Below are 57671 nucleotides of genomic sequence, written 5' to 3' on the forward strand. Positions count from 1 at the left end.
TCCGGAATTCCTTGAAGATTATCTTCCTTGGAGTCTGGAGGTTCAGGAAGCCTGCAAATAGGGCAAAAACTCAGTTTACACTGGTTTTTGCTTTTTTTCTATACACTTTGTTATTTGGCGCTTACGGTTGTTGACACATTCCTTGACTCACGGAATGTGTCAACAACCCCGTCCCCTTGACACATGGTAACATGTGACGATAAAAAGTAACAAGAAAAAACAAGTAACAGAAAGGAAGCAGGAGAACCGTCCCCATGGTTCTTAATATCTTCGTGTCATAAGGTAACCTAATAGAGCTGTTATAACTATCAATATCCCTGAGGCTAAAAACCAGTTCGCTATACCAACATTTTCAGCAATCGGACCTGCAAAAAACAAACCCACAGGCATGGCGAGAGTCATCATGCTTGATAGAATGGACAGTACACGCCCAAGAGACGCGGGCGGTACAGTTGATTGTACATAGGCGGTATATGGTACATTTAAAAAGCTGCCGGTCATTCCCATAATCGCGGAGAGCGGCACAAAGGCTATAAATGCAGAGGGGGGGAGCGCGCCGGCCCCGGCAAGAGCGGCGCCGAGAGAGCAAAGAGCCAGGTTGATCATCAAAAACTTGTTTTCTAGGCCGCCCCACACACCCAGGATCAGAGACGATACCAGTAAGCCTCCCGCAAATACAAATTCAATTATACTGGCGTGCCACGCGGTCCCTCCGAAATGAACATTCACCATAAGCGGGAAAAACGAGCCTACCGGAATATAGATGAGCATTGCCAGCATCATGGGGACGGTAATAGCCTTAAGCGGTTTATTTTCATTAATTAATTTTAATCCATCCAACATTTCTGATAATATATTCGTTGTTCTGTTCCGGTCTGGTTCGGGATCCGGGATTTTGACCATGGCTACTGTTACAGCTGCTATTACCGCGCCTGCTATATCCACCAGCATAACAAACGGCAGCGATATGACCGTCATAATGAAAGTGCCGAGAACAGGCCCGAGCATAAGTGAACCCGACTGAAGGAACTGGCTCCACCCGCCGGTTTTGGTTAATTCACTTGTGGGAACCAACATCGGCATGGCGGCCTGAATGGCCAGGTAGTGAAATACCGAACCGACTGACCGCAGGAATAGAATAATATAAATAAGCCACGTGTGAGGAACCCCGGCATAAAAGGCAACCATTAGAACAGCGCCTCCCGCCGCTACAAAGAGGTCCGCGACGATCATAACAGTTTTGCGGCTCAGGCGGTCGACCCACACCCCTGCGAAAGGTCCAATGATAGCATGCGGTAAAAGCCCGGCCATACCAGCGAAAGCCAGGACCGCAGGTGAGCCGGTCTGCAACGTCAGCCACCAGATTATGGCAAATTGAGCCGCGGAACTTCCCAGCAGGGAGAATGCTTGTCCGGACCATATTATAAGAAAAGTTTTTTTCCATTTTGCAGATTGATCTTTCATTTAATTGCTCCAGTCATTATTGTATTTATAAAAAGGGCATAAAAAAAGCACGAGAAAACATCTGTTCCAACCAGTCTGTCTTATCGTGTCAAACTACCATAATAGCTGGTATAAATATCGATTAAAATTAAACGATACACCACCATGGCCAACTATAAAATGACACGACAAAATAAACTGCCTGTTAAGCAGCAATAATTTCCTCGTACCAGATTAGCGCAACCGCATGGATGATGTAAGCATAGTGTTTAAGGATTCTCCTTTGTTACAGCTTTTAATATTATAGCAAACACGTATATATCATTCAATTAGAAAAAATCTACCCCTTCCACGCATGGAAGGGGTAGATAGCATTTTCTTACGAACCTGCCGCCCGGCGGACCATCGCCTGGTGGTCCCCGTCGACTCTGTCTGTGCCGTGGGTGCGGCTGTTCAGGAAATGCAGGTCAAACATACCGTCAAAGTCATTACCGTAGATATCCTGGCTCGTACCGTGCGGCATACCGGCCATGGAGCAGGCCACAGGCTGCCCGTCAAGCCAGATTATGGCGGCCCTCCGCTCCCAGTTCCACTCACCGCCGAAAACATCCTTCATGATAGCTGCATCATCGGCTGTAAGGGGCTCGCAGTCGGCATGGTTTGTGCCGAACAGGTGATGAATCCGGAACTTGCGTCCGGTTTCAAAATCCTGCAGCGTGGCGTTGCTGCCTATAGGAAACATGTCATTAATATACGACCAGTCAATCAGTTCACCATATGTGCCGTCCGAGTCCCCATAGTCCCGGGAAACGGAACCCCTGCTTGTCTCCTGATATGACGAAGCACTGCCGGGTATGGTGAGTTCCTGTCCCGCCTGCAGGGAATCTGAAGTCAGGCCGCTGGCTGATTTAATAGATTCAATGCTGGTTCCGAATCTGTCAGCTATCGACCACAGGCTGTCACCGTACGCTACCGTGTAGGTGAAACTTTCACCCGCGGGCGGCGGGACAATGTATTCTATGTCATAAGACGGCTCACTGCCGGGTATAGTGAGCACCTGTCCTACCTGCAGGGAATCTGATGTGAGGCCGCTGGCAGATTTAATTGAGTCGACATCAGTTCCAAAACTGTCTGCAATCGACCACAGGCTGTCTCCGGACGCCACCGTGTAGCTGAATGTTTCACCGGAATAAGCATTACCATAGTATGTGTCACCCGAGTCTGTGCCTGGTATTACAATCTCCTCACCGATTTGCAGGGCTTCAAAATTAACGCCGGGGTTGGCTGCCTGGAGTGCGTCCACGTCGACCCCCAGCTTATCGGCGATATCCCAGAAGCAGTCACCTTCAACGACCGTATAGTATGAACCTAACGCGGTGCCGGGCAGGGACAGCCCGGTTAATGTAAATGCTAACAGCAGGGCCATAATAAACAAGCAATTTAATTTTTTTACCCCTCTCATATTCGCCTCCTTAAAAAAATGTTGTAATAATTACCTGTAAGGGAAATATCAAGATTGAATCACCCGGCAGCACGGCGATCATGGCAAAATGTGCTGTGAAATATGCCATTATACTTTGCTTTAGACCCGTTGCTTTGCGTCTCCCACTTTCGTATGGAGTTGCCCTTTTCAGGTAACAGTAATTTAATATCTTCTACGCAATATTGCATATTCCTCCTTTGGTTGCCAGGAAAGCCATAAAATACAGCAGTTTTTGAAATGGACGATCATAACTGATAATATTATCGGTTGAAATAAGAACTTCCTTAATTGCGGTAAAAGTAATTATATGATAAGATAATTGGTAAGTTTGTGGGGACATTACCGTGATTCTTTAGCGCTTTGCGCTTTTTTATTATGTTACATTCACTTCCGGAAGGAGGATCACAATGTCCGGTCATTCAAAGTGGGCGACCATCAAACGTAAAAAAGCGAAGGTTGACGCGCAGCGAGGTAAAGTATTTACCCGCCTGGCAAAAGAAATTATCGTCGCGGCACGCCAGGGAGGCTCCGACCCTGAGGGCAACGCCCGCCTGAAGGCGGCCGTCATGAGGGCGAAGGAAGCCAATATTCCGAATGACAACATTATGCGCGCCATTCAAAAGGGGGCCGGCGAGACCGGCGGCGCGAACTACGAGGAATTAATTTATGAAGGCTACGGCCCCGGCGGTGTCGCTGTCATGCTTGAAATCATGACCGATAACAGGAACCGCACCGCGGGAGAAATAAGGTTTATATTCTCAAAAAACGGGGGGAACCTCGGGGAAACAGGCTGTGTAGCGTGGATGTTCAATGAAAAAGGCATAATTGTTGTGGAGAAAGCCGACAACAATATTGATGAGGACGAAATAATGCTCGGGGCCATAGACGCGGGGGCGCAGGATTTTAATGTTGAGGATGACTTATACGAAATAGTCTGTGACCCGGCCGACCTCCAGTCCGTCAGGGAGAGCATGGAAACGGCGGGCGTAAAAATTGCGTCGGCTGAGGTGACCCTGGCGCCGCAAACGACTGTTAACCTCGCGGGGGATAAAGCAGATCAGATGATGCGGCTGATGGAGACGCTGGAGGACCACGACGACGTGCAGAACGTTTACGCAAATTTTGATATAGAAGACTAAAAGTACGGCCACCCCCAAAAAGGGTGGCCGTTTTAGTCGTGGGTCGTGGGACGTGAGTCGTGTGATTACCGGTATTCCTTTCAGGTCTTTTAGACCTTTAAGCTATCCCTTTAGATCTCCGTCTCACGTCACACCTCTGCCCACCCACGAAGCAAACGGGTGGTTTTTTTATGGGGATAGGGAATCCTCTAAATGGAAATAATATGGATATATATATTTTTTTGCCGGGGGATCTGTAATGACGTTTTACAAAAACAGTTTACTCACAGGTGCTTTAGTGCTGGTTCTCTTTCTCTCGATAGGGGCGGGCTTTCTTTGGGGCAGTTATATGAATCAACCCGATAGCAGGCCGGTCCAGCTTATACTGCCCGAATGGAGCTTGTTTAAGTCAAGGGTTACCCTGGCAACAACGGTGTGCAAGGAAAAAGAGTACCTGTGCGGTGATTTGGAGAAAATTTCAGAGGAATACGCGTCGGGGGAACTATTGAACCTGGACAAAAAAGCCCTTACAGACAAGTTCCCTGCTTCGGAAGGGTGGACTGTCGGTTTCACCAGCCCGGATTTGCTGTCCCTTACCCTGAAAGCTGATGAATTCTGCCCGCTCCACCGGGAATACAGGCATATCGGGCTTTATCACGGGCTGGTGGCTGTTTACGAGGGGCCCCTGGGCTGCAATGAAAAGGTCATAAGGGTGGAAAACATCCTGGCCGAATCTCTGGACCCCGAATTCAGGATTAAACTTGAGCAGTCGATGGACCTCGCCAACCAGTCGCATTTTGCCGCGGAAAATTTGCGTGAGGAACTGGAATTCATTTCTGAAGATACTCTCAACGCAGCTCTGGAAAACATGGACGAGCATATTTGATATTTGGGAGCACTTTTTATTGCCTTCTTTTTTTAAACCTGACATAGAAGGCAGTGCCCGCGGGCCCGGTCTGACGCCGATAACGGCGTTATGCCGGGCCGCTTTTGCTGAAAATATAAAAAATAAAGGATTGCCTCCTTTTCCGTAGAACTTAATCTTCAGGTGGAGGGGGTGGGAACATTTGTTTATAATGGGTGTGGACCCCGGTACCGCCATTACCGGTTACGGTTTGGTCAGGTACAACGGCAGCCGGTTTTCCCTGGTTGAATGCGGCTGTATCAGGACCAGCCCCGATTCGCCTATGTGCGACAGGCTGCAGACCCTTTACCGGGAACTGACTGATATTATAAGGACCTACCAGCCGGAGCAGTTCGCCGTGGAAGAGCTGTTTTTTAATAAAAACGCGCGGACAGCCCTGGCTGTGGGACATGCCAGGGGTGTCGCCATGCTGGCGGCTTCAGTCTCCGGCATGCCTGTATTTGAATACACTCCCCTCCAGGTAAAACAGGCTGTGACAGGGTTCGGCCGGGCGGCGAAAACACAGGTGCAGTACATGGTTAAGACAATCCTGGCCCTGCCGGAGGCGCCGTCCCCCGATGACGTGGCAGACGCGCTCGCGGTGGCAATTTGCCACGGGCAATTATATTCGTGGGTGAGGAAGTTGAAATGATAGCTTTTATCAAGGGTAAGCTGGCGGATATCCAGGCCGGGTCAGTTATAATCGAAGTCGGCGGTATAGGGTACAAGGTCCAGGTGCCTTTATCGCTCCAGTACCGGCTGCCGGCCATGGGCAGTGAAATAATGCTTCATACAAACCTGGTAGTCAGGGAGGACGGGTTTTACCTTTATGGGTTCCAGGGCGAAAATGAGCTGGCTTTCTTTTTAAAGTTGCTGAACGTATCAGGGGTCGGGCCCAGGGGAGCGCTCGCCGTCCTGTCCATATATACACCCGGCGAACTGGGAAGGGCGATCGCCGGTGAAGACATCGCCTCGCTGACCAGGGTGCCCGGTATCGGCAAGAAGACGGCGGCCAGGATCGTACTGGAATTAAAAGACAAGGTTTCTGATTTATTCGATAGTAACGATCCCCGCGATCTTGCTATCGGGCGGGAGAACGATGCTCTAGAGGCCCTGGAAGCGCTGGGTTATTCCGCTGTGGAAGCCCGCCGGGCAGTTAAAGAGGCACAGGCCGGGCTGGAGGAACCCCAGACGGAGGAACTGGTCAGGCGCGCGCTGCGCCTGCTGGTAAAAAACTAAAAGACGTGAGACGTGAGAAATGAGACGTGAGACTTTAGGGTCACCTTCTCTAAGGGAAGAAAGCGTCATGGAGCGTGTCTTGGGAACGGTTTTGTTGACACGATTACTATTATTAAGCCTTGAGACAAAAGCGTGTCAACAGAACTGTCCTCATGACACGGTCAAATGAGACATGAGGCGTGAGACACGACCCACTACTCAGATGAGGTGCATAATATGGAGGAAAGGCTGATATCAGCTTCCGCGCGTCCGGAGGACTTTGAGTCCGACTTGAATCTCCGCCCCCGCAGGCTGGAGGAATACATCGGGCAGGTTAAAGTCAAGGAAATGATCTCTGTCTTTATCCAGGCCGCCCGTGAAAGGAGCGAGGTCCTGGACCATGTACTCCTGTTCGGGCCGCCGGGATTGGGGAAAACAACCCTGGCCAACATCATCGCTTTTGAAATGGGCGTAAACATCAGGACCACATCCGGTCCGGCCATAGAGCGCCCCGGCGACCTGGCGGCCATACTGACCAACCTGGCCCCCGGTGATATTTTGTTTATAGACGAAGTCCACCGTTTAAGCAGGACTGTTGAAGAAGTGTTATACCCGGCCATGGAGGACTATGCCCTGGACATTGTCATCGGCAAGGGGCCAGGCGCCAGATCGTTAAGGCTGGAACTGCCGCGCTTTACCCTGGTGGGGGCCACCACCCGCGCCGGCCTGCTGACATCCCCCCTGCGGGACCGCTTTGGCGTTATCAGCAGGCTGGATTACTATGAGCCGGATGAACTGGTGCTTATTGTGACCAGGACAGCGGGCATACTGGGGGTTGAAATAACCAGGGAAGGCGCCCTGGAAATAGCCGGCCGTTCCAGGGGAACGCCCAGAGTGGCCAACCGCCTGCTGAAACGGGTGAGAGATTATGCCCAGGTTAAAGCGGACGGTATTATAACGCGCGAAGTGGCGGACGACGCGCTTAAATTTTTGGAAGTCGACGCTTTGGGCCTGGACCAGGCCGACAGGAGGCTGCTGCAAGCCATTATCCAAAAATTCGAGGGCGGGCCGGTAGGGCTGGATACTTTGGCGGCGGCCACCAGCGAAGAGTCGGAAACGCTGGAGGACGTCTACGAACCTTACCTGATCCAGCTCGGCATGCTGGCCAGGACCCCCCGCGGCCGTGTGGCCACGGCTATGGCCTACCAGCACCTCGGCCTGCAGCGCGGTGAAAAAAATTTAAAACAAGAGACTTTGTGGTAATAATATAGCAAGACAACAAATTGACAGATTTAAAGAACTATATCACAGGATTAACAGGATTAATAAGATTTACAAGATTTTAATTAGATAATTCAAATTAAAAACTTTAAAATTAAATTACAATTTCTTTTAAATTAATTATTATTTAATCTTGTTAATCATCTTTTAATCTGTTAATCATGTGAAATTGTTTAATTATTTTAAGTTTAATCTCAGCGTGAGGAGTACGCATATTGAAGATATTGCTGCACACCTGTTGCGCCCCCTGCTCGATCTACCCGGTAGGTCTGTTAAGAAGCGAGGGCATGAATGTCACAGGTTATTTTTTTAACCCCAACATACATCCATATACCGAATTTACAAAGCGTAAAGAGGCGCTGGAAAAGTACGCCGCGGAAATCGGCATGGACATGGTTTTTGAGCCGGGCTATGACCTGGAGGGATTTTTGCGCGGCGCCGCTTACAATGAAGCAGACCGCTGCCGGGTATGCTACTCGATGCGGCTCGACCAGGCGGCACGGGAAGCAAAAGCCGGCGGCTATGAGTGCTTCAGTACCACTCTCCTGGTCAGCCCTTACCAGAAACACGAGCTAATCAGGGAGATTGGCCAGGCGGCCGGAGATAAACACGGGGTCAAGTTTTATTATGCGGATTTCCGGCCTGGATACAGGGAGGCCACGGCACAGTCCAGGAAAATGGGCATGTACCGCCAGCAGTACTGCGGCTGTATCTACAGCGAAAAAGAACGTTATTATAAACCGGAGAATAAGGGGAAGTGAAAGGTCAATGTGGGAGTCATACGGCAAAATGTTCCTGTTTATCGGCGTGATTATGCTGGTGTTGGGGGGCATTATGCTGGCCGGCGGCCGGCTGTTCGGCCTGGGCCGCCTGCCCGGTGATATTTTTATACAAAGGGGAAACTTCAGTTTTTATTTCCCGGTAATGACCGGTATTATACTGAGCATACTGCTTACAATAATACTAAACATTATCCGCCGGTAGCCGATAAAGGCTCCGGTTTTTTTTGGTTTCAGAAGGAAATTACGCTAATATGCCGAATTTTTGTCGGGGTGAGGACCTTAATGCCATTGGAGGTTAAGTTATGAAATTAAATATTATCTTAAGAACTGTCATATCGTCTGCAATAGTAATGTTGAGCGTTCTTATATGTGCCGGCGGCGCAGGCGCCGAGCCTGCCGGCACGATCCGGGTAGCCCTGGCCAGGGGTTGTGAAGACTTTTCCCTTAAAGTCAGCGGCGGCTATGAAATTGTAGACCAGGATACAGGCAAGGTCCTGGCCGAGTCGAAACAGGGTGAAAAATTGCAGGTGGAACTAAAGGGAAAACGCATTTCGGTTTCCGGTTCACGGGTCAGCTACGGCTCTTTTAAAGGCCCGGTGATTGTGCGCGGGGCGAGCTCCAGCGCCGCTGTTATCAACGCCGGCGGCAAGGTGGCGGAACTGAGTTTTGAAAAATTGATGGCTGTAACTGGAGACGGCAGGACAGTTTCATTAAAATCCTCAGGTAATCCAACTGTCAGGTCATCCAGCGGGACAGTGACGCTAACGGGCGGCGGCGATGGTTTAAACCTTGTATCCCTGACCAGCGCTTCCGGTAGTAAAAGGTACCGCGGCGACATGGAGTTCCGCCTGGAGGACGGCAAGCTTACCGCGGTAAATGTGCTTAACATTGAAGACTACCTGCGTGGTGTAGTGCCAGCCGAAATGCCGGCCTACTGGCCTGAAGAAGCTCTGAAGGCCCAGGCGGTGGCTGCGCGCAACTATGCCCTGCAGCGTGTCGAAACTTCCCGCGGCTCTTCTTTTAATGTTTACTGCGACATATCGAGCCAGGTTTACGGGGGTTATGACGCTGAATCTTCTTCAACCAGTAAGGCCATCGAGGAGACCAAGGGGGTAGTAATGCTGTCAGGCGGTGAAACAGCGGCGGCCTTTTTCCACTCCAGCAGCGGCGGCTATACGGAAAACAGCGAAGACGTCTGGAGCGGCAAGGTCCCTTACATAAAGTCAAAACCGGATCCCTACGATAAAAATGATAATTACTATAACTGGAAAGTCAGTTACACAACTAAGCAGTTAAAAGACAACCTGGCGGCCGCCGGGTATAAATTCAATAAAATAACGGCCATTAATGAGCTGGCCCGCACCTCATCCGGCGCGAGAGTAAAAGAACTGGAAGTTAAAGGCGAGGGGGCGGCGGGCAAGCCCTTGACGGTAGAAATAAGCAACGCCGATAACGTCAGGATAGCGCTTGATCTGAAGAGTTCATTGTTCAAGCTCACCAGAAAATATGACAGTAAAAAGAACCTGGCCGGGGTGGAAATCACCGGGAGCGGCTGGGGCCACGGGCTGGGGATGTCGCAGTACGGCGCGCGCGGCATGGCTCAAAAAGGTTATAATTATCAGGAAATCCTGAAATACTATTATTCCGGAGTTGTCCTTGCCGAGGACTACGGCCGCTAAGAAAACATTTTCACGGGATTTACAGATTGCTGAAGATAATAAAAAGAAAAATAAATCACACAGGATTTACAAGATTATCAAGATTTACAAGATTTAAAATAATATAATTTAAATTTTTTGCCTGCAATTCAAGCAAAAATAAGGATAAAGTCAATTTTTAATCCTGTTAATCCATTTAATCTTGTTAATCATGTGATAGTGTTTAGGAGCTAACTGATACAGGTGAATATATCTGAATTCGATTATTATTTGCCCCAGGAACTAATCGCCCAGGACCCGGCCGCGGACAGGGACTCGTCCCGGTTAATGGTTGTCCGGCAGGACAGGGAAGAATTCGAACACCGCAGGTTTACCGACTTGTGTGAGTACCTGAGGCCCGGGGACGCTCTCGTCATAAACGACACAAAAGTAATACCAGCCCGGCTGATGGGTTATAAAGAAGCGTCAGGCGCCCGGGTGGAAGTGCTCTTGTTAAAACAACTGGACGCCAGGCGCTGGGAGGCCCTTGTGCGGCCCGGCAAAAAGGCCAGGGTGGGCTCCCGGCTGGTTTTCAAAAAAGGTCTGCTTGCATGCAGGGTCCTTGATGACACTGATTATGGCGGCAGGGTGGTAGAAATGGATTTCGAGGGGCCTTTTGAAGAGATCCTGGACGAGGTGGGGATTATGCCTCTTCCGCCGTATATCAAAAAGCCTTTATTGGACAAAGATCGTTACCAGACTGTCTACGCCCGGCTGGCGGGTTCGGCTGCGGCCCCCACTGCCGGGCTTCATTTTACCAGCGGGCTGCTGGACAGGATCAGGGAAATGGGCGTGGCTGTGGTCCCGGTGCTGCTGCACGTAGGGCTGGGCACTTTCCGGCCGGTTAAAACGGAGGACATCACCCGGCACCTCATGCATGAGGAATACTATGAGGTGCCGCAAGAAACCGCTTCGGTCATAGCAGGGGTCAGAGACCATGGCGGCAGAGTGATCGCTGTCGGCACCACCGCCACCCGCTGCCTGGAAAGCGCCGCCGACGAGGACGGCAGGCTGGGTCCCGGTTCCGGCTGGACCGGCATATTCATCTACCCGGGCTACAGGTTTAAGGTGATCGACGGGATGGTTACCAACTTTCACCTGCCAAAATCCACCCTGCTGATGATGATCTCCGCCCTGGCCGGCAGGGAGAAAATAATGGCGGCGTATCAAGAAGCCGTCGAGAGGCGGTACAGGTTCTTCAGTTTCGGTGACGCCATGCTGATTATTTGAATGCCTGTAACCGGCAGACCGGTTGTATTAAATATAATAAAGAATAAAAAATATGGGTATAGCTGTAACTGGATACGGAGGATTAAATGGCAGTTAGATTTAAAGTTGTGCAACAAGAAAAAACGTGCCGCGCCCGCCTGGGTGTCCTGCACACCGGCCACGGCATGGTCGAGACCCCTGTCTTCATGCCTGTCGGCACCCAGGCCACGGTCAAGACCATGACCCCGGAAGAAGTAAAAGAACTGGGCGGCAGGATAATTTTAAGCAATACCTATCATCTATACCTGCGGCCGGGACATGAACTGATCCGCGAGGCGGGCGGGCTGCACCGCTTTATGAACTGGAGCGGCCCGATATTGACGGACAGCGGCGGTTTCCAGGTATTCAGCCTGGGGCCGCTGCGGAAGATTACGGAAGAAGGAGTTGTTTTCAGGTCCCATATTGACGGTTCGGAACATTTCTTCAGCCCGGAAAAAGCTATGGAAGTACAGGCTGATCTCGGGTCGGACATTGCCATGGCCTTTGACGAGTGCGCCCCCTACCCCAGCAGCCGCGAGTACACACTGGCAGCACTGGACCGGACCACCAGGTGGGCCGTGAGGTGCCTGGCGGTCCACCGCAGAGAGGGACAGGGAGTATTTGGCATTGTCCAGGGCGGTATGTTCCCCGACCTGCGTGAAAAGAGCGCCCGTGAACTGGTGGACCTTGATTTCCCCGGCTATGCCATCGGCGGCCTTAGTGTGGGGGAACCAAAAGAATTGATGTACGAAATGCTCGACCATACCGTGGCATTCCTGCCTCAGGAGAAGCCCCGCTACCTGATGGGCGTCGGTTCACCCGACTGCCTGGTGGAGGGGGTGGTGAGAGGCGTAGACATGTTTGACTGCGTGCTGCCCACCCGGATCGCCCGCAACGGTTCCGTATTTACCAAGCGGGGTAAACTGGTGGTGCGAAACGCCGAATATGCCCGTGACTTTTCACCCCTGGACCCTGACTGCGACTGCTACACCTGCCGCAATTATACACGCGCTTATGTCAGGCATTTAATAAAAGCCGGGGAGGTGCTCGGCATCCGCCTGACCACAATCCATAACATCCGCTTTGTATTAAACCTGATGGAGGAGATCAAAGAGGCCATACGGAGGGGGGTTTTATTGGAATTTCGAAATAATTTTCTAAAAACATACCAGGATGTCTAATATCATATAAAATTCCCTGGAAAAAAAGGAGTTTTTAAAGCACAGGAAGAAATAAAAGAAAGAAAGGAGGTCTGATAGTGGGTAATAACTCCCAGGTAATATCTCTGCTGTATATAGTCGGGCTGTTTGCCATTCTATATTTCCTGATGATCCGGCCCCAGCAGCAGCGCCAGAAAAAACACCAGGAAATGATCAGCAATATCAAACAGAACGAAAAGGTCATTACCATCGGAGGGATTTACGGCACCATAGTCAGGATCAAAGATAAATCAGTAATACTTGAGGTAGCCGATAATGTCCGGATGGAGTTCCTGAAAACTGCAATCTCCCAGGTTACACACGAAGAAGGAGATAAAGGTCAGCAATAAAGAGGAGTAGACCGGCAGTCTACTCTACTCTTTTTCCTGAATAAAAAACATTGGTTCAACTGGAATATTTTTATGATGTATATGAATTCAAAAGTGCATGCCCGGGGATGTTCTCATTTCCCTGGTAGGGGGTTATAACAGTATGATAACCCTGGAGGATATAAAAAAAGACCCTGTGGTCGACGCTTTTATTCGCAAGGGGAATAAATATCTGGGTGTAATGGGGTTTACAGAGCACAGCTACCGTCATGTAAGCCTTGTTTCCAGTATTGCCAGGAATATTTTAGAACGCCTGGGGTACTCGGAAAGGCAGGCCGAACTGGCCGCTATTGCCGGATACATCCACGACATCGGGAACGTGGTCAGCCGCAATGACCACGGTATTTCCGGGGCGGTTATGGCTTACCCGATCCTGATGCAGATGGGAATGCACCCTGACGAAATTGCCACTGTCATTTCCGCTATAGCCAACCATGAGGAGCAGTACGGCCATGCTGTAAACAGTGTGGCGGCGGCCTTGATTATGGCCGACAAGTCCGACGTGCACCGGTCCAGGGTCCGCAACCCTGATTTTGCGACTTTTGACATCCACGACCGGGTGAACTATGCTGTTGAGCACTCTTTCCTCTGGGTCGCCGACGACAAGCGCACGATTACAATGGAACTGACTATCGACATCGATATCTGCCCCGTAATGGAATACTTTGAAATATTTTTGAGCCGCATGATCATGTGCCGGAGGGCGTCCACCTTTTTGAAATGCAAATTCGAACTGGTTATAAACGGCGCCAAGTTATTATAATTTAAGTTTTTGATTTGGAGGTTGTAACTGAGATGAAGTGGGACAAGATCCTGAAGCTGGCTGGCATCATACTCGCTGTGGCGATTGTGACTGTCCTGGCCATCCGGCCTTTATTCCCGGGAGTCAGCTGGATTCCTTTTACAAATTTAATCAAGCAGGGGCTCGATTTGAAAGGCGGCGTCTACGTGGTGCTTGAGGCTGTAGATACGCCGGAAGCGCCCGTAACGGAAGACAGGGTAAAGCAGGCGATGGCCGTTATCGAAAACAGAGTCAACGCATTCGGTGTCGCAGAGCCGATTATCCAGCTGCAGGGTTCGCGGAGAATTATTGTTGAGCTGGCGGGGGTAAGCGACCCGGATGAGGCGGTCCGTAATTTAATCAAGACTGCCTACCTTGAATTTAAAACATCAGACGGCAAAACGGTACTGACAGGACGGCAGCTCAAAGACGCCAAGGAAGGCACAAACCCCCAGAACGGACAGCCGGAGGTCAACCTGGAGTTTGAGCCCGACGGCGCGCAGATATTTGCCCAAGTTACCGCGGCTAACATCGGCAAACCAATACACATCCTTTTGGACGGTGTACAGGTGCAGTCTCCCACTGTACGGGAAGCTATCCCTAACGGCAAAGCACAGATTTCACCTTACGAATCCCTTGAGGAAGCCCACAACGTGGCCATTTTGCTGCGTTCCGGCGCCCTGCCGGTAAAAGTTGACGTAATGGAGAAAAGGACGGTAGGTCCTACTCTTGGCGCTGATTCCCTTAACAAATCGATTAATGGCGGCCTGATAGGTTTAATTGCTATAGCATTGTTTATGATCGGTTATTACCGGGTTCCCGGCCTGGTGGCCAACCTGGCCCTGATCATTTATACCCTGGTGGTGCTGCTGATATTTGCCGGCTTGCACGTGACCATGACCTTGCCCGGTGTGGCGGGCTTCCTCCTGTCGATGGGCATGGCTGTCGATACAAACATTATTATTTTTGAGAGGCTGAAGGAGGAGCTGTGGGCAGGCAAGACGCTGAGGTCGGCCATTGACGCCGGCTTCAAGAGGGCCTTCGTGGCTGTCCTGGACTCGCACATAACCACGCTGATTACAGGTATAATACTGTACTATTTCGGCACCGGAGCGATTAAGGGCTTCGGCATCACACTGTCCATCGGTGTTATCGCCAGCCTCTTCACGGCTGTTGCCATGACGCGGTGGATCCTACAGCTTGTCGCGGGCAGCAACCTGGCCCGGGACCTCAGGCTTTACGGGAAATAGGGGGTAGAAAAACATGAACTTTAGAGAAAGCATGCCGTTTCACTTTATCAAGCTGCGCAAAATCTGGTATACCATATCTATACTGATCCTGGTCCCGGGCATCATATCTCTATTCTTGCAGGGCTTGAACCTGGGCATTGATTTTACCGGCGGCAGCCTGCTGGACCTTAAATTCAGCAATCCAACCGCAATAGAGCAGGTGAGAGGGGTACTCGACGAATCAGGCCTTGAAGTGGCCACCATCCAGCAGAGTGAAGAAAATACTTTTCTGATCAGGACCAAAGAACTGACTGAAGACGAGAGCGCGAGCTTGGTCAGTGCGTTCGATACCAAGCTCGGAGAAGTCACCGTGCAGCGCGACGAGAGGGTCGGCCCGGTTATGGGCAGAGAATTGATAATGAAGGCTTTTCAGGCCCTGGCCCTGGCTTCCGTGCTGATCGTCATTTACGTGGCCTGGCGCTTTGAATTCAAACAGGGCATTGCGGCTATTATTGCGGTGCTGCACGACGTCGTGATAGTGCTGGGGGTGTTCTCCATCTTTCAGCTCGAGGTGGAAAGCGATATCATCGCCGCTGTCCTGACCATCGTCGGTTTCTCCCTGATGGACACCATCATTATCTTTGACCGGATCCGCGAAAACAGCCACTTGAAGAAAAAGGGCGAGGTCATAGAGGACGTTATCAACAGGAGCCTGTGGCAGACCATGGCCCGCTCCATCAATACTACTATGATGATATTGTTCGTCCTTATCGCGCTCCTGGTGTTTGGCGGGGCTACCATGCGCGAAATGCTCATCGCCCTGCTGGTCGGGATTTTCAGCGGAGCGTATTCCTCCATCTTCAACGCCGCCCCGCTGTGGTATGATTTCAAGCGGCTGGAGAAAAGAAACAAGCTGAAGGTTGCCAAAGCCAAAGCATGATATGTCTCCATTCATTTTAAGGGCAGTGGTCATCGACCACCGCCTTTTTTTGTTCAATAACTTAATATCTTAGGTACCGGGTACCGCTGTTTTTGTTTGTTTTTGTCGCTTTGGGGGAAAATAAAATCAAAATGCGGCATCTGCAGGTAAAGGGGTAAATATGGATACTGCAAATCAAAACCAGCTCATAAAAACACTACAGGAAAAGATTACTGACCTGGCGGTAAAAATGGAAAAAATGAAACTGGCTGAGTATGTCCAGCTCCTTGACCAGCCGTGGAGGCTGCTGTATATCAATTTTCTCGCGGGTTTGGGCAGGGGCGTGGGCATTGCGGTGGGATTTACAATCCTGGGCGCATTTGTCCTGTATATTCTCAAGTACCTGGTTATGCTGAACCTTCCCTGGATTGGCGGCTTTATAGCCGAGATCGTCAGGATGGTGCAGCTGAAGGTAGGCACTTAATACTAAGGAGGAGCTTATTATGGATAAGGAGATGCAGTTAAAATTTAGACAGCGTCTTTTGCAGGAAAGGGAGAAACTTACCGGCCAGATTGATTTTCTGGATGAGCAGGGCCAGAGCGGCCTGGGGGTCTCAATGAAGGATTCGGTCAGTGAACTGTCAACTTATGATAATCACCCGGCTGACCTTGGAACGGAGGTTTTTGAGCGCAGCAAGGACTTTGCGCTCAGGGATAACGCCATGATCACAGTGTCGGCAATTGATAACGCCCTTGAGAGGATAGACAGCGGGACCTACGGCGCCTGTGAGGTTTGCGGCAGGGACATCGCTATTGAAAGGCTGGAAGCCGTCCCTTCTGCGGCAAAATGCAGGGACTGCAAAGAAGCGGAAGAAAAGATCCCGCACCAGAACGACCGGCCTGTTGAGGAAGAAGCACTGGGGGTGCCCTTTGCCAGGACCTTTAACGAAGACACTGACTCGGTTGGCTATGACGGGGAAGACGCGTGGCAGGAGGTGGCAAATTACAGCGAGAGCACCGATGAGTGGTCCAGGGGCGGCTCATACTATGGATATTCGAATTTTGATATTGAAAGGAAGGGCGAGGTGGAGGACGTGGACAATATCCCCTACGAGGTAGGGGACGACGGTATGTTTTATAAAAATTTCCGCGGGGTGGACGACGAAAAAGCAACACCTGAGGCGTGAGAAATGAGATGTAAAAGATGTGAAGGTCCGGCTATATCCCTTAGCGGAAACATTCAGGGCGGAATAAATCCCGCCCTGCAAGTATCTAATGGATATCATTTCCTCATTTTTAGTTGACAGGTTATTGTTAATATTAGATAATCTTTTAAATAAACCTTACTTAACAGGAGGTTTTTGTTATGGAATATAAACTCCTTTTGGCATCTGACGGTTCAGATAACGCAGTGAGGGCTGCCGAGTTCACCGTAGAACTCCTTGCTGCCGCCCCCGACATCAAGGTAACTGTTTTGGCAGTGAACGATATAATAGAGAAAATGAAATACTATTCACCCCTGCGTTCACCGGTTGTGCTTGAGGAAGTGGAAATATTTTTTAGGGAAAAAACTGATGAAGCCCTGGAAACAACCATGGAGGTCTTTAAAAAGCACGGTGTTAAAGTCAACGGGGTGGCCAAGTTGGGAAACCCTGCCCGGGTAATTGTAGATTACGCCCGTGACGAGGGCGTTAACCATATCGTGATAGGCAGCAGGGGGTTGGGCAGCCTCAAGGGTATCGTCCTGGGCAGCGTGAGTTCCAAGGTTATACAGCTGGCAAGCTGCCCGGTCACGGTAGTGAAATAAATCGTGTCAAGAGAACCGTCCCCTTGACACGTTCGTGTCAAGGGGACGGTTCTCTTGACACGATTTTGCGAAACAATTATCAGTGAAGAGATTTCTTGGTATCATTGGGGCGGCTGTTTTCCAGGAGTTCCTTTAACTCCTGGTGCTGTTCTTCATTAATCAGGTCTTTAATGTCCAGTGACCCCTCGGCAACTTTATCACTGAGGTAGATCGGGGTCTGCGTGCGAAGCGCCAGCGCAATGGCGTCACTGGGCCGGGAATCGACGACCAGTTCCTTGTCCTGGTGCCACATGTGCAGCTCTGCAAAATAAGTCCCTTCTATGACATCGTTGATCACAACCATGCTCAACCGGGCTTCCAGCAGGCCGCAGACATTTTTGAACAGGTCATGGGTGAGGGGCCGCTCAAGGATAACCCCCTGCAGGGCAACCCCAATGGCATGGGCTTCAAAGGGGCCAACCCAGATCGGCAGAGCCTTCAGTTCATCCTCGTCTATCAACAATATAACAGGGTTCATCATGATATCGTATGCGATCTCTTTTACTTTAACGGGAATCATTATGTTCTCACCTTCTATACATATTTAGGCGCAAGATTTATCAAGAGGTGTAAAATTTGGACTTAACCTGGCTTTTTCTTTTGTTGTGCCCTTATATGCTTTTATATTTTTATTTATTTGACATTACCAACTGGTCTGACCGGAAGATAAACTATTTGTGGCTTTTGGGACTAGCTATTATCCTTACCGGTTGGTTAGTTGTTAATTATTATATCCCCGACCCTTCGCCTTTCCCCGCGCTGTTTAAAGTCGCCACAGGATAAAATTGAGTCCGGGAACTTGTTAGAATCATTTTACCACAAGAAGAACAGGGCTGGAAAGGTAATAAAAAGTTGGCTTCAAGCTTCCAATAGCAGGAAAAGATAGTGGGGGGAACGAAAAGTCCACCCAAAATGAGCAGATCACCAGCCGGAAAAAATTTCCGGCACTTTTTTTAAAAAATACTTATTAATAACTAAATAAATGACCATACTATCAGTAAAGCTTGCAATGAGGAGGTAGTATAGATGACTGCTACACTGGTTGAATATTTCGCAGGGGTGCAGCACCGCCTTCCCGATGAAGCGGAAAGGGTGCTCAGAGCTCTGGAAGATTACGGCCCTATGAACAAGGAGGAGCTGTCCCTGACCGCCAAGGTTAAAAGAGCAGTTCTTGATCATGTTGTCATGCAGCTTTATGCCCTCGGCCTGGTTGACGTAGCCACAGAGGGAAAAAGCAAGATGTGCAGCCTGACAAGCCTGGGCTGGGATTTCCTGGGGATCAGTAAAGCCGGTTAATCATAACCGGCTTTATTATCTTTATATATCATATTGAACGATTGGGTAATTAATGCTAAAATTTGAGCATATATGAATTTTAAGGAGGAATGGATCACGAAAAAGTGGATAGCTTTATCAGTTTTGCTGGCGGTTATTTTGTCCGGCGCGATCCTGGCCGGCTGCGGCGGCGACAAGAGTACCGGCGGCCAGCAAGCCAACCAGTCGCAGCAAACTGCCAAAACGGAATCAATTACAGACATCTTTGCCAAAGGTGAAAAAATTGACGGCATGTCTTATGATTATTCCGTAACTGCAAGTGACATGTCGATGAACGGCAAGGTCTGGATGCAGGGCAAAAAGATGAAGACCGAGAGCACTATGGGCGGAGAAAATGTTGTTTCGTTTTTCGATGGTGACACCAACACTGTGATCATCTACAACCCGGCTGAAAAAACTGCTATGAAGATGTCTGCCGGCCAGGCTGAAGAACAAAACGCAATATCCGATACTCCGGTAGACTACACCAGCGGTATAGATAAAACCAGCATCAAGGAACTGGAAACCGTAGTCTATGAAGGGGTAAAGTGCAGGGTTGTCGAAGTCACTGAAAAGGACAGCAAGACAGTGACGAAAATGTGGCTCCGTGAAGACTACGGCATTCCAATGCGCATAGAGTCAACCGATCCGACCGGCGGAAAATTCGTGATGGAGTATAAGAATATGAAAATCGGTTCGATAGCGGCCGATGTATTCCAGCTCCCGGCCGGGGTCCAGGTAACAGACATGAGCGAAATGATGAAGCAGATGCAGCAGTTACCCGGCATGCCGGGCGGCCAGCAGTAGCTCAGGAGAAAAAACCGGTGCGACAGCGCCGGTTTTTTTACGTGGTATGCCAGGATTCGCACCTGTCCCAAAACGTGTCGGGGGGAGGGTTCTCCCCCGTACGTCCCCTGTTTCTATTTATTTGTACCAAGTTGCCAAACATTATGACCTCGATTATAATTTTATTATCTATGAAAAGTTTTCCGGAATTAACTCAAAAAATGTGGAAAGTAAAGCCGCCCGCTCCCGCCCTCAGCCGTATTTTCGCCCGCAAACTGGGCGTTTCGCCTATTATCGCCCAAATACTGATTAACAGGGGTATCCATACCATCGAACAGGGACGCGGCTTCCTGGGCGGCGAACTGGACCAAATGCATAAGCCGCTGCTCTTTAAAGACATGGGCAAAGCGGTGGCGAGGATTTTAAAGGCAGTCCGGACTGGAGAAAGAATCCTGGTTTACGGGGATTACGACGCGGACGGCGTGACCGCCGCGGCCCTGCTGTCTAAAGTATTACAACGCCTGGGCGCGGACGCCGCCAGCTATGTCCCCAACCGTTTGGTTGAAGGATACGGGCTGGACCTTGCTGTCCTGCAAAAAGAACTGGACAAAGGGACCAGCCTGGTCATTACAGTGGACTGCGGCATCAGCGACCTGGCGGAAATTCGCTGGGCGCAGGAAAACAGCATTGACCTGATCGTAACGGACCACCATGAGCCGCCGGAAGAAATACCCCCGGCTTTTGCCGTGATCAACCCTAAATGCGTTGATAGCGGGTATCCTTTTAAAGAGCTGGCCGGAGCAGGCGTCGCCCTGAAACTGGGGCAGGCGCTGCTGGAGGCCGCCGGCCAGGGCAGCGAGGCGTGGCGGGATTACCTTGACCTGGCCTGTTTGGGGACCATTGCGGACATCGTCCCTATCCAGGGGGAAAACAGGATATTGGTCAAACACGGGCTGCCCGCGCTGGCAGGAGCCGGCTGTCCGGGCATTCAGGCTTTAATTGAGACAAGCGGTATAAAGGACAAAGACATCGGCACGCGGGAGGTGGCCTTCGGCCTTGCTCCGAGGTTGAACGCGGCAGGCAGGACCGGCGCCCCGGAACTTGCCCTGCAGCTCCTGCTTACAGATAATTACGGCGAAGCAGTGGAGTTGGCCGGCCGGTTAAACAGGGCCAACCAGGAGAGGCAGAGGATTGAGTCCGCCGTCCTGGAAGAAGCCCTGGGCATGCTGGACAGAGACGAGGGAAAGAAGGAATCCTCCGTACTTGCACTGGCTTCGGAAAACTGGCACCCCGGTGTAATCGGCATCGTCGCCTCGCGCTTGACGGACCGCTTCTACAAGCCGGCCCTTTTAATTTCTATCGAGGGCGATGAGGGGCGGGGATCAGCCAGGAGCATACCGGGATTCAATATCCACAAGGCGCTGGCCCACTGCCAGGACCTTCTGCTGGATTACGGCGGGCATGCCCTGGCGGCGGGGTTTACCATTAAAAAAACCAATATAGAAATATTTTTCAGGAAATTAGAGGCATATGCCCGGGAAGCAACGAGCGGGGAAAAGCTGTTGCCGCTGCTGGAGATCGACGGGCTTGTAGATATTGAGCAGGTATCTGAGACTTTGATCAATGAGATCAACCTGCTCCGGCCTTTCGGGCACGCCAACCCTGACCCGCTGTTAGGCTGCCGGGGGGCCCGGCTTATAGAGAGCCGCGGTGTGGGAAAAGGTTCTGCCCACCTTAAAATGCGCCTGGGCGGCAGCAATAAGATCCTTGACGGCATCGGGTTTAACCTGGGTGCTTACGCGGAAGTCCTCGCCACGGGAGAGGCGGTTGACCTGGCCTTTGTCCCTGACATCAATGAATACAACGGCAGGCGCTCCGTACAGCTTGCTGTGAAGGACCTGGGCGCCCCGGCTGTTTTTGCCCCCGCGGAGGGGCGGGAAGATGACGGGGACTGCCTGGCGGGATACTGTTATTCACCAGCCGGGGAGACGGATGACGAAAGAGACGACCTCTTTGTGCCGGAGTTTGTCTATAAAACCCTGCAAAAATTAGACAGCGGAGAGCACCAGGGGCTGGTGAAATGTCAAAGGCCTGCACATGACGTCCAGCTTATCGACTGCCGCGATGCAGGTGACCGCCCGCTCCGGCTGGCCGGGCTGGCCGCCGCGGGTGAACCGGCGCTGGTAATCACATCATGCGGTTACCAGAACGTCGAGCTGGCCCACCATATCGTGCTTTCCAACCCGTCCCTGCGGGGAAAAGTCGCGTTTTGCCATTACCACACCCCCGGGGAGATAAAAAATAAATTAGCATCGCTGTTTCAAGCCGGTGAGATCGATATACTGCTGACAACACCGGCCGCGGCCGTAACTGCCGGGCTGTGCGCCGAAAAAGTGCTGCTTTACCACCTGCCGTATTGTTTGGAATCTGTTCATCATACATATAACTGCGTCAGCCCGGGAGGAAGGCTGTACCTTTTGTACGGGGCCGGCGATCTTCAGGATAACCTTGACGGGCTCGAGTCCCTGGCGCCTGGCAGGGAATACATGGCATACCTGTACCGGATGCTCCGCCGGGAGGGAAAACAGGGCGCCGTGTTTAATATAGATATATTGGCGAAAGCGATGTCAGACGCCGGTTTTTACCATGCCGGCGCATGTACGCTTCAAATGGCCCTGAAAATATTTGTGGAATTAGAGCTGCTTACATGTCATAATGAAGGAAAGATTTTGAATATTCATTTTATGCCTCCGCCGGCACAAAAGAAAGACCTGTTTCAGGCTCAAACATATAAGGTGCTGACCCAGATAAAAAAGGATTCAATTCAGTTGATGAGGGATTTTTTAAGTGCACCCGTATATAACCTGTTCAGCCAGGGTGTTTCATTTTAAAGGGGGTTATAAAATTTGGACCTGAAGAGCATAATCAGAGAGATCCCGGATTTCCCAAGGGAGGGCATAAATTATAAAGATGTATCCACCCTGCTGCTTGACGGGAACGCATACCGGAAAGCGGTCCAGGAACTGGCGGCCCAGTGCATGCACAAGCAGGCCGAACTTATCGTGTGCCCAAAAGCGCGGGGCTTGATGATCGGCGCGCCCCTGGCTTACATCCTGGGCACCGGCCTGTTAACTCTCAGTCTGCCCAGCCAGCCGGAAGACATTTTTACCTGGCACTATGACCTGGAATTCGGCGACAGGCCTGTTGAACTGGATCGCGGGATGATCAAGCCGGGGATGAAAGTACTGGTTGTGGATGAACTGATCGCCACCGGGGGGACAGCCGCCAAGACAGTAAAGCTGATCGAGGACCTTGGCGCCGAAGTGGTGGGCACGGTATTCCTGGTGGAGTTGACCGGGCTTGGCGGACGGGTAAAAATACAGGACTATGATACAATATCGCTTGTTCAATATAATTATTAGGGAAATGATTACATGGAAAACTCAGTCCAGGTTTCCGCTTTAGAAACGTCCCCAGAGTTTGAACCGGTTAATCCCGCAGTCCGGGATCAACTGCCGGAACTAAACCTGGAAGCATCTCTGGAGGAACTGTTTCAGCTGATAAAAAGCTACAGCCCCAAAGCGGACTTTGCTGTAATTAAAGACGCGTATGACAATGCCGCAAGCGCCCACCGGGAACAAAAGCGTTTTTCCGGAGAGCCTTTTATTGTCCATCCCCTGGAAACGGCAAAGATACTGGCCGAGCTGGAGCTGGACCAGGAAACTATAGTTGCCGGCCTGCTGCACGATGTGGTCGAAGACACGGGAATATCGCTGGAAGATATCAAAGAGCGGTTTGGCGGCGAAGTCGCCCTCCTTGTTGATGGAGTCACCAAGCTGAGCAGGATTGAGTTTAAGACAAAAGAAGAACAACAGGTGGAAAACCTGCGTAAAATGTTTCTGGCCATGGCCAAAGACATCCGGGTAATCCTGATCAAACTGGCCGACCGCCTCCATAACCTCAGGACACTCAAGTACCACCATGCCCCCAAGCAGGTGGAAATTGCGAACGAAACACTAGAGGTATTCGCCCCTCTCGCGCACCGCCTTGGGATTTATCGTATAAAATGGGAACTGGAAGACCTCGCTTTCCGTTTCATAAATCCGGAAAAATATTTTGAACTGGTGGATAAGATCGCCAAGACGCGCGGCAAGCGGGAGGAATATATTTGTTCGGTAATTTCAATTCTTACTGAAAAGCTCGAGGCCATGGGCATTGAGGCCGACATCCAGGGCCGCCCGAAACACCTCTACAGCATATTGGCAAAAATGCAGGAACAGCAGAAGGATATCAACGAAATCTACGACGTTACCGCCGTACGCTGCCTGGTGAACACGGTGCGTGACTGCTATGCCGCCCTGGGTATCGTGCACACCCTGTGGACCCCCATCCCGGGGCGGTTCAAGGATTTCGTGGCCATGCCCAAGTCCAACATGTACCAGTCCATCCACACCTCCGTGATCGGCCCCCAGGGCGAGCCTTTTGAGATCCAGATCAGGACCAGGGAAATGCACCGCACCGCCGAGTACGGGATCGCCGCCCACTGGCGTTATAAAGAAGGCGGCAAGGGTGACCGCGAGTTTGACAAGAAACTGGCCTGGCTGCGCCAGCTGCTGGAGTGGCAGCACGATCTCCGGGATGCGCGGGAGTTTATGGAGAGCCTGAAAATAGATCTCTTTGCCGATTCCGTTTTTGTCTTTTCGCCCAAGGGCGACGTGGTGGAGCTGCCGGCCGGCTCGGTGCCGCTGGACTTTGCCTACCGCATCCATACCGACGTCGGCCACCGCTGTACCGGGGCCAAGGTCAACGGCAGGATTGTGCCGCTGGAATACAAGCTGAAAAACGGCGACATCCTGGTTATCATGACCTCCAAAACCAGCGGGCCGAAGCGGGATTGGCTGAATATAGTTAAAACATCCCATGCCAAAACAAAGATCAGGCAGTGGTTCAAGAAAGAACAAAGGGACGAAAATATCCTCAAGGGAAAAGAAAGCCTCGAGCGCGAGATTAAAAAACAGGGGCTTGAAACAGACCTTATAAAAAGCGATAAGTTACTTGAGATTAGTAAAAAACTAAACATATTAAGCCTTGACGACCTGTACGCGATGATAGGCGACGGCCAGATAACAGCCGGCAACATCCTGGGCAAGATTAAAATGGAAGAAGCTAAAACAGAGAAGAAGGGCACGCTGGCCGAGGAAGTCCAGGCCCTGAAAACCGAGGTCAGGCCGTCCGCCGGGTGGGGTAAACCTACCCAGGGTATACGGGTCAAGGGGATTGACAACCTCCTGATCAGGCTTTCACACTGCTGCAACCCGGTGCCCGGAGATCCAATCGCCGGCTACATTACCCGCGGCAGGGGGGTGTCGATCCACCGGGCTGACTGCAGGAATATTGTTTCCTATCAGAATTTTGAAAGGGAGCGCATGGTTGAGGTGGCCTGGGACAAGGAATTTACAGAGCCGTTTCAGGTTAAGCTGGAGGCAAACGGCCTGGACCGGGCCGGTTTTTTAAGCGACGTGATGGCTGTCCTGGTGGAAATGAAAATCAGCGCCAACTGGGTTACCGCCAGGGGCAAGAAAGACGGGGGCGCGGTAATCGAAATGGTGCTGGAAATGAAAGGGTTGGAGCAGTTAGAACATATTATGAATAAAATAAGGCGGGTCAAGGACGTCTATGACGTCAGGCGGGTCAGCTTCGGCGGCCAGCCTGCTAGCCCGCTCAACTGACCGGAGGTGAGCGGTATTTGCGGTCAGTGGTGCAGAGGGTTGTCCGCGGTTCGGTCAAGGTGGAAGGCAAACTAATAAGTGAAATAGGGCCCGGGCTGGTAGTACTGCTGGGAGTGGGCCGTGGCGACACCGGGCGCGACGCTGTTTATCTGGCCGATAAAATAGCGCACCTGCGCCTGTTTGAAGATAATGAAGGGAAGATGAACCTCTCCGTTAAAGACACCGGCGGCTGTATTCTGGCAGTGTCGCAATTCACCCTTTACGGCGACTGCCGCAAGGGCAGGAGGCCGGGGTTTTCTGACGCCTCACCGCCTGACGAGGCGCGTAATTTATATAATATTTTTGTGGATGAGCTGGGAAAGCTGGGTTTAGAGGTAGCCACCGGCTGTTTTCGCGAGCATATGACTGTTGAAATTATCAACGACGGACCGGTTACCCTGCTGCTTGACAGCAAAAAAAATATTTAGTAAACGGAGGTATCTGTTGACCTGTGATTTTTCGAGGACTATCAGTAGGCATGATGGATTCAAACTGTTATATTATCGGCTGTGAGGACACCAAGGAAGGTGTTGTCGTAGATCCCGGCGCGGATGGAAAAAAAATACTGAAAAAGGTGGATGACCTGGGTTTGAAGATCACTGCCATCGTCCTTACCCACGGTCATGTTGACCATATCGGGGCCCTGGCGGAGGTCCGTGACGCAACCGGCGCGAAAGTAATGATCCATGCCGAAGATGCTGACCAGCTCACCGACGCCGGCAAAAACCTGTCGGCTTACGTTGGAGCCAGACTTTCCACAAAGGCGGCCGACTGCCTGCTGCAGGACAAAGACGAAATAGAAGTCGGTAAAATAACGCTTGAAGTCATCCATACACCGGGCCATACCAGGGGCGGCATCAGTATAAAATGCGCGCCGGACACCCTTATTACTGGAGACACCTTATTCGCCGGCTCTGTCGGGCGTTCTGACTTCCCCGGCGGCAGCCACACCCAGCTCATATCGTCAATTAAAAACAAACTGCTTAAATTCCCGGACGAGACCAGGGTCTACCCCGGCCACGGCCCCAGTTCAACCATAGGCGAGGAGAAAAAATTCAACCCGTTTCTCAGGTAGAAACAAAGCACCCGTAACAAGCGGGTGCTTTTGCGACAGTGGGGACGGTTCTCACTGTCGCATTCCACTATCATAATTTAAGGTGAAGCCTGGATGTGGTCCGGGATAAAAAATTTTGACCGGGAATATTTTTAATGATAAGAAACATTAAGCAAACGGAGGTATCACCAATCCAGTGATTTTTCAAACATTATTAGTAGGCATGACGAATTGTTATATCATCGGGGATAAGGAAACGAAGGATGGGATTATAGTAGATCCCGGCGCGTACGGGAAGGAAATACTAAAAAAGGTTGAAGAACTGGGCTTAAAAATCACTGCTATCGTCCTTACCCATGGCCATATTGACCATATTGGGGCTTTGCCGGAGGTCCGGGAAGCGACCGGAGCGAAAGTGATGATCCACGCCGATGATGCCGAGGAGTTTGCTAAAGCCGGACATTACCTGTCGAATTACCTTGGGACAGTAATTTCCACAAAAGCGGCCGACCGCCTGCTGCAGGACAATGACAAAATAGAAGTCGGCAAATTAACACTGGAAGTCATCCATACGCCGGGCCATACCAGGGGCGGTATCTGCTTAAAGATAGCGCCGGATAAAGTCCTTACGGGGGACACCCTTTTCGCCGGCTCTATTGGGCGCTATGATTTTCCCGGCGGGAGCTACGCCCAGATTATAGATTCCATTAAGACCAGGCTGCTTGTATTTCCGCCCGAAACACGCGCCTACCCCGGCCACGGCCCCAGTACAACCATAGGTGAGGAAAAACTCAATAACCCATACCTCATAGATTAAACAAAACACCCGCCGGAGCGGGTGCTTTAGTATGCAGACAAAGTTTCCATGCTGTTGAATCCACTTGGCTCCGTGCTTCGCGTCGAGTAAACTTAGCGCTTGCTTCGGGCTCAATTGGACCGGCCTCCAACTCGCCGTCCAGGCGATGAAGGCCTTTCGCAGAATACGTTGGGGACATTTCTCGGTTACAGAGACAGTCCCCAAATAGAGATGTGTCCCCTGACCGCTGACCTGCTCATCCAATTTCGCATCCTCAGCTTCGCTTAGTTTACTTACGACGCTGTCGCAATGGAGCAGCTGGATTCAACACCATGGACTTTGCAGGATAAATTTGTAAATTTTCAAGGCAAGCCGGCAGTTCTGCCAGCTTCCCTCTGAAATCAGGCTTCCAGGGGGAATTTCCCCTGTCGACCAGGTTGTCTGTTGCCAGGTAGGTTTTAATGCCCAGGCTGGAAGCAATAAGATCCGCTTCAGTGTCGTTGCCCACCATCAGGGCCTGTTCCCCGCTGAGCCTCATTTTAGAAAGGATCTCATCAAAATAGAGGGGGTTCGGTTTGCAGAAGTGGCATTCTTCATAGGATGTTATAAGCTCCCAGGGGGCGCTTTCCACACCTGCCCACCTCATGCGTTCAAGAATAGCTTCCTTTGGGAATATCGGGTTTGTGGCCAGCACCAGGCGATACCCGCACCCGGCCAGTTTATCCACTACTTCTTTGGCCGTGGGATTTGGCCGGGCGTATGCTTTTAAGTCTTTGTATTCATGGCCGTAAAAATAGTTGAAAACAGGCAGCAAATCCTGAGAAGTACTTCTAACCTTCGGCAAAAAGTGCTCCATGAAGACTTCCTGGTTGGTCTGAGCGGGGTTTTTGTCCCTGATCATGGCCGAAGTCGCGTGCAGGATAGATTCCTTCATCAGACCGGGTGGCACTATTTTGCTGAATTTATATGTTAACGCCCTGAAATATTGGCCTAAGAACTCGTCCATATCCATTGGGAGCAGGGTCCCGTCGAGGTCAAAGAAAACAGCTTCAATAACTATCTGGTAACACCTACCTGACTTGGAGCAGATGTAAAAAACATATATCTCCGGGTATTTCTATGGGCAAAAACAAAGGTGGATTTTTTCAAAATGATTAAATAAAAAAGAAACATCCTCTTGTCTCCCCTAAATAAAAATGCGACAGCGAGAACCGTCCCCCTTGTCGCACTTTGCTGCAAAACTAGTGCTCGGCGCCGCAGTTCGGGCAGCCGCAGGAACTGCCGTGCTTCGCTTTCTGTTTGCAGCCTGATGCCTCCAGCGCGTTAACGACCTGGGAGCGGATATCCGCCAGGTAAATTTTACGCAGCCGGCATTGTTCTTCTGTTTCCTCTTCCGTCAGCCCTGCTTCTCTTTTCTTGCGGGCCAGTTCGTTGATCCGGTCGAGCAGCTCTTTTGTAATAATGTCAAATCACCTCTCAGGCAATATTATAACATCCGGGCACGGTTGAATCCAGAGCCCTGCAAACAGGTAACAGGGCGGTTCAGAGAGCAGTCCCCAGTCACCCTTGTTACATGGAACACAATTTGTATACCTTATGAATTGACAAAAAAGCAAATATTTCATAAAATGATGGTCAGAGTTCTTCTATCTTTAAAAAGCGATGACCGGGAAGAGTACACGCACTGGTAACGGCAGGGAGGGAAGGCCTTTAGACTGGAAGCCTTCCTCGTAAAAAGGCGTTGAAAAACACCCGGGAGCGGCCCCCGAAAGCGACAGCGCGAGTAGGCCGGCCCGGCAGCCTCCGTTACAGGCATAAAGGGAAAAAACGTTTTTCCGAAAAAGGGTGGCACCGCGGGTAGCAATATCCGTCCCTGGCTGTGCTGATGCATGGCCCGGGTTTTTGTTTTTATAAAGGAGGATTTTAATGCTTACAACACGCCCTCGGGGCACTAACGACATTATTCCGGGAGAAGTGGAAAAATGGCGCTGGGTAGAAGATCAGTTTTACCGGGTTTGCGCACTCTACGGCTATAACGAGATCAGGACGCCGGTCTTTGAACATACCGAGCTGTTCCAGCGCGGTGTCGGCGATACAACCGATATAGTAGAGAAGGAAATGTACACCTTTACGGACAGGGGAGACCGGAGCATCACTCTCAGGCCTGAAAACACGGCTCCCGCAGTGAGAGCCTACCTGGAAAACAAGCTGTACGCGGGCCCGCAGCCGGTCAAGCTTTTTTACAGCGGGCCGATGTTCCGCTACGACAGGCCGCAGGCCGGGCGCTTCCGGCAGTTTCACCAGGTGGGGGCGGAGGTTTTCGGCTCTAACGACCCGGCAGTTGATTCCGAAGTAATAGCTATGGCGATGGATTTTTACGGCAGGCTGGGCCTTAAGAACCTGGAGCTTCATATCAACAGCGTCGGCTGCCCCGAATGCAGGCCGCGGCAGCGCCGGGAGCTGAAAAAATATTTTCAGCCTCACCTGGACGTCCTTTGCCGGAACTGCCGGGACAGGTTTGAAAAAAACCCCCTGCGCATACTGGACTGCAAAGAGCAGCGCTGCGCGGAAGCCGGCGCGGGCGCCCCGTCGACACTCGACTGCCTGTGCGGTGACTGCGCGGACCATTTCGCGCAGGTTAAAAAAGGCCTTGACCTTTTAAACATTCCCTATGTCATAAACAGGCGCCTGGTCAGGGGACTGGATTACTACACCCATACCGCGTTTGAGATAATGGCGAAGGACATCGGCGCCCAGAGCTCAATCGGCGGCGGCGGCCGCTATAACGGGCTGATTGAGACCTGCGGCGGGCCTCCCACTCCAGGCGTTGGGTACGCCCTTGGCATGGAGCGGATCATCCTGACCATGGAGCGGCAGGGGGTCACTGTAAATACCGCGTTTAAGCCAGCCGTATTTGTGGTCACAGCCGGGACGGAGGCCGCTGACACCGCGTACAAACTGCTGTTCAGCCTTCGCTCGGCCGGTATCCCGGCTGACAAGGACTACCTGGGGCGCAGCTTGAAAGCGCAGATGAAATATGCCGGAAAAACCGGAGCCCGTTTTGTGGTGATAATAGGCGCGGAGGAGCTGGAGCGGGGTTCCGCCCTGGTGCGGGACATGAGCTCGGGCAACCAGGAAACGGTGGTATTTGAAGATACCGTGGGATACCTGGTACTAAAAAACCAAGCTTAATAACCGCATATTGGGACAGGATGAATTACACTGGCAGCTAATGAAATTTTAAAAATAAATTCAGGCATTATTTTCGAAGGGGGACAAATTCATGATCGAGTTTTTAGACGGCAGAAAACGGACCCATTACTGCGGTGATTTGAGAATCGGGGATGCCGGCGCGCGGGTGGTGCTGATGGGATGGGTGCAGACACGGCGCGACCACGGCGGCCTGATCTTTGTAGACCTGCGGGACAGGACCGGCCTGGTACAGGTGGTATTCAGCCCGGATTTTCAACAAGAAGCTTTTGAGAAGGCCGAAGGCGTGCGCAGCGAATACGTCATCTGCGTGCAGGGGACCGTAAGAGAACGGCCGGAGGGGACGGCTAACCCCAACCTGGCTACCGGCCAGGTAGACGTGACGGCCGATGAACTGCGTGTGCTGAACCGGGCCAAGACGCCCCCGTTTTACATAGAAGACGGCATCGACGTGGATGAAAACCTCAGGCTGCGCTACCGCTACCTCGACCTGCGCCGGCCGGAGATGCAGGAAGCGATCATGCTCAGGCACAGGGCAGCCAAGTCAGCCCGCGATTACCTGGACGAGAACGGCTTTTTGGAAATCGAAACGCCGGTGCTGACCAAGAGCACACCGGAGGGGGCCAGGGACTACCTGGTGCCCAGCAGGCTCAACCCAAGCAAATTTTACGCCCTGCCCCAGTCACCGCAGTTGTTCAAGCAGATCCTGATGGTAGCCGGCTATGACAAATATTTTCAGATCGTGCGCTGCTTCCGGGACGAGGACCTGAGGGCCGACCGTCAGCCGGAGTTTACACAGATCGACATTGAAATGTCCTTCACTGACGTGGACCATGTGCTGGGCCTTACAGAAGGCCTGGTCAAAAGACTGTGCCGGGAGACAACCGGCCTGGAAGTCGCCGGCAATTTCCCCCGCATCACGTACAGCGAAGCGATGGACCGCTACGGCTCTGACAAGCCCGATACCCGCTTCGGCCTGGAGCTGAAAGATATTACCGACATAGCCTCGGGCTGCGGTTTTAAAGTTTTCGCCTCTGTCGCCGCCGCCGGCGGGCAGGTGAAGGGCATCAACGCCAAGGGCTGCGCTTCTTTCAGCCGCAAGGAGATCGACGACCTGACCGCTTTCGCGGCCATCTATAAAGCCAAGGGCCTGGCCTATTTCATTGTCACTGAAGAAGGTATCAAGTCGGTCATCGCCAAGTTCTTCACCGAGCAGGAGCTGGCGCAGATCATGGCCAGGCTGGAGGCACAGCCGGGCGACCTGCTGCTCTTCGTGGCCGACAAGCCGAACGTGGTGGCCGCGTCTCTCGGGGCGCTGCGCCAGCACCTGGGCGAGCGGCTCAATTTAATCCCCGACGGGCTCTACCACTTCCTCTGGGTGGTGGATTTCCCCCTGCTGGAGTATGACCAGGAGGAAGGGCGCTACGAGGCCATGCACCACCCGTTCACCTCGCCGCGGGAGGAAGACCTGCCGCTGCTGGAAAGCGAGCCGGGGAAGGTGCGGGCCAGGGCCTATGACCTGGTGCTCAACGGGGTGGAGGTCGGCGGCGGCAGCATCAGGATCCACCGCCGGGATATCCAGGAGCAGATGTTTACCGTCATCGGCATCAGCAGTGAGGAAATCACGGAAAAGTTCGGGTTCATGCTGGAAGCATTCGAATACGGCACACCGCCCCACGGGGGCATAGCCATCGGCTTCGACCGCCTGATCATGCTGCTGGCGGGCAAGAAAACAATAAGGGACGTCATTGCCTTCCCCAAGACCCAGAGCGCCACCTGCCTGTTGACCCAGGCTCCTGGCCCGGTTGCGGCCAAACAGCTGAAAGAACTGCATATTAAAACAGATTTAAAGAAGATTTAGCCTGATTATGACCGTTGTCCACTGTTCAGCGAGGCGCACTTGTAAATTACCTCGTATTGTGGTAACATAAATATAGTCAGATACGCCCTGCTGTGTTCGTGGTCTGCCTTGAAGTTTTGTTCCAACACTTTAGAAAAGGGAGCCCGGACTCTGGATGTGGCTTGCACGCCTCCTTGGTTGAGGACACATAAATCATTCAGGAGGGCACCCACCTGTGAGAGCAGGTTCAAACTTTTGGTGGTCACGGCATTTGTGGGGTTTTTATAGGGTTTAATTTGCAGAGGTTTTCAGTTGGCGTTTAAATCTTAGCCAATGTGAAAACCTTTTAATTTTTTGATTTTGTTAAATTATAATAAAATACCTGCCGTATAAACTTATAAATAAAGTTTAGCATAAAGGAAAAGATAATTTCGTGTCATTGACAAAGGGTTTTAAAGAAGATTATAATTTGTTTGTACTTAGGTTATTTTTCATGGAATTAAAAATATTTCTTATTAATATAAGAAATCTTGAATTTAGCAAATCTTGGTTAGCTCAGATATATAATTTTAGAAAGGGGAGGGTTTTTTGGCCAGCAAAAAAGTTTTTGAAATTAACGATGCTGATTTCCAAAAGGTATTGAGCGAATCAAAAGTACCGATTCTAATTGATTTTTGGGCGGATTGGTGTGGGCCCTGTAAAATGATCGCCCCCGTTGTGGAAGAAATAGCCGCTCAATTTGAAGGTAAAATTCTGGTAGGCAAGCTGAATGTTGATGCCAACCAAAGCGTGCCGTCCAGTTTAAAAGTTATAAGCATTCCCACCTTAATACTTTTTAAGGACGGCGCGGAGATCGAACGCTTAATCGGTTATAAAACAAAAGATGAGCTGAGCAGCTTCATAAGCAATAATTTATAGCATCGCTGCAAAAAAGCACGTTTTTAAGCGTGCTTTTTTTTATGGCGCGGCAAGAAGGCCTGGCTAAGGTATTTTAATTGCAAAGAACAAGCGTTCGTTATAAAATACAGGTGTGGCGGTTTCATTGTCTTTGACGCAAGAGCAGGCCAAAGGGCCGGTTATTTTAACGGTTTTTTAATATTGGAGGTGCTGCGGTGAATCTGTTTGAACAGGCTATGGAAAAGAAAATGTTTAAGACCGCGCCGCTGGCTTTGAGGATGAGGCCTAAAACCCTGGATGAATTTGAAGAACAGGCCGGGATAGTAGGCAGGGGAACGCTTCTGAGAAAGTCGATTGAAGCGGACAACTTGATGTCCGCTATATTTTTCGGGCCGCCCGGAACCGGTAAAACCACTCTGGCCAAAATAATTGCCGGCATGACCAAATCCCGTTTTGAAACGATAAACGCCGTTATGGCCGGCGTGGCTGATATCAGGAGGGTAGTGGAGGAAGCCAGGGGAAGCCGTTCACTTTACGAAGAAAAAACTATCCTTTTTATTGATGAGATCCACCGCTTTAACAAGGCCCAGCAGGACGCCCTGCTGCCTTACGTGGAAAACGGCCTGATTACCCTGATCGGCTCAACCACCGAAAACCCCATGTTTACCGTAAACCGCCCGCTGCTCTCCCGCTCGCAGATTTACCGTTTCGAGCTGCTTTCACCCCAGGCTTTGATCAAGATACTTTTAAAAGCGCTCAAAGACGAGGAAAGGGGTTTAGGCGCCTATCACACCGATGTTTCCCCGGAGGCGCTGGAACACCTGGCCGGGGTGGCCAACGGGGATGCCAGGTCCGCCCTGAACGCCCTTGAGCTGGCTGTCCTTACCACCCCGCCGGATGCCGAAGGGATAAGGCGTGTGTCGCTGGATGTGGCGGAAGAAGCTGTCCAGAAGCGGGTCCTCAAGTATGACCGGGCGGAGGAGCACTATGACGTTATATCCGCGTTTATCAAGAGCATGCGGGGTTCCGATCCCCATGCCACGCTGTACTGGCTGGCCAGGATGTTGTATGCCGGGGAAGACCCCGCCTTTATCAGCCGGCGGATCATGATCCACGCGGCTGAAGACGTCGGCCTGGCGGACCCGCAGGCGCTTGTTGTCGCTGCCGCCGCCGCCCAGGCAGTGGAAAGGATCGGCATGCCCGAGGCCAGGATTATCCTTGCCGAAGCCGCTCTTTATATCGCCGCCGCGCCAAAAAGCAACGCGGTGATCAGGGGCATCGGCGCGGCCATGTCGGCTGTGGAAAAAGATATTGCGGAACCTGTCCCGCCTCATTTAAGGGGAACCGGCTACAAAGGGGCGGCAGCCCTGGGGTCCGGCCGGGGGTACAAATACCCGCACGATTACCCGGACAATTATGTCAGACAGGACTACCTGCCCGGCAACATGGCCGGTAAAACATTTTATGAGCCTTCCTCAAACGGGTTCGAAGCGGAAATAAAGAAAAATTTAGACAGAAAAAAATAAAAATGGTAATGAGCGTTTAAAAAATCAAATACTTTTTTAAATTTTATTGAATTAAATTTTCTCTTATGGGCACAATACAATCACAAGGGTTCGTAATGGCCGAGCCCAGACTGTTACAGGGTCAAAAGGCTCTGTAATAGTCGGCCAAAGATTAATATCAGGTCAAACGGCTTGATATTAGTCGGCGGGCAGACTGGTGGGTGTTCCGGCAGGCTCTGCAGCAGTCCGAACGATTGTTGCAGGGTCGTAAGGGATATCCATTGGTCGAGCTAAGATTATCATGGGTGTCGGATGCTAATTTCTTGAGCCTGAGGTCTATAGCAGTCGAAAGATTGCTACAGGCTTCCTAGATATCCATGATAGTCGAGCAAAGGTCATTACGGGTTCCGTAATGGTCTATGGCAGTCGAAAGATTGTCGTGGGCTATGCAGGGATGCGTAGTGGCTGTAGCGTAGGTCATTACGGGCTCTTAACATAGAAACCTTCCTCTTTTGAGGAAGGTTTCTTGTTGTAAACTAGCCTTGGAAATCAAATTGACAACTCCGGGGGCTTATGCTAATATGTCCCCAATATATCCGACGAGATTACTAGGATTAAGTCGCGGGAGGAAATAAAACAGTGCGTAAAATTTATTTTGATCACAGCGCCACCACCCCGGTCCACCCTGACGCAGCCGAGGAAATGTGCCGCTGTTTAAACAGCATTTACGGCAACCCTTCCAGCATCCATTCTTTCGGCCGGGAGGCCAAAAAAGCGCTGGAGGAGGCCCGTGAAAAGGTAGCCAGGGGGATAGGGGCAAACCCTGCCGAAATAGTATTTACGAGCGGCGGCACGGAGTCCGACAGGCTGGCCATCAGAGGCGCGGTAAACAGCAATCATGCAAGGGGCAATCACATAATAACGTCGGCGGTGGAGCACCATGCAGTTTTGGATACCTGCAGGTCACTTGAGAGTGAAGGTTTTGAACTGACAGTTTTGCCCGTGGACGAATACGGCATGGTTGATCCCGGACACCTGGCCCGCGCTATAAAAGACAATACTATCTTGATTACGATCATGCATACCAACAACGAAGTGGGGACAATACAGCCGATCGCGGAAATGGCACGTATCGCCAGGGAAAAAGGAGTTGTTTTTCATACTGACGCAGTCCAGAGCATGGGGAAAATTCCGGTCGACGTGAACGACCTGCAGGTGGACCTGCTCTCTCTGTCCGGCCATAAAATTTACGCCCCGAAAGGAACAGGCGCTTTATATATCCGGCGCGGCACACGCTGGAAGCCCGTCGACTTCGGCGGCGGGCAGGAGAGGAAGCGCCGGCCGGGGACTGAAAACCTGCCCGGCATTGTGGCCCTGGGCAAAGCGGTGGAAATTGCCGCCGCTGAAATGGAAAAGGAGGCGGCCCGTTTAATCCTGCTGCGGGACAAAATTATCAGCAGAATATTGGAAAGGGTACCTCACGCCAGGTTGATCGGCCACCCGGACATGCGCCTGCCAAACCATGCCAGCTTCATTTTTGATTATATTGAAGGGGAGTCGCTGCTTTTCAGCCTGGACATGAAGGGAGTGGCCGCCTCCAGCGGCTCCGCCTGCACCTCGGGGTCACTGGAACCGTCACACGTGCTACTGGCCATGGGTATCCCACTGGAAAAAGCCCACGGTTCCCTGCGGATAACAATGGGCAGGGTTAATACCGAGGAAGACGTGGGTCATTTCATTGAAATTTTGCCTCCGTTAGTAGAGCGGTTAAGGGAGATGTCACCTCTTGGCTTTACACAGGGATCTCAGAAAAATGAAGCTGATAATATATATCCATGCTGACCTTTTTGCCTTCCGGCGGGTCAGTTTTTTGAAATTGACAATATCCGAGTGCCGTGCTATGATATCCCTTGAGCATAATGTGAAGTGTTAAAGGGAGTGATTACTTGAGGCTTTCCACCAGGGGACATTACGGCCTGAAAGCAATGTTCGACCTGGCGCAAAATTACGGCTCAGGCCCTATATCTCTGAAGACTGTGGCGGAACGCCAGAACCTTTCGGATCACTACCTTGAACAGCTTATCGCCATGCTTAAAAAAGCAGGTTTGGTAAAAAGCATGCGCGGGGCCCAGGGAGGTTATGTCCTCGCCAGGGAGCCATCAGAAATTAATGTGGGGGATATTATTCGTGCCCTGGAGGGCCCCATTGCGCCGGTATACTGTGTCAGTGAAGAAAATCCCGGGGTTTGTGATGAAGCTGACTACTGCATAACACGCACGGTCTGGGAGAGGGTGCGGGACGGCCTTGCTGAGCTGCTCGACTCCATCAGCCTGGCCGATATGTGCCGTGAGGCCGCAGAGTCTCAAAAGAGGTAAGGCAGTTAACTTGTTATTAATTTAGGTTGAAAGACCTGAAGTGAAAATAGGAGGTATAATAATGTACACGGAAAAAGTAATGGACCATTTTGAAAACCCCAGGAATGTTGGGGAACTGCCTGACGCGAACGGCATCGGAGAAGTCGGCAACCCGACCTGCGGTGACATCACCAAGATATACCTGAAGATAGAAGATAATATAATAAAAGATATAAAATTTAAAACTTTTGGCTGCGCCGCCGCTGTTGCTTCAAGCAGCATGCTTACAGAGATGGCTAAAGGCAAAACCATAGAGGAAGCGTTAAGAATTACCGACATGATGGTAGCAGACGAGCTGGACGGGCTGCCGCCGCAAAAATTGCACTGTTCCAACATGGCGGCTGAAGCTATGCACGTCGCGGTTGAGGATTACAGAAAAAGACAAGGTGCGTGATCCTTTGACAGACAAAAAAAAGGTTATTGTTGCAATGAGCGGCGGGGTAGACAGTTCTGTCACCGCCGCCCTGTTGTTAGAGCAGGGTTACGATGTGACCGGTGTCACCATGCAGATCTGGGATGCCGACCGTTCCGAGACCGGGGATGAGCACGTCGGCTGCTGTTCCCTGACTGCTGTTGAGGACGCCAGGAGCGTCGCCAATAAGCTCGGCATACCTTTTTACGTAATGAACTTTCGCCGTATCTTTGAAGAAAAAGTAATCGACTATTTTACGTGCGAATACCTGCGGGGGCGCACGCCCAATCCCTGCATCGCGTGCAACAGGCATGTCAAATTTGAGGCGCTGCTGGACAAGGCGCTGAGCCTGGGAGCCCGTTACATAGCCACCGGACACTACGCCAGGCTGGGTTTCAGCAAAGAATACGGGCGCTACACGGTGCGCCGCCCGGCAGACCGGAAAAAAGACCAGACTTATGTGCTGTACGGTCTGACCCAGCGCCAGATCGCCCATACTCTAATGCCCCTGGGGGATTACACCAAGGAGCAGGTGAGGAAGATGGCCGCGGACTACGGGCTGCGGGTGGCGGACAAGGCAGAAAGCCAGGAGATCTGCTTTGTCCTGGACGATAATTACCGTAACTTTTTAAGTGAGAAAACGAAGGACATCAAACCAGGCCCTTTCCTAAACATGCAGGGGGAGATTATCGGTGCGCACAAAGGCATCCCCTTTTATACCATCGGCCAGCGCAGGGGGCTCGGCATTGCCGCGGGAGAACGTATCTACGTAGTAAAAATCGACCCGGAGAAAAACGCCATTACCCTGGGCCCGGAAGAAGCGATCCTTGGCTATGGCTTAACCGCCGAAGATATCAACCTGGTCCTTTACGAGAAATTGGAAGGCCCCATGGAAGTGGAAGCTCAGATCCGCTACAACGGCCGGCCCGCCCCGGCCACGGTCGAGCCGCTGCCCGGCGGCCGCCTGGCTGTGCGCTTTCACCAGCCGCTGCGTTCGATTACGCCGGGGCAGGCGGTAGTTTTTTACCGGGGCGACTGCCTGGTCGGCGGCGCCACCATTACCACAGCCAATTAATAATGCGACAGCGAGAACCGTCCCCCTTGTCGCAAATGCGACAGGGGGGACGGTTCTCGCTGTCGCATTTATTTCGCATTATTTATAAATGATATGGACATAATAGCAAATAAAGTTTGTGAAAGCGATTTATTTAAAATTTGGGAGGGCGACTCATTTTGAAATGCCCGGTTTGCGGCGGAAAAGCCAATGGAAAAGTCGGTGTCGACCAGTATTACTGTTGGGATTGCTGTGTGGAATACCGTATTAACAAAGAAGGTGTTCAGATTTTTGAACTGGCCGAGGACGGAAGTTTGGTCGCACTGGACCCGCAAAACGAATTTTTATTATAAATTTTAATGGGGGTGGAAATATCGTGCGGACTAGTTTCTGGAGGGGCGTTCTAACCGGAAGCATCATCGGTGCGGCGATCAGCATGATGGCGTCAGGGCGCCGCGGCTATATCAGCAAGGACGCGGTGAGCAGCGGCGCCAGGGAGGCCAAAAGCCGGGCGCACAGGGTGCTCCGGGGTGTTTCAAAATCGGTTAATGACCTTATGAAATGATTAAAGTAAAAGTGGGGAGAAAAAAATCTCCTCACTTTTTCCTTGGTGGTGAGATTGCTGGCCTGGTGGAAAGACAGAAAAATACTGCGCTTTTTTATACTTACAGCCCTTGCCGTCGCTGTTGTCTATTTTTTATACCTTTTGCGGGGGTTGTTTTTTTCATTTGCGCTGGCGGTGCTGCTGTCTTACCTGATTAATCCGCTGGCAGGCGCTATCAGCAAAAAGGGCGCGCCGAGGGTGGCTGCCATCCTCTGGGCTTACCTGGCCCTGTTTCTGGTCATGGCTGGTTTTCTCATGTACGGCTTTCCCCTGATTATTAAACAGCTGAACATGCTGGTGGAGGCGATCCCGCAGTACACCATACAGGCCCATGAGATCACCCAGTCCATCCAGGACCGGTACTCCGACCTGGGTATGCCCGACGGCATGAAGCAGGTGTTTGATGAAAGGATCCGCTGGCTGGAGGAAATCATGCTGGAGCGGGTGAGAAATATCCTGGCCTCCATTGTGGGGCTGTTCGGCAGCATATTTAAAATAATTTTGGCCCCTGTCTTGTCCTTTTACATCCTAAAAGACCTGGAATTAATCAAGTTAAAAGCGCTTTCCGTGCTGCCGGCTGCATGGAGGGACGAGGCCGTGGACCTTTTCAAACAGATCGACAGAGTGCTGGGAAGCTTTATTAAAGGTTATTTACTGGTGGCCGCCATAGTGGGGGGAATGACCGCGGTCGTGATGGCGCTGCTGGGTGTCGATTTTGCCCTGATGCTTGGCCTGTTTGCCGGGCTGACCGAGCTGATACCATATTTCGGCCCTATTATCGGGGCTGTCCCCGCTGTCTGCCTGGCCCTATTAGAATCAAAATGGCTGGCTGTGAAAGTCGTTGCCGCCTTTTTCATCATCCACCAGCTGGAAGGCAATATCATCTCGCCCAAGATCCTGGGAGACAAGGTGGGGCTGCACCCGCTGGTGGTGATCTTCAGCCTGCTGGCGGGCGGGGAGCTGTACGGGCTCACCGGCATGCTTTTAGCGGTCCCGGCGGCGGCGGTGCTCCGGGTGATCTTCAATTTTATATTCCTGAAAACAGCTGCGTGGCTATAGCGGAACGGGGACACACCTCCTCTGCGAGTATTCCTTTAGGGTCGAGGAATGTCCTCGATTGGAATGGCGGGTTAAAACCCGCCCTACAGCGGAACGGTCACACCACCTGCAGGTGCGGCTTTAGTCGCACACGGGATAATTTGGTTTGACACTTTACAGGAACATTTTGTATAATTATAGCGCAAAAATATAGATAAAAGGCTGGGTTTAAAATTGATGACCGGTAATGAAATCAGAGAGAGTTACCTCAGGTTTTTTGAAAGCAAGGGGCATAAAATTTTGCCCAGCGCTTCCCTGATACCTGTAAATGATCCAAGCATTTTATGGACGGCTGCAGGGATGGTCCCTTTCAAGCCGTTTTTTACAGGCGCGGCCAAACCGGACTATACCAGGGTGACCACCTGCCAGAAATGCATCCGTACGCCGGATATCGAGTCAGTAGGCAGGACCGCGCGGCACCATACTTTTTTTGAGATGCTCGGAAATTTTTCCTTTGGCGATTATTTTAAAGAGTCTGCCATCCCCTGGGCCTGGGAGTACGTGACCGAGCACCTGCGGCTTCCGCCGGACAAGCTGTGGGTCACCATCTACCTTGACGACGACGAGGCGTTCGACATCTGGCACAAGGTCGTGGGCGTCCCGGCCGAGCGGATTGTCAGGCTGGGCAAGGACACCAACTTCTGGGAAATTGGCGTGGGGCCCTGTGGCCCGTGCTCGGAGATTTATGTGGACCTGGGCGCGGAAAGAGGATGCGGCTCGCCCGACTGCGAAGTCGGCTGCGACTGTGACCGCTACCTGGAAATATGGAACCTGGTGTTCATACAGTTTTTCAGGGACGAAGAAGGTAATTACACACCCCTGGCCAGCAAGGGCATTGATACGGGGTTTGGCCTGGAGCGGGTGGCTTCGGTGCTCCAGGGCGTGCCCTCGAACTTCGACACCGACCTGCTCAGGGAAATTATGGACTATACAGCCGGATTGTTCGGATTGGAGTACGGCAGGGAAAACAAGGTCGACGTAGCTTTAAAAGTAATCGCCGACCACTGCCGGGCGATAACCTTCGCCATCACCGACGGGGCGCTGCCTTCCAACGAAGGCAGGGGATACGTGATCAGGCGACTGCTGAGGCGGGCGGCGCGTTTTGGCCGGCTGCTCGGCATCCAGGAACTCTTTCTCTACAAGGTGGGCGGGGCGGTCGTCCGCCAGATGGGCAGAGCCTACCCGGAGCTGGCCGAACGGCAAGACCACGTACTGAGCGTCATCCACAACGAGGAGAAGCGTTTTTCGGAAACACTGGCCCAGGGTACCGAAATGCTGAACCGGCTGATGGAAGAGGCGAAAAAGCAGGGCAGCTCCGTTATACCCGGCGCGGACGCTTTCAAGCTTTATGACACGTACGGCTTTCCCCTGGAACTGACGCAGGAAATGGCGGAAGAACAGGGATTTACAGTGGACACGGACGGTTTCGGCCGGGCCATGGAGGACCAGCGGCAGCGGGCCCGCAGCGCCAGGCAGGAAACCGAATATATATCGGAACGGGGCGCCCTCTTCAAGAAAATGCGTGAGGAGATGGGCGAGACTAACTTCGTCGGCTACGACGCCCTGGAGGCCAGGGCCAGCGTGCAGGGGATCCTGAGAGACGGGGAAAGGGTAAAATCAGCCCAGGCCGGGGAAGAAGTGGAATTCATCCTGGACGTCACACCCTGCTATGCCGAGTCCGGCGGGCAGGTGGGCGACCACGGGCGCCTGGCCGCCCCTGAGCTTAAGGTGGAAATTTACGAGGTGACCAAGCCGGTGGAAAACCTTATCGTGCACCGCGGCAAGGTGATCAACGGCATTTTGAAGGAGCATGACCAGGTGTCGGTTGAGGTGGACGTTGCCAGGCGGTTGGCTACCTGCCGCAACCACTCGGCCACCCACCTGCTGCACAAGGCCCTGAAAATGGTGCTGGGCGACCATGTCAACCAGGCCGGCTCGCTGGTGGAACCGGACCGGCTGCGCTTTGATTTTACCCATTACGCGGCGATAGACGCCGGCGAAATAAAAAAAGTCGAGGATATAGTAAACGACTCGGTCTTAAATGACTTTACCATAGAAGTTTTTGAGTCCTCTGTTGACGAGGCCAGGGCCATGGGCGCGGCGGCCCTCTTCGGAGAAAAATACGGGGAGAGGGTCAGGGTGGTCAAGATGGGTGATTTCAGCCTGGAGCTCTGCGGCGGCACTCACCTTAAGAATACGGCCGAGGTCGGCCTGTTCAAACTGGTGGGAGAAAGCAGCGTCGGCGCCGGCCTGCGCCGGGTGGAGGCGGTAACGGGCCAGGGCGCCCTGCGCTATGTGAACGCCAGGGAGGAACAGCTGGCCGAGATAGCCAGGCTGGTGAAAGCGGCGCCCCACGAGGTGGTCCGCCGGGTGGAAGGCCTGCTGGAAAACAACAGGGAGCTGGAGGCGGAGAACGAGGCGCTCCAGGCCAGGCTGGCCAGGTACCAGGTGCATGACCTGATCAACAGCGTGAAGACGGTTAAAGGGATCAAGGTGCTGGCCGGGGAGGCCGCGGCGCCGGATATGGACAGCCTGCGGGGCATGGTGGACCTCCTGCGGGATAAGATCGAATCGGGGGTAATCATACTGGGCAGCACCGCCGGCGACAAGGTGAATTTAGTGGCGGCGGTAACTAAAGACCTGCTGCCCGGCGGGCTGCACGCCGGGAAACTGGTAAAAGAAGTCGCCGCGGTGGTCGGCGGCGGAGGCGGCGGCCGTCCCGAGATGGCCCAGGCCGGCGGCAAAGACCCTTCCCGCCTGCGTGAGGCCCTGGAAAAAGCCAGCCAGGTGGTAGAAAAACAGCTCAAACTGTAATAAATAACCCGGCAGGCGTCTGCCATGCCGGGTTTTTAGCATTTTACATATTTTAGCGGCGGCGGAGGTCCCTGCAACTTATTTTTCAGCAGGTATCTGCACATCGATAATCATGGCGATTTCATCGCAATTGGGGAATTTCGGGCAGTTAACACATTCCTTCCACACTTTTTGGAGAAGGGAATCCTTTTCTACTATTCGAAAACCGCATTTGGCAAAGAAGCCGTCCTGGTAGGTAAGGGCGAAGACCCGCGGTATAGCCAGGTCGCGCGCTTCATTTAGAAAATTTCGCACCAGGCCGCGGCCGATCCCTTTTTTAGCATAATCCGGCGCAACAGCAAGGGCCCTGATCTCGGCCAGGTCTTCCCATATAATGTGCAGCGAGCCGGCCCCGACGACCCTGTCCCGGTCCACGGCGACGGTAAACTCGCGCAGGCTCTCGTACAGCAGAGTGCGCGGCCTGGCAAGCATCAAGCCTTTTTCGGCATAGTCTGTAATTAAAGCGTGAATAGGTTCAACATCAGTGATTTTTGCTTTGCGAAATTTCATATAGTCTTGCTCGTCACCCTTCTTAATAGAATTACTATGTATTATATATTAGTTAGACAGGTGTCTCAATCATTTTTTGGGGATAGACTATTGTCGGCAGGTATTATATAGCAGTGAAGGAAAAATATTAAAGGCAGCGAATAGATTTAAAAAAGGAGGTTTGCCGTAGATGCCTTCGGATTTTTCAGACAAGACTATGATGTTTAAAGTTCAGGCCGATGATGTGAACCGGGCCCGGGACATTCTACACCAGGTCTACAACTCTCTAATTGAAAAAGGATACAACCCGATCAACCAGCTGGTAGGGTACCTGCTGTCCGGGGATCCGGCTTATATAACCAGCCACGGTAACGCCCGCAGCCTGATCCGCCGGCTTGAGCGGGATGAGATACTTGAGGAACTGGTAAAAAGCTATCTCAAGCAGGAATAATTATTAAGCGGGAGTTGGAGAGCAGTTGCAGTACAGGCCTCTCGGGAAGACCGGTATTTTGGTGTCCCGACTTTGTTTTGGCGCTCTGACCATCGGCCCCCTCCAGGCCGGCCTGTCTTTGCTGGAAGGCTCTGCTGTCATCCGCAGGGCTCTTGAGAACGGTGTAAATTTTATAGACACGGCAGAGCTTTACCGGACCTATCCATATATTCGCGAGGCTGTCCGCGGGTTTGCTCGCGATGTCGTTATTTGTTCGAAGTGTTACGCTTACACCCGTAAGGATATGGTAAGGAGCGTTGAAAAAGCGCTAAAAGAGCTGGACAGGGACTACATTGATATTTTCATGCTCCATGAACAGGAGTCGCACCTGACTATCAAAGGCCACTGGGAAGCCTTTGAATTTCTTTTGGAGGCTAAAGAAAAAGGGACCATCAGGGCTGCCGGCATTTCTACCCACCATGTCGCGGGTGTGCTGGCTGCGGCCCAAATTCCGGAGCTTGATGTGATCCACCCCCTGGTCAATTGCGCGGGGATAGGGATAGTTGACGGGACCAGGGAAGACATGCTGGCGGCCATCAGGGCCGCCTCCGGCGCGGGCAAGGGCCTTTATGCGATGAAAGCCCTGGGCGGCGGCAACTTGCTTGACAGGCCGGAAGAAGCATTAAATTTCGTATTGTCGCTGCCTGAATTGTCCTCAGTGGCGGTTGGGATGAGCACAGTTCAAGAAGTGGATTACAATACCCTTTTATTCAGCGGTAAAGGGGTACCGGAAACTTTAAAATCTGCTGTCAGGCGCCAGGCAAGGCGCCTTCATATTGAGTCATGGTGCCGCGGTTGCGGGCATTGCATAAAGAAATGCCGGGCTGGGGCGCTGAAAATTACAGAAGGAAGGGCCATGGTGGACAAAGATCTGTGCGTCCTTTGCGGTTACTGCGGCGCGGCCTGCCCTGATTTCTGCATCAAGGTGATCTGATATGCGCGTGCTGGGACTTGACCTGGGGGATAAAAGAATAGGCGTGGCGCTGAGCGACCCGATGGGCTGGACAGCGCAGGGGCTGGACGTTATTACGGGCGGCGGCGGCTCGAAAGGTGATATCAGGAGGATCAGGGAGATCGCCTTAAAGCATGAAGTTGAGAAGGTTGTGGTGGGGCTGCCGCTGAATATGGACGGAAGCACGGGGCCCCGCGCGGAAAAGGCCCGTGACTTCGCAGGGCGCCTGGCCAGGGCCCTTGACCTGCCCGTGGAACTGTGGGACGAAAGATTAACGACGGTCGAGGCAGAAAGGCTGCTGATCGAAGCGGATATGAAAAGAAACAAACGGCGGCAGGTTATTGATAAAATGGCGGCTGTTTTGATCCTGCAGAACTACCTTGACGCGGCAGGCAGGGGTTCCACAAAAAAGGCGGATTAACAAATGTAAAACAGAACTGGCATATAGAGTCAAACTACTTTGCTTGACAGGATTACTTTTTTTAGATAGAATTTTTTCAGTAAACATTGGAAGAGGTGAATATATTGACTGAAGCTGATGAAGTTGTAACTTTGGTAGACGAAGAAGGTACAGAGCACGACTTTACCGTGATTGATATCATAGAGGTGGACGGCTCTGAGTATGCCATACTGCTGCCGGTCGACGAGGAGAATAACGAAGCTATAATCCTGAAATTCGCCAAGGACGAAGAAGGCAACGAGCTGCTGGTAGATATCGAAGACGACGAGGAATGGGAAAAGGTTTCAGATGCCTGGGAGGAAATGATAGCCGAGGAAGAAATCGAGTAAAGCTAACAGAATTAAGCTGGTTGTAGTTTCCTGCAATCCGGCTTTTTTTACGGTTAAAGGGAGTAAAAAATGCCTGCCAAAACGCCTGCCAAAACATCAAACATTATAAAAATAATTATTGTATCAGTTATTATCGTCCTGCCGCTGGTCATATTCAGCTCGGGATTTTTTGCTTCGTCTTCAGAAAAGATTTATTCCGGGGTTGAGTTCATGGGGACTGACCTCGGCGGATTAAACAAAGAAGAAGGCATGGCAAAGCTGGCGGAAACAGAAAAGAGTTTTCGCGCGAAAAGGGTGGCCCTTCGCTATCACGGCTGGAGCAGCACACTTCTGTTAAACGAAGTGGGGTTTGAAATTAATAAGGAAGCTGTTATAACTGAAGCGCTCAATGCCGGAAAACAGGGTTCGATAATCAAACGCTGGCAGGATAGAAAGCAGATTGAGAAAAACGGCCTCTCATTGCAGACAGCTTTTACATATGATGAGGAAAAACTGTCTCAGCGTTTAAAAGACCTGACCGGGGAAATAACCACAGATCCCGTGGAAGCGACTTTTAGGGTCGGCGCCGGTGACAGGGTTACAGTTGTTCCCAGCCAGGACGGTATGGGACTGGACCTGGAAAAGCTGAAGAAAGACATTGTCGATGTGTTGAACAACAGGGACCAGGAAGTGGACCTGTCCCTGGTTCCCGTTTCACCGTCCCGCACCACCGCGGCGCTTGAGAGCATGAACATCAACGGCCTGCTTGGCGGTTATACAACACATTTTGACGCCGGGAAGGTCAGCCGTACTTATAATATCAGCGTGGCGGCCCGGGCCTTCGACGAACTGCTGGTTATGCCCGGGCAGGTTGTTTCATTTAACGAGGTCGTGGGCCCCCGCAGCTCCGAGGCCGGCTACAAGACCGCCCCGGTTATTGTTAACGACGAACTGGTGGACGGGCTTGGCGGAGGCGTGTGCCAGGTTTCAACGACTCTTTACAACAGTGTCCTGATGGCCAACCTTGAAATCGAAGAGCGGTACAACCACTCCATTCCCGTCAGCTACGTCCCCATAGGGCGCGACGCCACAGTTGTTTATGACGCTCTGGACTTTAAATTCGGCAATAACACAGGGGACTATTTGTATATCAAGTCATATTTAAGCGGCGGGCAGATCACCATTAACATCTACGGCAACACCGCGTATAAGAGGGACGTGCGCATAGATTCCGTTGTAACCGATGAAATAAATTTCAACGTGGTATATGAAACCGACCCGAACCTGCCCAAGGGCACGGAGGTCGTTAAAAAAGAAGGCTCAAACGGGTTCCTGGCTTATACAGAGCGGGTAGTTTTCCTGAATGGCAAAGTAGAAAAAAGGGACGCGCAGTCCTACAGCGATTATAACCCGATTAACAAGGTGATCGCTGTGGGGACTTCGGAAACATTACCACAGGTAGCGCCGTCCAAACCGGGGACGCCGGGAGGTCAGGTCATACCGCCCGGCGGCCAGGACCAGCCCACGGGCGGAGCCACTACCGGCGGCGGCTCCACGACCATACCGGCTATACCGGGAGCCAATCCCCCGGCCGGCGGCAGGACGCCATAATCGCAGCTCAACAAAGGGGCAGTTCACGCGAACTGCCCCTTACTTTTCGGTACCGGGTACCTAAGTTATTAAGTTTTTGAATTTTCAATTTTCGGTTACCGGTACCTAATTATTAAGTTATTTACAGGGGTTTCCTTGTGCCCGTGTGACAAATAATGTTATAATATGAAATCATCTATGGTGGGGTGTTTATGCGTTATCTTGCGGAGAGCAAATTAGAAAAGCATAAGAAAAATAAATTTATCAGAAGATACCGCTACCATTTAATGTTATCACTCGGCGCCATCTGCCTGGTATTTATCTATATACTAATGTCACTGTCCCCGGTTTCAGCAAAAAGCAGGGGCAGGGAAGTGGTGGTGGCCATACCCGTAAGCGCCACCGCGAACCAGGTGGGCGATATTTTAGAGCAAAACGAGCTGGTGCGAAACGGTTTGGTCTTCAGCCTTTATGCCAGGTATACCGGCTTGGACAGCAGGATTAAGGCGGGGGAATACAGGCTTAACGACAGCTACTCAACGCCCGAGCTGCTCAGGGAGTTGGTCCAAGGGCGCCTGGCGGAAATGTCATTTACTGTTCCCGAGGGGTATACGACGGCGCAGATAGCCGATTTGCTCGCCGCCAAGGGACTGGTGGACAGGCAAAAGTTCATGCTGGCGGTCTCCGAAGAAGAATTCCCTTATTCATTTGTCCAGGGCCTGCCCAAAGGGGAAAAGCGCCTGGAAGGATACCTCTTTCCGGATACCTACCAGGTGGACCGGGGAAGTACTGAAGTGTCGATTATCGACATGATGCTGAAGCGTTTTGCCAGTGTTATAGAAGAACTTGACTACCAGGCACAGGCAGAAAGTAAAGGCGTTACGCTGCACAAGGCGCTGACCGTCGCTTCCATGGTGGAGCGCGAAGCAATGGTCGATGAAGAAAGGCCTTTAATAGCGGGTGTTATCTACAACCGCCTGAACATCGACATGCCCCTGCAGGTGGACGCCACCGTGCAGTACGCCCTGGGCACGACCAAGCCCACCCTTTTCTACGAGGACCTGGAAATAGACTCGCCCTATAACACTTACAAGATCTACGGGCTGCCGCCCGGCCCCATCGCCATGCCCGGCCGTACGTCACTTCTGGCAGCGATCCAGCCAGACCGCACGGAATATCTCTATTACGTGGCGAAGCCCGACGGCTCGCACGCGTTTGCCACAACCCTGGCGGAGCACAATGCCAACAGAGAGAGGTACGAGGAATGAAAACTGAGCTGCTGGCCCCCGCCGGCGATCTGGAAAAGTTAAAAATCGCCGTGCTCTACGGCGCTGATGCCGTCTACCTCGGTGGGCGGCATTTTGGCCTGCGGGCGGGAGCGGGTAATTTTGATGAAAGCGACCTGGCAGAAGGCGTAAGGTTTGCCCATGGCCATGGCGTGCGGGTATACGTGACTGTAAATATATTTGCTCACAACAGGGACCTGGAAGGCCTTCCCGCTTACCTGGACATGGTCTGTAAAGCGGGAGCGGATGCGGTGATCGTATCCGATCCCGGCGTGGTCGATCTCGTCAGGAGGCTTTACCCGGCCCTGCCGGTCCACCTGAGTACCCAGGCCAACACGACCAACTGGGCTGCCGCGCGCTTCTGGGAAGAATTCGGAGTCCGCCGCATCGTCCTGGCCCGGGAGCTTTCGCTGGCCGAGATCAGGGAGATCCGGGAGCAGGTCGCCCTGGAACTGGAAATGTTTATCCACGGCGCGATGTGCATTTCATATTCAGGCCGCTGCCTGCTGAGCAATTACCTCACGGGGCGCGACGCCAACCGCGGAGACTGCGCCCAGTCATGCCGCTGGAAATACGCCTTGGTGGAGGAAAAAAGGCCCGGAGAATATTTCGCGATAGAAGAGGACGGGCGGGGCAGCTACATTATCGGTTCCAGAGACCTCTGCCTGATCGAGCATATTCCCGAGCTGGTCAGCGCCGGCATCACCAGCTTTAAAATCGAGGGCCGCATGAAAAGCGTCAATTACGTGGCGGGTGTGGTAAAGGCCTACCGCGAGGCCATTGACGCTTACGCCAGCGATCCCGAAAATTACAGGTTTAACCCGGCCTGGCTGGAGGAGATTGAAAAGGTAAGCCACCGGGATTACACCACCGGGTTTTTATTTGGCAGTCCAGGTCCCTCAGGACAGCACTACGAAGGGGAGATTTACAGGAGAAGCCATGTCTTTGCAGGGCTGGTGAGAGGATATGACGCTGATGCCGGGATGGCGGTAGTTGAACAGCGAAACCGTTTCGCCGTCGGGGATGATGTGGAGATAATGATCCCCAGGGGGGAGACTTTAAGACAAAAGATAACCAGGATTATTGATGAGGAAGGCAACAGCGTGGAAGCCGCGCCGCACCCCCAGCAGGTTGTTCTGGTGCCAATTGACCGGCCGGTGCCGGATTACGCTATATTAAGAATTATTTAAAAGGTGGTCTTAAATTGCAAAGCAAGGGAAGTCTTCCAACCCGAAAAGAAATTCCCGAACAATACAAGTGGCGGCTTGAAGATATCTATGCCAGCGACGATTTATGGGAACAGGATTTTCAGCTGGTAAAAAAGTTGAGCGATAAAGCCGCCGCCTACAGGGGCAAAATGGGGCAGTCAGCACGTTCTCTGTTGGAAATCCTGCAGTTGGAGTACAGGCTGCAGGAACTTATCGAGAAAGTTTATACCTACGCCCGCATGCGCCGGGACGAGGATAACGCCAATCCTGTCTACCAGGCACTGACTGACCGGGCGGAAAGCCTGCATACCCAGGTGCAGACGGCACTATCATTCATTGAACCCGAAATTCTGGAGCTCCCCGCGGAAACCCTGGAAGGCTGCCGGCTGGAAGAGCCGGGCCTGAAGCTCTACAATTTCGCTCTGGACGAATTGCTGCGGAAAAAAGACCACATCCTTTCCGCCGCCGAGGAGCGGCTTATCGCTGGAGCAGGTGAGGTGGCCCAGGCCCCGGCTAACATTTTCAAAATGATCAACAATGCCGATATGACCTTCCTTTCGATCAAGGATGAAGAGGGAAAAGAGGCGGAGGTTACCCACGGCCGGTACATTCAGTTCATGGAAAGCCCAGACCGCCGGGTGCGCCGGGACGCTTTCACCTCTCTCTACAGTTCCTACAGGAAACTGCAGAACACGTTGGCCGCCACTCTTTCTTCCAGCGTAAAAAAGGACGTGTTTTATGCCAGGGCGCGTAAATTTCCTTCAGCTTTGCAGTCTTCACTTTTTGCAGACAACATTCCACCGGAGGTCTATGATAACCTGATCCAAACGGTGCGCCGCAACCTGGGCGCCATGCACCGTTATGCAGCCCTGCGCAAGAAATTGCTGGGGCTGGACGAACTGCACATGTATGATCTGTATGCTCCCATGGTAAAGGACATCAAATGGGAGATCCCCTTCCCCGAAGCGGTTGAGATGGTGAAAGAGGGGCTTGCGCCTCTGGGTGCTGCTTATGGCGAAATTATGTCCCAGGGGTTTAATGAGGGATGGACGGATGTTTTTGAAAACAGGGGTAAAACCAGCGGCGCTTATTCCTGGGGACCTTACGGGGTGCACCCATATATTTTGCTGAATTATCAGGGTAATTTAAGCAATGTCTTTACTATTGCCCACGAAATGGGACACGCCATGCATTCTTATTTTGCCGGCGGTGAGCAGCCCTACCTCTACGCCCATTACACTATCTTTACTGCCGAGGTGGCTTCCACAGTTAACGAGTCCCTGCTCATGGAGCATCTGCTCAAGAAAGTGAGCGAGCGGAGCAAAAAGCTCTACCTGCTTAACCACTACCTGGAACAATTTCGCGGCACTGTTTTCCGTCAGACTATGTTCGCCGAGTTTGAAAAAATTATTCATGAAAGAACTGAACAGGGTCAGGCTCTGACCCTTGAATTTCTGCGTCAGGTTTATCATCAACTGAATGTGGATTACTACGGTCCGGAGATGATTGTGGATGAGAATGTGGAATTCGAATGGGCGCGCATTCCCCATTTTTATTCCGCCTTTTATGTTTACAAATATGCCACCGGGTTTTCCGCGGCGGCGGCCATTACCAGCCGGATCCTGGAGGAAGGCGCGGCGGCGGTTGACCGTTACCTGGGCTTTCTGAAAAAGGGAGGCAGTGACTATCCTCTTAACCTGTTAAAGTCCGCCGGGGTTGATATGGCATCTCCAGAGCCGGTGCAGGAAGGGCTGGACCTGTTTGCCCGGCTGCTGGACCAGATCGAAGAATTAACATAAAATCAAGTATCCAGGCCCCGCTTTCGTGTATGGCGTCGTTGATGCGACAAGGGGACGGTTCTCTTGTCGCATTATTGTATACAAAAGCGCGACAGAAGAACCGTCCCCTTGTCGCACTTTGTATAAATTATTATACTTTGGGCCAAGCTTAAAGCAAATACCTTTTAATGGAAGGTTTTTTTTATGGACATTTTGAGGCAAAAGAGGCTGGTCCTAATTTTTTCTGTTCTATTTATATGTTTTCTGGGGCTGGCCGTCCAGCTGTGGCGGATTCAGATAAAAAACGGGGAACGGTACGCTTGTCTCGCGTTGGAACAGGGCAGCATCTGGGTCTCACTGGAGGATGCTCCCAGGGGTAAAATCCTTGACCGTAATTTAGTCCCGCTTACCGGGGGGAAGACCGAAAACAGGGTAGTGGTTTTCCCGCAGGTGGTAAAAGATAAAGATGCGGCTTCTAAAGGCCTGGCGGAGATCCTCGCTGTTGATGAAGCAGGCATAAAACGATGTTTGGATGGAGGAGCATGCTGCCTGCCTTACGACTTAACCGCTAAGCAGACAGAACTCATCCGGCAAAAGGACTGGACAGGCGTAATGGCGCTGCCGGTGCAGTTCAGGTACGGCGATAATTCACTGGCGTCTCAAACTTTAGGCCACCTGGGCAAAGTATCGTCTTACGCCGAGTACTTCAACCTTGTCTCCCATTCCGAAAAAATTTACCGCTACGACGACCTGGTGGGTAAGACAGGCCTGGAAATGGCGTACGAGGAGGATTTGAAAGGAAACAGGCCGGAGCAAGCGGTAAGAGTTTTTAAAGACGCCCAGGGAAAGCTGCTTGGCGGTCCCGGCTTTGAGCTGGAGGAGCAGGCGGAGGACAGGGCCCGGCGGGATGTGGTGCTGACCCTGGACTCCCGTGTCCAGCAGGTTGTTGAAGATACTATGGACCGGAAGATAAGCATTGGCGCGGTGGTAGTGATGGAAGCAGGGACAGGAGATATCCTCGCCATGGCCAGCCGCCCGGGTTTTGACCCGGCACACCCGGAAAAAAACCTTGGCGGCGCGGCTGAGGGGAGTTCTTTTGACCACTGCACCGCGCTCTACCAACCGGGCTCTGTTTTTAAAATAGTGCTGGCCGCGGCAGCTCTGGAGGAAGACCCGGCCAGCCTGAAAAACCGTTTTAACTGCCTCGGTGAAAAAGATAACATAATTCACTGCTGGAAAGAAGGGGGGCATGGCGATATTAATTTTGCGCGCGCCTTTGCCGAGTCATGCAACCCCACATTCGCCAGGGTCGGGCTGGACCTGGGCGCTCCGAAACTGATAGAATACGCCGGCCGGCTTGGCCTGGAGAACCAAAACGTTATAGGTTACCCGGTAGTTTGCGACACGCGCCAGGACCTGGATTTAATCGGGGAGCCGTACAACCTGGTCAACTGCAGCATAGGCCAGGGGCCGGTACTGGTTACGCCGCTGCAGGTGGCGGCCATGACGAACGCGATCGTCTCCGGCGGGATATACAGGGAGCCGCGCCTGGTTAAGGAAGTCCGCAGCAGCAGGGGCAGTGTCGTTAAAGAGTTTTATATAGGCGCCGGCAGTCAGGCTGTTTCACCAGACACCGCTGGAATACTGCGCGGCCTGATGGAGTCAGTTGTTGACAGTGGCACCGGCACGGGAGCCGCGGTGCCGGTATTCGGCAGTGCCGGCAAGACAGGCTCGGCGCAGGTAGGCAGCAGCGGGGAGAAAACAGACGCCTGGTTTACCGGGTACGCCCCCCGGAAGAACCCCCGCTATGTGGTGACAGTACTGGTGGAAGGCGGCGACAGCGGCAGCGAATCTGCCGCCCCGGTTTTCCGCGAGATAGCGGAAATTTTACTCAAGCTGGAATAGCGGGACCGTGTCAAGGGGACGGTTCTCTTGACACGCTTTCAGAATATTATTAAAACGTGTCAGAAGAACCGTCCCCTTGACACGCTAAAAGGCCCACTTTAATGGTGGGCCTTTTAGCTATATTAACTTTTCCAGCTCGCTTTTGTTGAAACCTACTACCACCTGTTCCCCAACCATAATTGTAGGCACGGCCATCCGCCCGGTTTTTCTGAGCATTTCTTCCCGCGCAGTTTTGTCCGCAGCAACATCTAACTCCTGGTACTTTACTCCCTTCTGTGAGAGGAACTCCTTCACGTGTATGCAGTGCGGTCAGGTAGGGGTTGTGTAAACTGTAATATTTTCATGCATGGTACATACCTCCGATTATACTTTTTCTTTATTATTCATTGAGACCGGGGGAAATATGCGGCAAGCAGGCCAGGCTCTTGACTTATTACTCAAAGAAATTCGAGGAACACTTTTCCATTTTTCCAATATTGTATAGCATTGACCATAAATGTTCCCGTATATGAATCATTATGTATTTACCTGGGGGTAAGGAAAGAGTTATGGACAGCTTCAACATTCTTTTTACCAGTGCGGGCAGGCGGGTTTCCCTGCTCAGGTCATTCAGGCAAAGCCTTAAAACCATGGGTTTAAGGGGAAACATTATCACCGCGGACTTAAACAAAAGCGCTCCCGCGTCGTTTGTCGCTGACATCGGGGAGTTGGCGCCACCCGTTGTGGACCCGGGCTATATCGAAGCCCTCAAGGCTATATGCCGCAAAAGGCGGATTAAGCTGGTGGTACCTTTGATAGATACCGAGCTGTCTATACTGGCTGACAGCAAAAAAGATTTCGAAGAAATCGGGGTCAACGTCATGGTATCTTCACCGGAAGTTAACGAAATCAGCTTTGACAAGAGAAAAACCAGCGAATTTTTTAAGGCGATAGGAGTACAGACTCCTGAGATCCTGGATCCGAAAGAAATAATAAGCGGGCCCGCAGCCAGGTATCCATATCTTTTAAAGCCATTTAACGGCAATTCAAGCACCGGTGTGACAAAAATTTGGAGCGCAAAGGAACTGGAGTTTTTTGTCAGTTATGTGCCTGGCGCTATTGTGCAGGAGCTTATTACCGGGGAAGAGTATACCTTGGATATCCTGGCCGACCTGCACGGCAGGGTCAGGTGTGTTGTGCCAAGGCTGCGGATTGAGACCAGGTCCGGCGAGATCAGCAAGGGAATGACTGTAAAAAACATTGATATTATTAACGCCGGGAAAAAAGTGGTCGAAGCGCTCCCCGGAGCGGTGGGCTGCATTACTGTCCAGTGCTTTTTGACTCCGGGCAGAGAGATCAAGTTTATTGAGATTAATCCCAGGTTTGGAGGAGGGATCCCGCTTTCAATCAGGGCTGGGGCCGATTTCCCCCGCTGGATAATTGAGATGTACCGCGGGTGCGAGAGTGAAATAACTCTCGACGGCTGGAAAGACGGCCTGGTAATGCTGAGGTATGATGATGAGTTATTCACATTAAAGGAAAAAATTTAATAATGGGGCAAGGGATCTGTCCCGGACAAAACCGGCACGGAATTCGTGTCAAGAGAACCGTCCCCGTGACACGATCGTGTCAAGAGAACCGTCCCCGTGACACGAACGTGTCAAGAGAACCGTCCCCTTGACACGTTTTTGCTTCAGTTTTAGCCGCAGACTTCTTGCAGAGAAGCTTCCAGGATATCAGCGGCCTGGTTCAGCTCGGACTCGGTAATCACGAGCGGCATCAAGAACCGCAGCACGTTGCTGTATATCCCCGCGCTCAGGAAAATCAGGCCCCGCTTGTAGCACTCGGCTGTCAGCCGGGAGGTAATTTCCTTGGCCGGCTCTTTGGTTTTACGATCGTTGACCAGTTCGATCGCGATCATGGCGCCGAGGCCGCGCACATCACCGATCACAGGGTATTTCTCCTGCATTTCTTTTAACCGGCCCGTCAATACCGAGCCGATCCAGTTGGCCCTTTCCGGCAGGGCCTCATCCTTCATGATATCGATAACCTGCAGTGCCGCCGCGCAGGCAACCGGGTTGCCGCCGTAAGTGCCGCCTATTTCGCCGGGGGCGGGCGCGTCCATAACTTCCGCCCGGCCGGTGACCGCGCTCAGCGGGAATCCCGCGGCCAGCGACTTGGCGATAGCCATCAGGTCAGGCACCAAGCCGAAGTTTTCACATGCGAACAGTTTTCCTGTCCGTCCGAAACCAGTCTGAATTTCATCCGCAATAAACAGGATACCGTGTTTTTCACAGATTTGCTTTAATCCGGGCAGGAACTCCGGCGGCGGGACAATGAAGCCGCCCTCGCCCTGTACAGGCTCTGCGATCACAGCCGCCACCTGGTCCGACGGGCACTCGGCCACAAAGAACCGCTCCAGGTTTTTCAGGCACTGCAGGTCGCAGGACGGGTAGCTCAGCCCGTAATAACAGCGGTAACAGTAAGCCGAAGGTACCTTATAGACATCGCTGGCAAACGGGCCGAAGCCGTATTTATAAGGCTTGACCTTGCTGGTCAGGGTCATGGCCAGCAGGGTGCGGCCGTGGAAAGCGCACTCCAGGGCGATTATGCCGGTCCTGTTGGTGTATTTCCTGGCGATCTTAACCGCGTTTTCCACCGCTTCCGCGCCGCTGTTGGCAAACATGGTCTTCTTGGGAAAGCTTCCGGGGGTAACTTCGTCCAGTTTTTCCGCCAGCTTCACATACTGCTCATACTGGGCGACGTTAAAGCTGGTGTGGATAAAGTGGTCGATCTGGTCTTTAGCCGCCTGCACCACTTTTTCATGGCAGTGACCGGCGTTGTTAACGCCGATCCCACCGGCAAAGTCTATGAACTCGTTGCCGTCAACATCGGTAATAACAGCGCCTTTGGCCTCCTTGACGAAGATCTGGGTGGAGTAGGAGATACCCCTGGGGACATACTTTTGCCTCAATTCCAAGATCTCCTGGGATTTTGGGCCGGGCACCTGGGTTTTCAAAGTAGTCACTTTAACACTTCCTCCTAATATAAATTTTGATTTTTGCATATATAACCTGAGTTTTTAATCATTTTTGTTTAGACCTGCAAAATATGTGCCACACAATCTAAACCATGCAATAATATTTCACTATTTAGTATAATGCGAAATAGTCAATTTAACAATAATTATTAGACAATTTATTAATGCGATAATAAATGATTTGAAAATTCATTTAAAAGCAAAATCAAGATTGACAATTCAAAATTCAGGTGGTAAAATTCATAACAAATTATATATCTTTAAGACGCTGATAAATACAATGGGGTTTTTACAGGTATAAGGCGTCTTTTTTTGAATCCATTAATGCAAATATGCATTTTGGTAATGCAATACAGCATCCAGTGAAAAACATAAGTAAATACTATCGAAATATAATGTGGTAATATTTATACGATGCCACAGTACATTAATTAGAGAGATAAATCATTTCTTACACATAAAAAACTCGTAAATATAGTGATTTTTCAAAATTATTTAACTGGCGCGGATCTTGCATAATTTTAAGTGTTTAGGAATTTAATTTTAAGGCTATAAAGACTTGGAGGCTTATGTGATGTTGAAGGGATTTTACGGAAAACTGCTGCGGGTGGACCTGGACAGGCACACGTACGGGGAAGAAGAAATACCGGAGGAAATATTCAGGCGCTGCCTTGGCGGTAAAGGTCTGGGTACATATCTGCTGCTAAATAATGTTGACCAGTCAGCTGACCCGTTAGGCAGGGAAAACAAGCTTATTTTCACAACAGGGCCGGCCACCGGGACGCGCATGCCCGGCTCCAGCCGCCACGGCTTATTCGCCAAGTCCCCGCAGACGGGTGGCTACGCGGAATCATACGCTGGCGGAAAGGTCGCGCCGAAGATTAAGGCGACCGGCTACGACGCCATAATCTTAGAGGGCAAATCGGCGACCCCGGTATTCTTGGAAATCTCAGACGCAGGCGTCAAATTCCACCCGGCTTCCGACCTGTGGGGAAAAGATACCTACACCACGGAAGACGAGGTCAAGGAGCGTGTCGGCGTCCC

Annotated in this window: 56 protein-coding genes, 1 other RNA gene, 1 riboswitch and 1 other annotated feature (1 of these 59 running past the window's edge); of the genes, 49 read left to right on the top strand and 8 right to left on the bottom strand. The window is 51.8% G+C overall.

Translation table 11 applies throughout. From position 1 onward, the window contains the following. Positions 1-261 precede the first annotated feature (261 nt). Entirely contained in the window at positions 262-1464 is a 1203-nt protein-coding gene (locus tag ACOBQJ_RS13385) for an MFS transporter (protein WP_421072267.1), read from the bottom strand. 358 nt (positions 1465-1822) lie between these two features. Beyond that, a complete protein-coding gene (locus ACOBQJ_RS13390) occupies positions 1823-2905 on the bottom strand; it encodes a LysM peptidoglycan-binding domain-containing protein (RefSeq protein ID WP_421072268.1) in 1083 nt (360 codons plus the stop codon). Between the two features lie 62 nt (positions 2906-2967). Further along, positions 2968-3079, bottom strand: a riboswitch (cyclic di-GMP riboswitch). Positions 3080-3333: 254 nt separating this feature from the next. Here ACOBQJ_RS13390 and ACOBQJ_RS13395 point away from each other — a divergent pair. The 17 genes from ACOBQJ_RS13395 (at position 3334) to ACOBQJ_RS13475 (ending at position 17498) form a co-directional block, all read left to right on the top strand. Beyond that, the gene (locus ACOBQJ_RS13395) at positions 3334-4065 is read left to right on the top strand and encodes a YebC/PmpR family DNA-binding transcriptional regulator (RefSeq protein ID WP_421072269.1); all 732 of its coding nucleotides are present in this window, start codon (positions 3334-3336) and stop codon (positions 4063-4065) included. Positions 4066-4393: 328 nt separating this feature from the next. Beyond that, positions 4394-4930 (top strand): hypothetical protein, encoded by a 537-nt coding sequence (locus ACOBQJ_RS13400; RefSeq protein WP_421072270.1) that lies wholly within the window; start codon positions 4394-4396, stop codon positions 4928-4930. A 181-nt stretch (positions 4931-5111) separates the two neighbouring features. Beyond that, entirely contained in the window at positions 5112-5600 is a 489-nt protein-coding gene (gene ruvC, locus ACOBQJ_RS13405) for a crossover junction endodeoxyribonuclease RuvC (protein ID WP_421072271.1), read from the top strand. Beyond that, positions 5579-6187 carry a Holliday junction branch migration protein RuvA gene (gene ruvA, locus ACOBQJ_RS13410; RefSeq protein WP_421072272.1) on the top strand — a complete coding sequence of 203 codons (609 nt, stop codon included), beginning with the start codon at positions 5579-5581 and terminating at the stop codon, positions 6185-6187. Before ruvC ends, ruvA begins: the two co-directional genes overlap by 22 nt. Before the next feature lie 216 nt (positions 6188-6403). Further along, on the top strand, positions 6404-7429 hold the full coding sequence (gene ruvB, locus ACOBQJ_RS13415; RefSeq protein ID WP_421072273.1) for a Holliday junction branch migration DNA helicase RuvB: 1026 nt from the start codon (positions 6404-6406) through the stop codon (positions 7427-7429). A gap of 233 nt (positions 7430-7662) precedes the next feature. Further along, on the top strand, positions 7663-8208 hold the full coding sequence (locus tag ACOBQJ_RS13420; RefSeq protein ID WP_421072274.1) for an epoxyqueuosine reductase QueH: 546 nt from the start codon (positions 7663-7665) through the stop codon (positions 8206-8208). Positions 8209-8215: 7 nt separating this feature from the next. Further along, positions 8216-8431 (top strand): DUF2905 domain-containing protein, encoded by a 216-nt coding sequence (locus ACOBQJ_RS13425; RefSeq protein ID WP_421072275.1) that lies wholly within the window; start codon positions 8216-8218, stop codon positions 8429-8431. A 100-nt stretch (positions 8432-8531) separates the two neighbouring features. Then, positions 8532-9908, top strand: coding sequence for a SpoIID/LytB domain-containing protein (locus ACOBQJ_RS13430; protein WP_421072276.1), 1377 nt, complete (start codon positions 8532-8534; stop codon positions 9906-9908). 222 nt (positions 9909-10130) lie between these two features. Continuing rightward, complete coding sequence (gene queA / locus ACOBQJ_RS13435; protein ID WP_421072277.1) at positions 10131-11156, top strand: tRNA preQ1(34) S-adenosylmethionine ribosyltransferase-isomerase QueA; 1026 nt, start codon at positions 10131-10133, stop codon at positions 11154-11156. Positions 11157-11242: 86 nt separating this feature from the next. Further along, positions 11243-12355 carry a tRNA guanosine(34) transglycosylase Tgt gene (gene tgt, locus ACOBQJ_RS13440; RefSeq protein WP_421072278.1) on the top strand — a complete coding sequence of 371 codons (1113 nt, stop codon included), beginning with the start codon at positions 11243-11245 and terminating at the stop codon, positions 12353-12355. Positions 12356-12432: 77 nt separating this feature from the next. Further along, positions 12433-12723, top strand: coding sequence for a preprotein translocase subunit YajC (gene yajC, locus ACOBQJ_RS13445; protein WP_421072279.1), 291 nt, complete (start codon positions 12433-12435; stop codon positions 12721-12723). Positions 12724-12865: 142 nt separating this feature from the next. Continuing rightward, positions 12866-13525, top strand: a complete 660-nt coding sequence (locus ACOBQJ_RS13450) for an HD domain-containing protein (RefSeq protein ID WP_421072280.1) — start codon at positions 12866-12868, stop codon at positions 13523-13525. 32 nt (positions 13526-13557) lie between these two features. Then, entirely contained in the window at positions 13558-14793 is a 1236-nt protein-coding gene (gene secD / locus ACOBQJ_RS13455; protein ID WP_421072281.1) for a protein translocase subunit SecD, read from the top strand. Between the two features lie 13 nt (positions 14794-14806). Next, on the top strand, positions 14807-15712 hold the full coding sequence (gene secF, locus ACOBQJ_RS13460; RefSeq protein WP_421072282.1) for a protein translocase subunit SecF: 906 nt from the start codon (positions 14807-14809) through the stop codon (positions 15710-15712). Positions 15713-15872: 160 nt separating this feature from the next. Next, a complete protein-coding gene (locus ACOBQJ_RS13465) occupies positions 15873-16175 on the top strand; it encodes a DUF5665 domain-containing protein (protein WP_421072283.1) in 303 nt (100 codons plus the stop codon). A gap of 19 nt (positions 16176-16194) precedes the next feature. After that, a complete protein-coding gene (locus ACOBQJ_RS13470) occupies positions 16195-16878 on the top strand; it encodes a TraR/DksA C4-type zinc finger protein (RefSeq protein ID WP_421072284.1) in 684 nt (227 codons plus the stop codon). Positions 16879-17057: 179 nt separating this feature from the next. Beyond that, positions 17058-17498: a universal stress protein gene (locus ACOBQJ_RS13475; RefSeq protein ID WP_421072285.1), complete on the top strand. Its 441-nt coding sequence runs from the start codon at positions 17058-17060 to the stop codon at positions 17496-17498. A gap of 79 nt (positions 17499-17577) precedes the next feature. Here the strand turns inward: ACOBQJ_RS13475 and ACOBQJ_RS13480 are convergent, their stop codons facing one another. Beyond that, a complete protein-coding gene (locus tag ACOBQJ_RS13480; protein ID WP_421072286.1) occupies positions 17578-18057 on the bottom strand; it encodes a bifunctional nuclease family protein in 480 nt (159 codons plus the stop codon). Positions 18058-18563: 506 nt separating this feature from the next. Between ACOBQJ_RS13480 and ACOBQJ_RS13485 the strand changes: the two genes are divergently transcribed. The 8 genes from ACOBQJ_RS13485 to ACOBQJ_RS13520 all read left to right on the top strand — a co-directional run bounded on the left by ACOBQJ_RS13485 (position 18564) and on the right by ACOBQJ_RS13520 (position 27276). Then, positions 18564-18833, top strand: coding sequence for a transcriptional regulator (locus ACOBQJ_RS13485; RefSeq protein ID WP_421072287.1), 270 nt, complete (start codon positions 18564-18566; stop codon positions 18831-18833). Positions 18834-18956: 123 nt separating this feature from the next. Then, complete coding sequence (locus ACOBQJ_RS13490; RefSeq protein ID WP_421072288.1) at positions 18957-19658, top strand: LolA family protein; 702 nt, start codon at positions 18957-18959, stop codon at positions 19656-19658. A 200-nt stretch (positions 19659-19858) separates the two neighbouring features. Then, a complete protein-coding gene (recJ, locus tag ACOBQJ_RS13495) occupies positions 19859-22528 on the top strand; it encodes a single-stranded-DNA-specific exonuclease RecJ (RefSeq protein ID WP_421072289.1) in 2670 nt (889 codons plus the stop codon). Between the two features lie 15 nt (positions 22529-22543). Continuing rightward, a complete protein-coding gene (locus tag ACOBQJ_RS13500) occupies positions 22544-23059 on the top strand; it encodes an adenine phosphoribosyltransferase (RefSeq protein WP_421072290.1) in 516 nt (171 codons plus the stop codon). 12 nt (positions 23060-23071) lie between these two features. Next, on the top strand, positions 23072-25366 hold the full coding sequence (locus tag ACOBQJ_RS13505; protein WP_421072291.1) for a RelA/SpoT family protein: 2295 nt from the start codon (positions 23072-23074) through the stop codon (positions 25364-25366). Positions 25367-25383: 17 nt separating this feature from the next. Next, a complete protein-coding gene (dtd, locus tag ACOBQJ_RS13510) occupies positions 25384-25833 on the top strand; it encodes a D-aminoacyl-tRNA deacylase (RefSeq protein WP_421072292.1) in 450 nt (149 codons plus the stop codon). Positions 25834-25856: 23 nt separating this feature from the next. After that, positions 25857-26480 carry an MBL fold metallo-hydrolase gene (locus ACOBQJ_RS13515; RefSeq protein ID WP_421072293.1) on the top strand — a complete coding sequence of 208 codons (624 nt, stop codon included), beginning with the start codon at positions 25857-25859 and terminating at the stop codon, positions 26478-26480. A 175-nt stretch (positions 26481-26655) separates the two neighbouring features. Further along, positions 26656-27276 carry an MBL fold metallo-hydrolase gene (locus ACOBQJ_RS13520; RefSeq protein WP_421072294.1) on the top strand — a complete coding sequence of 207 codons (621 nt, stop codon included), beginning with the start codon at positions 26656-26658 and terminating at the stop codon, positions 27274-27276. Between the two features lie 268 nt (positions 27277-27544). Here the strand turns inward: ACOBQJ_RS13520 and ACOBQJ_RS13525 are convergent, their stop codons facing one another. Both ACOBQJ_RS13525 and ACOBQJ_RS13530 read right to left on the bottom strand, forming a co-directional pair. After that, positions 27545-28360, bottom strand: coding sequence for an HAD family hydrolase (locus ACOBQJ_RS13525; RefSeq protein WP_421072365.1), 816 nt, complete (start codon positions 28358-28360; stop codon positions 27545-27547). A gap of 136 nt (positions 28361-28496) precedes the next feature. Then, positions 28497-28718 (bottom strand): DUF896 domain-containing protein, encoded by a 222-nt coding sequence (locus tag ACOBQJ_RS13530; protein ID WP_421072366.1) that lies wholly within the window; start codon positions 28716-28718, stop codon positions 28497-28499. 190 nt (positions 28719-28908) lie between these two features. Next, positions 28909-29133 (top strand) — a binding site (T-box leader). A gap of 48 nt (positions 29134-29181) precedes the next feature. Here ACOBQJ_RS13530 and hisS point away from each other — a divergent pair. The 13 genes from hisS (at position 29182) to alaS (ending at position 43103) form a co-directional block, all read left to right on the top strand. Beyond that, positions 29182-30447 carry a histidine--tRNA ligase gene (hisS, locus tag ACOBQJ_RS13535; RefSeq protein WP_421072295.1) on the top strand — a complete coding sequence of 422 codons (1266 nt, stop codon included), beginning with the start codon at positions 29182-29184 and terminating at the stop codon, positions 30445-30447. Positions 30448-30538: 91 nt separating this feature from the next. Then, positions 30539-32326 carry an aspartate--tRNA ligase gene (aspS, locus tag ACOBQJ_RS13540; RefSeq protein WP_421072296.1) on the top strand — a complete coding sequence of 596 codons (1788 nt, stop codon included), beginning with the start codon at positions 30539-30541 and terminating at the stop codon, positions 32324-32326. 81 nt (positions 32327-32407) lie between these two features. Continuing rightward, positions 32408-32589, top strand: a non-coding RNA gene (gene ssrS, locus ACOBQJ_RS13545) — 6S RNA. Between the two features lie 304 nt (positions 32590-32893). Beyond that, complete coding sequence (gene trxA, locus ACOBQJ_RS13550; RefSeq protein ID WP_421072297.1) at positions 32894-33223, top strand: thioredoxin; 330 nt, start codon at positions 32894-32896, stop codon at positions 33221-33223. A 194-nt stretch (positions 33224-33417) separates the two neighbouring features. Next, positions 33418-34728 carry a replication-associated recombination protein A gene (locus ACOBQJ_RS13555; protein WP_421072298.1) on the top strand — a complete coding sequence of 437 codons (1311 nt, stop codon included), beginning with the start codon at positions 33418-33420 and terminating at the stop codon, positions 34726-34728. Between the two features lie 618 nt (positions 34729-35346). After that, complete coding sequence (gene nifS, locus ACOBQJ_RS13560; RefSeq protein WP_421072299.1) at positions 35347-36549, top strand: cysteine desulfurase NifS; 1203 nt, start codon at positions 35347-35349, stop codon at positions 36547-36549. Between the two features lie 104 nt (positions 36550-36653). Next, a complete protein-coding gene (locus ACOBQJ_RS13565) occupies positions 36654-37082 on the top strand; it encodes an RrF2 family transcriptional regulator (protein ID WP_421072300.1) in 429 nt (142 codons plus the stop codon). A 61-nt stretch (positions 37083-37143) separates the two neighbouring features. Then, positions 37144-37515: a Fe-S cluster assembly scaffold protein NifU gene (gene nifU / locus ACOBQJ_RS13570; protein WP_421072301.1), complete on the top strand. Its 372-nt coding sequence runs from the start codon at positions 37144-37146 to the stop codon at positions 37513-37515. A gap of 4 nt (positions 37516-37519) precedes the next feature. Continuing rightward, positions 37520-38608 carry a tRNA 2-thiouridine(34) synthase MnmA gene (mnmA, locus tag ACOBQJ_RS13575; RefSeq protein ID WP_421072302.1) on the top strand — a complete coding sequence of 363 codons (1089 nt, stop codon included), beginning with the start codon at positions 37520-37522 and terminating at the stop codon, positions 38606-38608. A 158-nt stretch (positions 38609-38766) separates the two neighbouring features. Then, complete coding sequence (locus tag ACOBQJ_RS13580) at positions 38767-38940, top strand: hypothetical protein (protein WP_421072303.1); 174 nt, start codon at positions 38767-38769, stop codon at positions 38938-38940. A gap of 23 nt (positions 38941-38963) precedes the next feature. Next, positions 38964-39152: a hypothetical protein gene (locus ACOBQJ_RS13585; protein WP_421072304.1), complete on the top strand. Its 189-nt coding sequence runs from the start codon at positions 38964-38966 to the stop codon at positions 39150-39152. 48 nt (positions 39153-39200) lie between these two features. Beyond that, on the top strand, positions 39201-40250 hold the full coding sequence (locus ACOBQJ_RS13590) for an AI-2E family transporter (protein WP_421072367.1): 1050 nt from the start codon (positions 39201-39203) through the stop codon (positions 40248-40250). Between the two features lie 216 nt (positions 40251-40466). Then, a complete protein-coding gene (gene alaS, locus ACOBQJ_RS13595) occupies positions 40467-43103 on the top strand; it encodes an alanine--tRNA ligase (protein ID WP_421072368.1) in 2637 nt (878 codons plus the stop codon). Between the two features lie 78 nt (positions 43104-43181). Here alaS and ACOBQJ_RS13600 read toward each other — a convergent pair whose 3' ends face one another. Beyond that, positions 43182-43652, bottom strand: a complete 471-nt coding sequence (locus ACOBQJ_RS13600; protein WP_421072305.1) for an N-acetyltransferase — start codon at positions 43650-43652, stop codon at positions 43182-43184. A 169-nt stretch (positions 43653-43821) separates the two neighbouring features. Here ACOBQJ_RS13600 and ACOBQJ_RS13605 point away from each other — a divergent pair, with 169 nt between their 5' ends. From ACOBQJ_RS13605 to ACOBQJ_RS13645, 9 genes are all read left to right on the top strand, one after another. Then, a complete protein-coding gene (locus ACOBQJ_RS13605; protein WP_421072306.1) occupies positions 43822-44082 on the top strand; it encodes an IreB family regulatory phosphoprotein in 261 nt (86 codons plus the stop codon). Positions 44083-44107: 25 nt separating this feature from the next. Next, a complete protein-coding gene (locus tag ACOBQJ_RS13610) occupies positions 44108-45055 on the top strand; it encodes an aldo/keto reductase (RefSeq protein ID WP_421072307.1) in 948 nt (315 codons plus the stop codon). Position 45056: 1 nt separating this feature from the next. Next, complete coding sequence (gene ruvX / locus ACOBQJ_RS13615; RefSeq protein ID WP_421072308.1) at positions 45057-45494, top strand: Holliday junction resolvase RuvX; 438 nt, start codon at positions 45057-45059, stop codon at positions 45492-45494. Between the two features lie 104 nt (positions 45495-45598). Beyond that, a complete protein-coding gene (locus ACOBQJ_RS13620; protein ID WP_421072309.1) occupies positions 45599-45862 on the top strand; it encodes a DUF1292 domain-containing protein in 264 nt (87 codons plus the stop codon). Between the two features lie 69 nt (positions 45863-45931). Beyond that, complete coding sequence (locus tag ACOBQJ_RS13625; RefSeq protein ID WP_421072310.1) at positions 45932-47452, top strand: VanW family protein; 1521 nt, start codon at positions 45932-45934, stop codon at positions 47450-47452. 191 nt (positions 47453-47643) lie between these two features. Next, positions 47644-48699: an endolytic transglycosylase MltG gene (gene mltG / locus ACOBQJ_RS13630; RefSeq protein WP_421072311.1), complete on the top strand. Its 1056-nt coding sequence runs from the start codon at positions 47644-47646 to the stop codon at positions 48697-48699. After that, positions 48696-49907 (top strand): peptidase U32 family protein, encoded by a 1212-nt coding sequence (locus tag ACOBQJ_RS13635; RefSeq protein ID WP_421072312.1) that lies wholly within the window; start codon positions 48696-48698, stop codon positions 49905-49907. Before mltG ends, ACOBQJ_RS13635 begins: the two co-directional genes overlap by 4 nt. 14 nt (positions 49908-49921) lie before the next feature. Continuing rightward, entirely contained in the window at positions 49922-51724 is a 1803-nt protein-coding gene (gene pepF / locus ACOBQJ_RS13640; protein WP_421072313.1) for an oligoendopeptidase F, read from the top strand. A 183-nt stretch (positions 51725-51907) separates the two neighbouring features. Further along, entirely contained in the window at positions 51908-53608 is a 1701-nt protein-coding gene (locus ACOBQJ_RS13645) for a peptidoglycan D,D-transpeptidase FtsI family protein (protein WP_421072314.1), read from the top strand. Positions 53609-53725: 117 nt separating this feature from the next. Here the strand turns inward: ACOBQJ_RS13645 and ACOBQJ_RS13650 are convergent, their stop codons facing one another. Further along, positions 53726-53908 carry a glutaredoxin family protein gene (locus ACOBQJ_RS13650; RefSeq protein ID WP_421072369.1) on the bottom strand — a complete coding sequence of 61 codons (183 nt, stop codon included), beginning with the start codon at positions 53906-53908 and terminating at the stop codon, positions 53726-53728. Between the two features lie 248 nt (positions 53909-54156). Between ACOBQJ_RS13650 and ACOBQJ_RS13655 the strand changes: the two genes are divergently transcribed. Continuing rightward, entirely contained in the window at positions 54157-55137 is a 981-nt protein-coding gene (locus tag ACOBQJ_RS13655; protein WP_421072315.1) for an ATP-grasp domain-containing protein, read from the top strand. A 149-nt stretch (positions 55138-55286) separates the two neighbouring features. On the opposite strand, the gene gabT is transcribed toward ACOBQJ_RS13655, so the two are convergent. Continuing rightward, positions 55287-56615 carry a 4-aminobutyrate--2-oxoglutarate transaminase gene (gene gabT / locus ACOBQJ_RS13660; RefSeq protein ID WP_421072316.1) on the bottom strand — a complete coding sequence of 443 codons (1329 nt, stop codon included), beginning with the start codon at positions 56613-56615 and terminating at the stop codon, positions 55287-55289. Between the two features lie 586 nt (positions 56616-57201). Between gabT and ACOBQJ_RS13665 the strand changes: the two genes are divergently transcribed. Continuing rightward, positions 57202-57671 carry the beginning of an aldehyde ferredoxin oxidoreductase family protein gene (locus tag ACOBQJ_RS13665; protein ID WP_421072317.1) on the top strand. Its footprint extends 1270 nt past the window's final position, so the window shows 470 of its 1740 coding nt (coding positions 1-470); the start codon lies at positions 57202-57204; its stop codon lies off the right edge, out of view.

The organism is Pelotomaculum propionicicum (assembly GCF_048984525.1).
GTDB classification, from domain to species: domain Bacteria; phylum Bacillota; class Desulfotomaculia; order Desulfotomaculales; family Pelotomaculaceae; genus Syntrophopropionicum; species Syntrophopropionicum propionicicum_A.

Coding starts and splice junctions, on each gene's coding strand:
- ACOBQJ_RS13385 (WP_421072267.1), bottom strand. CDS start 1,464: ATGAAAGATCAATCTGCAAAATGGAAAAAAACTTTTCTTATAATATGG.
- ACOBQJ_RS13390 (WP_421072268.1), bottom strand. CDS start 2,905: ATGAGAGGGGTAAAAAAATTAAATTGCTTGTTTATTATGGCCCTGCTG.
- ACOBQJ_RS13395 (WP_421072269.1), top strand. CDS start 3,334: ATGTCCGGTCATTCAAAGTGGGCGACCATCAAACGTAAAAAAGCGAAG.
- ACOBQJ_RS13400 (WP_421072270.1), top strand. CDS start 4,394: ATGAATCAACCCGATAGCAGGCCGGTCCAGCTTATACTGCCCGAATGG.
- ruvB (WP_421072273.1), top strand. CDS start 6,404: ATGGAGGAAAGGCTGATATCAGCTTCCGCGCGTCCGGAGGACTTTGAG.
- ACOBQJ_RS13425 (WP_421072275.1), top strand. CDS start 8,216: ATGTGGGAGTCATACGGCAAAATGTTCCTGTTTATCGGCGTGATTATG.
- ACOBQJ_RS13430 (WP_421072276.1), top strand. CDS start 8,532: ATGAAATTAAATATTATCTTAAGAACTGTCATATCGTCTGCAATAGTA.
- tgt (WP_421072278.1), top strand. CDS start 11,243: ATGGCAGTTAGATTTAAAGTTGTGCAACAAGAAAAAACGTGCCGCGCC.
- ACOBQJ_RS13450 (WP_421072280.1), top strand. CDS start 12,866: ATGATAACCCTGGAGGATATAAAAAAAGACCCTGTGGTCGACGCTTTT.
- secD (WP_421072281.1), top strand. CDS start 13,558: ATGAAGTGGGACAAGATCCTGAAGCTGGCTGGCATCATACTCGCTGTG.
- secF (WP_421072282.1), top strand. CDS start 14,807: ATGAACTTTAGAGAAAGCATGCCGTTTCACTTTATCAAGCTGCGCAAA.
- ACOBQJ_RS13465 (WP_421072283.1), top strand. CDS start 15,873: ATGGATACTGCAAATCAAAACCAGCTCATAAAAACACTACAGGAAAAG.
- ACOBQJ_RS13470 (WP_421072284.1), top strand. CDS start 16,195: ATGGATAAGGAGATGCAGTTAAAATTTAGACAGCGTCTTTTGCAGGAA.
- ACOBQJ_RS13475 (WP_421072285.1), top strand. CDS start 17,058: ATGGAATATAAACTCCTTTTGGCATCTGACGGTTCAGATAACGCAGTG.
- ACOBQJ_RS13480 (WP_421072286.1), bottom strand. CDS start 18,057: ATGATTCCCGTTAAAGTAAAAGAGATCGCATACGATATCATGATGAAC.
- ACOBQJ_RS13485 (WP_421072287.1), top strand. CDS start 18,564: ATGACTGCTACACTGGTTGAATATTTCGCAGGGGTGCAGCACCGCCTT.
- recJ (WP_421072289.1), top strand. CDS start 19,859: ATGTGGAAAGTAAAGCCGCCCGCTCCCGCCCTCAGCCGTATTTTCGCC.
- ACOBQJ_RS13505 (WP_421072291.1), top strand. CDS start 23,072: ATGGAAAACTCAGTCCAGGTTTCCGCTTTAGAAACGTCCCCAGAGTTT.
- hisS (WP_421072295.1), top strand. CDS start 29,182: ATGCTTACAACACGCCCTCGGGGCACTAACGACATTATTCCGGGAGAA.
- aspS (WP_421072296.1), top strand. CDS start 30,539: ATGATCGAGTTTTTAGACGGCAGAAAACGGACCCATTACTGCGGTGAT.
- nifU (WP_421072301.1), top strand. CDS start 37,144: ATGTACACGGAAAAAGTAATGGACCATTTTGAAAACCCCAGGAATGTT.
- alaS (WP_421072368.1), top strand. CDS start 40,467: ATGACCGGTAATGAAATCAGAGAGAGTTACCTCAGGTTTTTTGAAAGC.
- ACOBQJ_RS13600 (WP_421072305.1), bottom strand. CDS start 43,652: ATGAAATTTCGCAAAGCAAAAATCACTGATGTTGAACCTATTCACGCT.
- ACOBQJ_RS13605 (WP_421072306.1), top strand. CDS start 43,822: ATGCCTTCGGATTTTTCAGACAAGACTATGATGTTTAAAGTTCAGGCC.
- ruvX (WP_421072308.1), top strand. CDS start 45,057: ATGCGCGTGCTGGGACTTGACCTGGGGGATAAAAGAATAGGCGTGGCG.
- ACOBQJ_RS13625 (WP_421072310.1), top strand. CDS start 45,932: ATGCCTGCCAAAACGCCTGCCAAAACATCAAACATTATAAAAATAATT.
- mltG (WP_421072311.1), top strand. CDS start 47,644: ATGCGTTATCTTGCGGAGAGCAAATTAGAAAAGCATAAGAAAAATAAA.
- ACOBQJ_RS13635 (WP_421072312.1), top strand. CDS start 48,696: ATGAAAACTGAGCTGCTGGCCCCCGCCGGCGATCTGGAAAAGTTAAAA.
- ACOBQJ_RS13645 (WP_421072314.1), top strand. CDS start 51,908: ATGGACATTTTGAGGCAAAAGAGGCTGGTCCTAATTTTTTCTGTTCTA.
- ACOBQJ_RS13655 (WP_421072315.1), top strand. CDS start 54,157: ATGGACAGCTTCAACATTCTTTTTACCAGTGCGGGCAGGCGGGTTTCC.